We start from the raw sequence: 55802 nt of genomic DNA, 5'->3' as shown, positions 1-55802 counted from the left end.
AGCAGCAGCAAGTGGTCGAGCATGTCGTTTCCGGCGGCGATGCGGTCGTGCTGTTTCCGACCGGTGCCGGCAAATCGCTGTGTTTCCAGATTCCCGCGCTCTGCCGCAATGGTATCGGCATCGTCGTCTCGCCGCTGATTGCGCTGATGCGGGATCAGGTGGAGGCGATGAAGCAGCTCGGCATTCGGGCGGTCGCCTTGAATTCGTCACTGTCGCGCGAGGAGGCCAGTGATGTTTATCGCGCTATTTCCGCCGGCAAGCTCGATCTGCTCTATGTGACGCCGGAACGCATCGCGACGGAAGGCTTCTGCCAGATGCTCGGCAGAGCGAAGATCGCGCTTTTCGCCATCGACGAGGCGCATTGCGTCTCGCAATGGGGGCATGATTTCAGGCCGGAATATCGCGATCTCGGCAGGCTTGCCGAGCTCTTTCCCGGCGTCCCGCGCATCGCCCTGACGGCAACGGCCGATCCGCACACGCGCGACGACATTATCGAGCGGCTGGCTCTCGACAATGCCAAGGTTTTCACCACCAGCTTCGATCGTCCGAATATCACTTACGAGATTGTCGAGCGCGATCAGCCGCGTCAGCAATTGCTGCGTTTTCTCGAAAGGCACCGTGGCGATAGCGGCATTGTTTATTGCCTCTCGCGTGCCAAGGTCGAGGATACGGCAGAATGGCTGAACGGGCAGGGCATCCGCGCACTTCCCTATCATGCCGGCATGGATCGAGCGCTTCGCGATGCCAATCAGGATGCTTTCTTGAAAGAGGAAGACCTGTGCCTCGTGGCGACGGTTGCCTTCGGCATGGGCATCGACAAGCCGAATGTGCGCTATGTCGCCCATCTCGATCTGCCGGGTTCAGTGGAAGCCTATTATCAGGAGACGGGACGAGCCGGGCGTGATGGCCTCTCCTCGAATGTCTGGATGGCCTATGGCATGGCCGATGTCATCCAGCGCGGCCGGATGATCGATGAAGGCGGCGCGTCCGAGGAAATCAAGCGCGTCGAGCGGGCGAAGCTCAATGCGCTGCTTGCGATCTGCGAGACGGCCGGCTGCCGGCGGCAGTCCATCCTTTCGCATTTCGGCGAGGCACATGGCGGTGGTTGCGGCAATTGCGATACCTGCTTGAAGCCCGTGGAAACCTGGGATGGAACGGAAGCGGCGATCAAGGCGCTCGCTGCCGTCTATCGCACCGGCGAGCGTTTCGGCACCGGCCATGTCATCGATGTACTGATGGGAACGGTCAACGAGAAGACCGAGCGTTTCGGCCACATCGATATGCCGGTTTTCGGCGCAGGCAAGGATATTCCCTCTCGCACATGGCAATCGATCTTCCGGCAATTATTGGCGAACGGCTTTATCAGCATCGACCACACGGCCTTCGGTGCCATGAAGCTCCAGGAACAGGCGAGGGCCGTTTTCAAGCGCGAGCGGCAGGTGTTTTTCCGCAAGGATCGGCCCGAAACGGGCCGTCGCGGCAAGAAGGCGGGACGACCGGAGAAGCAGGCACACGGGCTTTCCGGCGAGGCACAGGCGCTGTTCGATGCGCTGCGGGCCGAGCGCACCCGGATCGCCAAGGAGTTGGGCGTGCCGCCTTACGTCGTTTTTCCGGATACGACGCTGATTGCCTTTGCGACAGAGCGGCCGAAAAACCATAAGGCGCTTCTCGATATTTCCGGTGTCGGTCAGTCAAAACTCGAACGCTACGGCGATGCGTTCCTTGCTGTCATCTCGGATTTCATCAGTCGTTGATCTCTGGCAGCGGAGCGTGCCGGCCAGACGATTTGACAACTACATGCGCACGGTCATGCCGCCATCGACGGTCAGGACGTGGCCATTGACGAAAGAAGCAGCGTCGCTGGCGAGGAACAGCGCGGCGCCAGCAATCTCGTCCGGACGTCCCCAGCGCTGAACGGGGATGCGTTGGCGCACGATGGGGATCAGATCTTCGTTCGCGACCATGGCCGCATTGGTTTCCGTTGCGAACCAGCCTGGCGCGATGGCATTGCTGGTGATGCCGTGAGGGCCAAATTCCACAGCCATGCTGCGCATGAGGCCCGTCAGTCCCTGCTTGGCGGCGGGATAGACACAGTCACCCGGCATGACGACCTGTCCGCTGATCGAAGTGACCGAGATCAGCCGCCCATGATTATTTCGTTTCATCAGGCGCGCGGCGTCGCGGGAGAGCATGATCGAGGCGGCGAGATCCGTGTTGAGCAGGGCGAGGATCGCCTCGTCGTCGAAGTCGGCCAGTGGGCGCCTGTCGCGGGCACCGACGTTGTTAATCAGTATGTCGAGCCGGCCGTGACTTTTCTCGATGGTGTAGATCGCCGTGCGCCGTGCTTCGCGGTCGGCAATATCGAAGGCTGCGGCTTCCGCCGAGCCGTCTCTTGCTCGGATCGCTTCCACGGCTACGTTGAGTGTGGCTGCGGTTCGTCCGTTGATGATGACGTGAGCGCCAGCATCGGCGAGAGCCTGGGCCATCTCGAATCCCAAGCCACGTCCGCCTCCGGTGACGAAGGCAACCCGTCCTGCGAGGGAGAATCTATGGAATATGCTCATGGCTCTCCCTTATTTTCAGAGTAATGCCAATCTGCTGTAAAATATTGGACTGAGTCAAGTAATTTTTGTTATAGGCACCCATGAGGTCTGCCTGGAAAGTTGCGTGATTTCCCTCTGTTTCGACAGATCCTGTCGAAACTGTCGCCTATCGTGCGGACGTCACGGCGTTGCGTATTTTTGCCGCTGTCGGATGCAGCAACAGGCCGGATCCTATGTTATTCCTTGATGAATTAGGCCCTTTGACCAGCATCGGAATGCGACCATGACTTCAGCGTTCATATCCCATTTGCGTAACGAGCTTCTCGGCCTGAAAGAAGCCGGCCTCTATAAGGCCGAGCGCGTTATCACCTCCAAACAGGCTGGCGAAATCGCCGTGCTTGGTGGTGCGCGCGTTCTCAATTTCTGCGCCAACAACTATCTCGGCCTTGCTGACAACGAGGAGCTTGCCGAGGCCGCGAAGGCAGCGCTCGATCGCTATGGCTACGGCATGGCCTCGGTTCGCTTCATCTGCGGCACGCAGGAAGAGCACAAGCAGCTCGAGGCGCGGATTTCGGCTTTCCTCGGCATGGAGGCGACGATCCTCTATTCCTCTTGCTTCGATGCCAATGGTGGATTGTTCGAGACGCTGCTGTCGGAAGAGGATGCCATCATCTCGGATGCCCTGAATCATGCCTCGATCATCGACGGCGTCCGGCTCTCCAAGGCGAAGCGTTTCCGCTATGCCAACAACGATATGGCTGCCTTGGAAGAGGAGTTGAAGAAGGCCGAGGGCAGCCGCTTCAAGCTGATCGCGACCGACGGCGTCTTCTCGATGGACGGTATCATCGCCAATCTCAGCGGCGTTTGCGATCTGGCGGAAAAATACGGTGCCATGGTTATGGTCGATGACAGCCATGCGGTTGGCTTCGTCGGCGAGCATGGCCGGGGATCGGCCGAATATTGCGGCGTCGAAGGCCGGGTGGATATCATCACAGGCACGCTCGGCAAGGCGCTCGGCGGTGCCTCCGGCGGTTATACTTCCGCCAGGGGCGAGATCGTTGAGTGGCTTCGGCAGCGTTCGCGTCCCTATCTCTTCTCGAACACCTTGGCGCCTGTCATCGCCGCAGCCTCCTTGAAAGTCTTCGATTTGATCGAGAACGGCGCCGAACTGCGCGCGCGCCTTCAAGGCAACGCCGAACTCTTCCGCCGAGAGATGACTAAGCTCGGCTTCACGCTTGCCGGCGCCGATCATCCGATCATTCCCGTCATGCTCGGCGACGCAAAGCTCGCGCAGGACATGGCGGCACTCATGCTGCAGAAGGGCGTCTACGTCATCGGCTTTTCCTTCCCCGTGGTGCCGAAGGGCCAGGCGCGCATCCGCACGCAGATGTCGGCCGCCCATTCGAAGGCCGATGTCGAAAAGGCGATCGCAGCCTTTGCCGAAGCCGGAAAAGAACTTGGAATCATTTGAATTGGTTGGAGAGAACCGATCATGTCGAACATGATGAAAGCGTTGGTCAAATCCAAGCCGGAGGTCGGGCTGTGGATGGAACATGTGCCGGTTCCGGAGGTCGGGCCGAACGATGTCCTGATACGGGTCAGAAAGTCGGCGATCTGCGGCACGGATGTCCATATTTGGAACTGGGATCAATGGGCACAGAAAACCATTCCCGTGCCGATGGTCGTTGGCCATGAATTTTGTGGTGAGATCGCTGAGATCGGTTCCGCCGTGACGAAATATCATGTCGGTGAGCGCGTCTCGGGCGAAGGTCATATCGTTTGCGGCAAATGCCGCAACTGCCGAGCGGGCAGGGGCCATCTCTGCCGTAACACGCTCGGCGTCGGCGTCAACCGCCCCGGTTCCTTCGGCGAATTCGTCTGCATTCCCGAATCCAACGTCGTGCCGATTCCCGATGACATTCCGGATGAGATCGCGGCAATTTTCGACCCGTTCGGCAATGCGGTCCACACCGCGCTCTCCTTCGATCTGGTCGGCGAGGATGTGCTGGTGACCGGCGCGGGGCCGATCGGCATCATGGGGGCGATGGTCGCCAAGCGTTGCGGCGCGCGCAAGGTCGTCATCACCGATATCAATCCCACCAGGCTGGAGCTTGCCCGCAAGGTCGGCATTGACCATGTCGTCGACGCATCCAAGGAAAACCTTGCCGATGTGATGAAGTCCATTGGCATGACGGAGGGTTTCGACGTCGGGCTGGAAATGTCGGGCGCGGCTCCCGCCTTTCGCGACATGATCGACAAGATGAACAATGGCGGCAAGATCGCCATTCTCGGCATCGCCCCGGCAGGCTTCGAGATCGACTGGAATAAGGTCATCTTCAAGATGCTGAACCTGAAGGGCATATACGGCCGCGAGATGTTCGAGACCTGGTACAAGATGATCGCCTTCGTGCAAGGTGGTCTCGATGTATCGCCGGTCATCACTCACCGTATCGGCATCGATGATTTCCGCGATGGTTTCGAAGCAATGCGCTCGGGCAATTCCGGCAAGGTCGTCATGGACTGGAATTGATGCCATTCGGACACACTTCCGGCCTCGGTAATACCTGCCGATGCTGGAAATGTGAGGCTTTGCTCAGAATGCTCTTGTCATCGCGTGGGGACTTCCTAAATACGGGAAACATTAAATCGCTGCGTGCGGAGCCTGTGGATAAGGCTTTTTCGCGCATTTAACGGGCTTTTTTGCTGGAAAAGCTTGACGAGAACTAAAATTCTGGGAATCACCGTTTGACTTCGGAAAGAACGGTAAAACTGGATCAAGCGGATCACCTGATATCATGGCCGGAAATCCAAACGCAATCCAGCTTTGCAACTCCGGTGGCGGTGATCGTGGTTAATTGGGCATTAAAGGTCATTCCGTTAGGTGTTCGTCGGTGAGTCGCGGCTGGTGCAGGGCGCGCCAGTCAGTGTGATTGTTTCACCGCGTGTAAGTTTGCAGCGTCAGGGAAAGCGACGATATAAAGATGGCAACAAAGGTCAAAGAGAACGAAGAAGCTGAAGTCGAGCGCGACGGCACCTCCGACGGCCCACTTCTCGATCTTTCCGACGACGCGGTCAAGAAGATGATCAAGGCCGCGAAGAAGCGCGGCTATGTGACGATGGACGAGCTCAACGCCGTTCTTCCGTCCGAGGAAGTGACGTCCGAACAGATCGAAGATACGATGGCCATGCTTTCGGACATGGGCATCAACGTCATTGAGGACGAAGACGTCGAAGAGGCTGGCGCTGCGGCCAGCGACGACGACGATGCCGGCGGCGATGACGATAGCGAGGGCGGCGAACTCGCTCCCTCCACGGGTTCTGCGCTCGCCACCACCAAGAAGAAAGAGCCGACCGACCGCACGGACGACCCGGTGCGCATGTATCTGCGCGAAATGGGCTCCGTCGAGCTTCTGTCGCGCGAAGGCGAAATCGCGATTGCCAAGCGCATCGAAGCCGGTCGCGAAACCATGATCGGTGGCCTCTGTGAGAGCCCGTTGACGTTCCAGGCGCTGATTATTTGGCGCGACGAACTCAACGAAGGCACGACGCTGCTGCGCGAGATCATCGATCTCGAAACCACCTATTCCGGTCCGGAGGCCAAGGCTGCGCCGCAGTTCCAGAGCCCCGAGAAGATCGAGGCTGACCGCAAGGCTGCCGAAGAAAAGGAAAAGGCACGCCGCGGCCGCGCGCCCTCCGGCGACGACGACATCACCAATGTCGGCGGCGAAGGCCTTCCGATCGAGGAGGAGGAAGAGGACGAGGACGAATCCAACCTCTCCCTCGCCGCGATGGAAGCCGAGCTTCGCCCGCAGGTCATGACGACGCTCGACATCATCGCTGAAACCTACAAGAAGCTGCGCAAGCTGCAGGACCAGCAGGTTGAGCAGCGCCTGTCGGCTTCCGGCACGCTGTCCTCCGCCCAGGAACGCCGCTACAAGGAACTCAAGGATGAGCTGGTCAAGTCGGTCAAGTCTCTGTCGCTGAACCAGAACCGCATCGACGCCCTCGTCGAGCAGCTCTACGACATCAACAAGCGTCTCGTTCAGAACGAAGGTCGCTTGCTGCGTCTGGCCGAATCCTATGGCGTCAAGCGCGACTCGTTCCTGGAGCAGTATCAGGGTGCCGAGCTCGATCCGAACTGGATGAAGTCGATCGGCAATCTGGCCGCGCGCGGCTGGAAGGAATTCGCCAAGAGCGAAAACACGACGATCCGCGACATTCGTCAGGAAATCCAGAACCTTGCGACCGAAACCGGTATCTCGATCTCGGAATTCCGCCGTATCGTTCACATGGTGCAGAAGGGCGAGCGCGAAGCGCGCATCGCCAAGAAGGAAATGGTCGAAGCCAACCTGCGCCTCGTCATCTCCATCGCCAAGAAGTACACGAACCGCGGTCTGCAGTTCCTCGACCTCATTCAGGAAGGCAATATCGGCCTGATGAAGGCGGTCGACAAGTTCGAATATCGCCGCGGCTACAAGTTCTCGACCTACGCCACCTGGTGGATTCGCCAGGCGATCACCCGCTCGATCGCCGACCAGGCGCGCACGATCCGCATTCCGGTGCACATGATCGAAACGATCAACAAGATCGTCCGCACGTCGCGCCAGATGCTGCACGAAATCGGCCGCGAGCCGACGCCGGAAGAATTGGCCGAAAAGCTTGCCATGCCGCTCGAAAAGGTGCGCAAGGTTCTGAAGATCGCCAAGGAGCCGATCTCGCTCGAAACCCCGGTGGGTGACGAAGAAGATTCGCATCTCGGCGATTTCATCGAGGACAAGAACGCGCTTCTGCCGATCGACGCCGCCATTCAGGCGAACCTGCGCGAAACGACGACCCGCGTTCTGGCATCGCTGACGCCGCGCGAAGAGCGCGTACTGCGCATGCGCTTTGGCATCGGCATGAACACCGACCACACGCTCGAAGAAGTCGGCCAGCAGTTCTCGGTCACGCGCGAACGTATCCGCCAGATCGAAGCCAAGGCTTTGCGCAAGCTCAAGCATCCGAGCCGCAGCCGCAAGCTCAGAAGCTTCCTCGACAGTTGAGGTCTGGCGCAAGCCGACATCGGCAGTTTACAAAGCCAGGCCCGGTTCGCGAGAGCGAGCCGGGCTTTTCATTGGTGATATCGGGCTCAAAGAGGGTGATCATGGCGAGCAAGCCGCAATTCATGGAAACAGCCATCCCAGTGCGGCTACGCGATGCGTTGGCTGGATATGAATGGCGGCAGGATGCGCTCGGGCGTTCTTCGGCCCATGTCTTCCGGCTTGAGGCCGATGGACGCGCGCCTGTTTATCTCAAGACTGAGGTGACCGACCCCTTGGGTGAATTGGCCGGCGAGGTTGCCAGGCTGCGATGGCTGGCCTCGCGGGGCTTTGCGTGCCCTGATATCATTGCCCATGAGAAGGACGGCGAACGCGAATGGCTTTTGATGAGTGCTCTTCCCGGCAGCGATTTCGTCAGCGCCGAGTGGTTACAGCCGCTTGAGCGGGTGCGGCTTTTTGCGGGTGCCTTGCGGCGATTGCACTCAGTCGATATCGCGGCCTGCCCGTTCGATCATCGGCTGGAGAACAGGATCGGCACGGCATGGGCACACTTGCTTGCCGGCCGCGTCGATGAGGACGACTTTGATGAGGCCCGGCTCGGAAGGTCGGCGGCGGATCTTTTCCGCGAACTTCAGGCCAAGAGACCGTCGACGGAGGATCTTGTCGTCACCCATGGCGATGCCTGCCTTCCGAATTTCGTAGTCGATGGCGATAGATTCAGCGGTTATATCGATTGCGGCCGCCTCGGCGCGGCTGATCGCCATCAGGATATCGCGCTGGCCTGCGGTAGCGTCGAGCACAATTTCGGACAGGAATTGGTTGGCGAGTTTTTGAAAGCCTATGGCGATTTTGAACCGCAGGCCGAAAAGATGGCCTATTATCGGCTACTGGATGAGTTCTTCTAGCGGGAGATGCGACTATCCCGCGCTGCGCGATCACGCAGGTTTGTTTTTGCGCCATTGCGGATCGCGCAGATGCCTGACAAGTTCGATTTCGGCCGATACCTCTTTCCCGGCGTGTGGTCGGGTACCATATGTCAGCGACCGAAAAGTCTTCTGATCTGTTTGCCAGCAAGGATCGAATGAATCGATGCGCAATTTCCTCTTGATTGCTTTCTCTGCGCGAGTCCTCGGCTGAACGATGGAAAAGGGCGCGGAAAAACGGGATAGGGAGATAAGGCCGGGCTTTGTCCTGTCGATCCTTCTGCACGTCCTGTTTGTCGCGCTCTTTTTGCTGCCGCTGTTTCCCGCGCCGCCAGAGGCGAAGCCCGAGCAGAGCGTCAATGTCGAGCTGGTGCCGCAGCAGGAGGAAAAACAGGAACTGGCGACGAAGGCGAATGAGAAGCCCGACCAGCCTCCCAAACCGACGCCAAGACCTGACGAGAAGCCGGCAGAACAGACGGCGGACGCTCAACAGGAGCCGCAGCAGCCGGAGGGAAAGAAGGCGGACGAACAGCCGCCAAAGCAATCCAACCCTGAGGGCAAGAAGCAGGCAGAGAAGCCTGCATCCAAGCCTGACGAGGCCAAGGCTGATAAGCCGGTAGAGCAGGCGAAGTCTGAGCCCAAACCTGATGATCCCGGCGCTGAGAAGCCTGTTGAGAAAGCGGAACAGCAGCCTTCTGCGACCGAAACGCCGCTTCCGGACATGAAGGGCGATCAGAAGGATCCGACGACCACGCAGCAGGCGGATGCTTCAGAACAGTCGAAAGACGATACACCCCCGACGCGGCCAAACAACAATGCAGCTGAGCAACAGGCTGCTGCAGCTGCGCAAGCCGAAGCTCAAGCCAAGGCTGAAGCCCAGGCCGCCCAACAGGCCCAGCCGCAAGTTGACGCCAAGGATCAGCAAGCAAACGCGGCGCAGCCGCCGGCGAGCGATTCGAACGCCCCGGCTTCGTCTACCGCACCCAATATCCTGGCGACCAACGAGCCTTCGGATTCGCAGGTGCAACAACCGCAGGTGCCAGCGGTAGATCAGAATAATCCGCAGGCACAAGCGCCGTCATCCGATCCGCAGCAGCAGGCTCCGGCCGGGCAGGCCAAGGATGAGGCGAAAGACTCGCTGCAGATTGTCGTTCCGGCGGTCAGGCCATCGCCGGCACAGCAGAGTGCTCAAGGCCAGTCTGTTTCCAGTCAAGGCGATCCGACGAGTGGCACCGCGTTGGTCACCGAGCCACCGCGGCCTAAATCACTTGTGCCGAAGCGAGCCGTTCAGGCGAAGAAGCTTTATTCGGGTGCGGAGATGGCCCGTCTGTCGAAGAGTGAATATGACGCTTGGAAGAAACTGCCACGGCGTGATCGGGTACGATATCTCTGCAATTCTGAGGAGCTGTTGCAGTTTCGTCATGATCTCGGTGCGGTAGGGTATAATAACTCCGCGCTGTCCTCGGCGATGCTCTCTGATGTTAGCTTGTTTGGCGATGGGGTCGCGGTTCAGACGCCCAATGGCTGGCGGAGAGTTGCATTCACCTGTGAAGTGGATGACGATGCGCTAAAGGTTATCGCTTTTTCCTACACGGACAGGGGACGCATTTCCCCGAGCCAAATGGATCAAGCACGCTTTCTAAGCAATTGAACCCAGAGAAGCGTACTCGCTCCCCACGTCCGGCTGAAACAATAGTTTATCCCCACCCCAATCGAAATCCACTCCATTTCATCATACAATTGCCTGCATCCCACTGATTCAGTGTTCTTCCATCGCCCTTTTCTCAAGATTCCAATGTCCTCGATTACAGCCGATTCCAGTTCTGCGGCAGCGGGCCGCTCCGCCCTGCGTGGTGTCCTCGTGGCATTCGCGTCCTATGCAGTCTTCGCCTTCAGCGATGCGTCGATCAAGATCCTTCACGGGACGATCCCTTCCTATCAGGTCGCGTTCATCGGTGCGCTGTTCGGCTTTGCCGCCATACCTTTCCTGAAGAAGCGGGAAGACGAGTGGCTCGATATGGTGCGGACGTCAAACCGTCCCTTGTGGCTGCTGCGCTTCGTCTGCGGCGCGGCGGGCGCCATCTGCTCCGTCGTTGCCTTCACCAAACTGCCAATGGCGGAAGCCTTTGCGCTGCTGTTTCTGCTGCCGTCCTTTGTCACCATTCTCTCTGTGATTTTTCTCAAGGAGGATGTGCGCTGGCAGCGCTGGACGGCGGTCATTCTCGGTTTCGTCGGCGTGTTGATCGTCCTGCGTCCGGGTTTTCGCGAGCTCTCGGTCGGGCACCTTTGCGCGGCAATCGGTGGCCTTGCGGCGGCCATCTCCATCGTCATCAACCGCGCGCTCGGTTCAAAGGAGAAGCGCATCTCGCTCTATGGGGCAGGCCTTTTCGGAACGCTTATCGTCAGCGGCCTCCTCATGCTCTCCGAAGTCACCATGCCCACGCCGACGCAATGGATATTCCTCGCGAGCTACGGCCTGCTTGGCGCGTGCGGCAGTGTCCTGCTCTTGACGGCTGCGCAGATGGCGCCTGCCAATCTGGTTGCGCCGCCGCAATATAGTCAGATGCTCTGGGCGATCGCCTTTGGCTACCTGTTGTTCAACGACAGCATCGATATGCCGATGGCCGTCGGCATCGTCCTCATCATCTTTTCCGGCCTGCTGACATTGGCGCGGGAGCGCAAGCGCGGCACGCCGCTGCCGACGGCGGTTGCCGGCAATACGCAGGCCGCATTGGTGACGGCGGAGGAAGACAAGGCTGCAGGCGGCGTTTAAGTCTTGTGTCCCGATTGCGGGTACGCGACATTGTCGCTCATATGGGACGCCTTAGCTGATAGAGCGAATAGGCGGGATGAGAGGCACCAGCGATGAAGTCCGGTCAATTCAGGATATACCGCTCTCGCCTTGCCGGCATCGAGGCAGTCCGAGCCGAAACCGGCCATAGCTTCCCAAAGCACACGCATGACCAATTCGGCATCGGTGTCATCGAGGCCGGTGCGCAGAGGTCGCTTAGCGGGCGAGGGGTGGTGCAGGCAGAGGCCGGCGACGTCATCAGCGTCAACCCGAACGAGGTGCATGACGGCATGCCCATCGGCCAAAGCCGCGCGTGGTCCATGCTCTATTTCGATCCCCGGCTGATCGGCGATCTGTTGCGCGATGTCGGCGAGGGTAGGTTCGGTGTGGTGGAATTCCCGTCGCCTGTCATCCGCGACGGGGAGATGGCTGGGCATTTCAGAAGCCTGTTTTCGCTTCTGGTCAAGGATGCGGCTGAAAATGTTCTCCTGCGGGATGGCCTGCTGCTGTCGCTCATCGCCGCTGTGATGCGTGAGGGATCCGGTGCCTTGCGTGAAGATGCCATTTCCACTGATATCAAAAAGGCGCGCGAGCTGATCGATGACGATCCAGCCGCTCCCCTGACCCTTGCCGAGCTTGCGGAGTTGTGCGGTCTAAGCCAATTTCGTTTCCTGCGGGCCTTCACCAAGGCGACGGGGCTGACGCCGCATGCTTACCTCATGCAGCGCCGGATTCATAAAGCGCGCCGACTGATTGCGGTGGGCATGTCCTTAGCCGAAGCGACCTTTGCCAGCGGTTTTTCCGATCAGAGCCATATGACGCGCCTCTTCGTCCGCAATTTCGGCGTCTCGCCCGGCGCCTATGCGGCGGCGATCGGCTGAAGCTTCTGCAATTTTATTCAAGACCGGAGGACAGCGGCGAGGTTTCCTGCTGCGCCAAGCAGATGCCTATCAGGAGGTGCCATGTTTTTCCGCCATTCGAACGAGATTTGGAGTGAGTTTCCCGAGCTGGTTCCCGGCGTGTTGTTTGCCGAAGGGATCACCTCGACCGTTGATGTCGAAGATCGGATGGCCAAATATCATGCGATTGCCGCAGACCGGCTAAAACAAGGTCCCGAAGGCGAGATGGCTGAAATCCAGGTGTGGCGTCGTGCTTTCTCCAAAATGGGCTTGAAGCCGACACAATATCGGTGCGCATCCGAAGCGCTGCTGCGCCGATTTCGCCAGGAAGGGTCGTTGCCGCGGCTGCACCCGCTCGTCGATCTTTGCAATGCCATCTCGATCGCTTTCGCAATTCCCGTTGCTGTGTTTGATCTTGCGAAAATCTCTGGCGATCTCGAAGTGCGGCATGCGAGCGGCAGCGAAACCTATTTGACCTTTTCCGGCGAAATAGAGCATCCGGCAGTCAGAGAAGTGATCTTTGCCGATGGAGCAGGACGGGCGCATGCCCGGCGCTGGACCAATCGCCAGAGTGGTTTGTCCGCCGTGCGCAATGATACACATGCGGTGTTGATTGTCGCGGAGGCGCTGCACGAATCGGCAGGCAGCGATGTTCCGAAGCTGATCGATGCGATTGCGTCGGAGTTGACCGCCATCTGGTCGATCGAGGCCACGCAGGGCCTCCTCAGCCTGTCATCACCGCGATTTGATCTATCGGCCGCGATGAATTTGCAACTGCAGCAAAAACGAGATTGACAGAAGGCGCGTTCAGGCAGAGCAGGGACTGTAGAATTTCCGACTGTCGAGAAGCATGTCTGCAAGCGTCCGTGGCGGCAGACTAAGAAGGCTCATGGATACCCTGCAGACTCAAGACCGGCCAAGCGTGCTCGGTCACCCCGGCTATCGTTCATTCGCTGCGTCGCGTGTCTTTTCCTCGATAGGCTTTCAGTCTGTCACGGTCGCCATGGGCTGGATGATCTACGATCAGACCCATAGCGCTTTTTTCCTCGGCCTCGTCGGCTTCTGCCAGTTTCTGCCGATGGTCATCCTGACCTTCGTCGTCGGGCATGTCGCCGATCGGTTCGACCGCCGCCGCATCGGCCTTGCCTGCCAGATCATCGAGGCGCTGACCGCAATGGTTCTTGCCATAGCTGTCTGGTTTCATTGGATAGGACCTGCCGGTATTCTAGCCGCCGTTGCCATCATGGGTGCGGCGACGGCCTTCGAACGCCCGACCATGGCGGCGCTTTTGCCCAATATTGTGCCGTCGTCGCTGCTGCAGGTTGCCATCGCGACCTCCACCTCGATGATGCAGACCGCCTTTATCATCGGGCCGTCGCTCGGCGGTCTGCTTTATGGCGTCAGCCCCGTTGCGCCGTTTGCCGTTTCGGCTGCGCTGTATGTCATCGCCAGCATCAACGTTATCTCGATCCGGGTCGAACGCGAGCAGCCGTCGTCGCGCGAGCCGGTGACGCTGAGCTCCGTCTTTGCCGGCGTCTCCTTCATCAAGAGCCGGCCGGTCATGCTGGGGACGATCTCGCTCGATCTCTTCGCGGTGCTGCTTGGGGGCGCGACGGCGCTGCTGCCGATGTTTGCGCGGGATATTCTGCATGCCGGGCCATGGGGACTTGGCCTGCTGCGCGCCGCGCCGGCCATCGGTGCGCTCATTATGTCGATCTGGCTGGCACGCCGGCCGCTGCAGAGCGATGTCGGCAAGAAGATGCTGTTTGCCGTGCTCGTCTTTGGGGTCGCCACCATCGTCTTTTCGCTGTCGAGCAATATCATCCTTTCGGTCGCAGCGCTCTTCGTCGTCGGCGCTTCGGATACGGTCAGCGTCGTCGTGCGCAGCTCGCTCGTGCAGCTCCTGACGCCGGATGCCATGCGCGGCCGCGTCAATGCCGTGAATTCGCTTTTTATCGGCACCTCCAATCAGCTCGGTGAATTCGAGTCCGGCATGCTTGCCACTGCGCTTGGGCCTGTCCTCACCGGCATCGTCGGTGGCGTCGGGACCATTGTGGTGGTTGTGCTCTGGATGCGCCTCTTTCCGGACCTGACCAGAGTGAAGACGCTCAAAGGCTAGCGACGTCCATCATTGGATTGCTTTTCCGCAAGGTCGCTTAGCCCGATATCCCGCAATAGATGTTGGTTTGCCTGAGGTAGCATATCTCGCTTCCGGGCATTTTCCTTATACGATCGCCATTCCATGCCCCCTCGTCGGGTCAGGAGTTGGACGGCGCATACTCTCCAGCTTATAATATGAAGAATGTTCATATATCTACGACCTCGAAGTGCCTAGCCAATAGATAGATGCGCTTAGAATATAGTGATGTATAATGAATCCTCAGGCTGTAAAGCATGAGGAATTTTCATGGGAAAGAGGCCGCTGCCACCGCTGTCGGTACTCCAGACATTCTGTGCCATTGCCGAGACCGGCGGCTTCGGCCGAGCCGCGGAGCGTATAGGGCAGACACAGACCGCCGTCAGCCATCAGCTTGCACAGCTGGAAGGATGGATCGGCGGGCGCCTGTTCGACCGAGGCCGAAATGGGGCGCGGCTGACGCCGTTGGGTGCGCGCCTGCACGCCGCAATTTCAAGCGTGATCGTCGAGCTGGAAACCGCCTTGTACCAGGCGCGCGCAAGTATTTCGGTTCGCAGCGTCGCGATATCCGTCTCGCCGGAGTTTTCCAGCCAGTGGCTGGCGGCGCGGCTGCCGGATTTCTGCCAGCGCTATCCGGACATCGAGGTGAAGCTGGCCGTCGGCTACCAGCGCCCGGATTTTCAGCCTGATGGCACCGATCTTGCCGTCTGGCTCGGCCGTGCCGATGCCGGTCTTACGCATGAAGAACTGTTGACTGACGAGGAGTTCGTCGTCAGTTCGCCGGAACTGTCCAAACGACTGCCGCCGCGCTGGGCTATAAGGGCCGCTCCGCTTTTGCGTTACTCCGGCATGCGGCACACAATTCTGGATTGGCAGCGTTGGCACGAGCAAATTACCAGCGGGTTGGATGATGAGGCAAAACCGCATTTCGACATCGCTCGGGCGGTCGAGGAGGCTCTCCTGTTCGATTCTTTCGCCGAAATGCTGGAGGCCTGCCGGCGGGGCCGCGGCTTCGCCCTGGTGCGAAGCTCGCTGGTGGCACGCGACCTCGCCGAAAAAAAGCTAGTCAGATGCTTCGTCGAGGTGCAGCCGGCTGCTGTCAGCTATAGTCTGGTCTATCCGCCGAATGCCCTGGTGAATCCGGCTGCGGCCCTGTTTCGCAACTGGCTGCTCTCGCAAGCTCATTCGCCGGGCTAGCGGGTGATGGTCTGTTAATCGCGCAGCCGAATGAGGCCGGCCTCAGTGGGAACAAAACCGAGCCCTCGATAAAAGCCGGTGAGATGCGGTTCGAAATCGACATGCAGCCATTCCGCGCCACGTTCGCCGGCCAGGGTTTTCGCCCGCTCGACCAGAGCGCTTGCGATACCTCTTCGCCGAAATTCCGGATCGACGCAGGTGTCGAGAATGAAGGCATGAATGCCGCCATCCCACGCGACATTGACGAAGCCCACCAGTCTTGCAGCCGCGAATGCGCCTACATGCGCGAGGTTTCTGGCGAGAATGGGCTGGAAATCCCGAGGGGAGGAGCTGCCCCATGCGGTTGCCCATAGGGCATTGAGCACCTCATTTTTGAGCTTGGGATCATTCTGGTATTCTATCGTCATAGGCGTCCCTCCGCGGGATCGTTCAGCGAATTCGCGGCCGTTTCCGACCAACCGGCAGGCGTGCGAAAAATATCTGCCGCCAATGTCGGATCTGATTGCCGTCAACCGTCTTTCAAAGGTGAACATAGAACAGAGGAGGCAGAAATGTCCTATGTCGATGGCTTCATCCTTGCCGTGCCGAAAGACAAGATTGAAGCATACAAGGCGCAGGCGGGCAGGGCCGGCGATGTCTGGCGGGAGCATGGCGCGCTCAGCTATGTCGAGGCCATAGGCGACGACGTACCGTATGGCGAACTTACTTCTTTCCCGCGTGCCGTGCAGGCGAAGGAAGACGAGGTCGTTGTGTTCTCATGGATCACCTACGAATCGCGAGAGAGCCGCGACACAGTATTGGCGAAGGTCATGGCCGACCCGCGTTTGAAGGATGACATGCAAAACATGCCCTTTGACGGCAAACGCCTGATCTATGGTGGTTTCAACATCATCATCTCGCTATAGGCTCAACGCGGTGGCCGGGCTTGACATTCCGGCCACTCGCCCGACCTGATGCGGATCGCTATCGCCATGCCCGGAGGATGCCATGCCGCAAACAGTGATCACGCTTTCGACTCATGGCCAGGGGCTCTATGAATTTACCGATCAGGTGGCGGAATTCGTCCGCACCGCTGCAGGCGGCGGTGAGGGGCTTCTGACCGTCTTCGTCCGCCACACCTCCTGTTCCCTCCTGATCCAGGAAAATGCCGATCCCGATGTGAAGACCGATCTCAAGGCCTTCTTCAGCCGGCTCGTGCCGCCATCCTCGGATCCTTCGATGCGCTGGATCGTGCACACGATGGAGGGGCCGGACGATATGCCGGCGCATATCAAAGCCGCACTGATGCAGGTCTCGATCGGCATTCCGGTGACGCACGGTCGGCTGGCGCTCGGCACCTGGCAGGGCATCTACCTTTTCGAGCATCGCGACCGGCCGCATCGGCGCGAAATCGTGCTGCATTTTTCCGCCTGAGCCGCGCTCCTTATTGCGTCAATAGATTGTTAACCGTCGTGAATACAATCTGAACGGCCAATTCGTGTTCGGTTCAGCTTGGCTGACCTAACGTGGCCCCAATCCCGAGGCATTGCCGATGGCGAGGCCAATAATGGGATTGCAACGATCCGCAGCAAGGATTTGAAGGAGAAACACCATGACCAATCTTTTCGCCAAGGCAGGTATTGCAGCTCTCATCGCGCTCGGCGCCATGTCCGCAACGGTCGTCACGGCCTCCGCCAACGACTTCCATCCCGGTATTCAGCAGGCTCGCTATGACCACCCGCGCGGTCGCATGTGCTCGCCGCGCCTCGCCGTCGAGAAAGCACGGGACATGGGTCTGCGCCGCGCCCGCATCGACAATGTCACGCCGCGCCGCGTCGTTGTTGAAGGTTTCGGCCGCCGTGGTCCGGATCGGGTTGTCTTCGCCAACGCACCGGGTTGCCCGCTGATCCGTCGCTAATCGCAGCGCTCTCAAGTTTTCCACATCTATTCGATGGATTCGAAGTCGCCTCCGAAGGGGAGGCGGCTTTATTTTTTATGTTGTGCTATTATCGGCCATCTGGTTTCCCTTTAGCGTTCAATGTAGCTGAATAATGGATGAATGGCTGATTCTGAGCTCATTCAGCATAGCGCCGTTACCTCTTGGGCACTCGCTCAGCAAATATTGCAGGCGTGAGAAAGAAGCCCTCTGCTTCATGGAGAATATAATGAAACAAATGCTGGCAAAATTGGGAGTCGCCGCCTGCGTCGCAGTGACCGCCCTGTCGGGCACGGCGGATTTTGCCTCCGCACAGGGTGTGGATATCTATGTCAATCCGGGCCGTCATCGCCCGCCACCGCCGGATTATGACCGTCCGCCGCCGCCGCGTTTTGACCGCCGTGGCTGCGATCCTCGCCAGGCCGTGGACGTTGCCCGCAGCTATGGCCTGCGTCGCGCCCGTGTCGTGGATGTGACGCCGCGTCGCGTCGTCGTCGACGGTTTCGGCCGCCGCGGTCCGGATACGATGATGTTTGCCAATGTTCGCGGCTGCCCGCTCCTGGGCCGCTGACAAGCAAAACGGGCGCACGAGGCGCCCGTTTTCACTCTCTAACCTTTTCGCCTTTTTGGCGGGGGCCGCGGAACCGCCCTTTGCTCGCTCCGATCGGATCTGAGCGAAGGGCGGTTTTGTTTTGATTACTGCTGGATCGCGTAGGTGATGCTCACCGATGCGTTGTATTCGTTTTCTCCGGTGGCGACGGGAACTGCCTTGTCCATCGGAGCCGCCGCGGCCATGCTGCGCATATAGGGCTGCGGCGGGGCTGCAATGTCGCCTTCGTGGATCGCGATAACGCGGCCGAGCTTGACACCGGCGGCATCCGTCAAGGTCTTTGCTTTGGCGGCAGCGTCGGCGACTGCCTTCTTGCGGGCCTCTTCGATCGTGGCGTCGGGCTTGTCGTTGGTGAACTGGATATCGCCGCCCTGATTGATGCCGAGCTTGACCGCCTGGTCGAGCAGCCCGCCGAGCTTGGAGAGATCGCGCACGCGAACGGTCAAGCCGTTCGTCACCTGATAGCCGTTCAGAACCGGCGGCTGGTTGTGGCCGTCCTTGTCGTTCGGATAGGTATATTGCGGCTGAATGGAAAAGCCGGAGGTCTGCAGATCACGCTCTGCAATGCCGCTTTCCTTCAGCGTTGCCAGCACGGCGCCCATGGCCTTGTTGTTCTGATCGAGTGCATCCTGGGCCGCCTTGGCCTGCTGAACGACTGCGAGCGTTACGACAGCCATATCCGGCGCGACGGAAGCATGTCCCTCACCGGTGACGGTGATGACAGCCTCGCGCGGCTTGGCATCTTCGGCAAAGGCTGCAGCCGCAGGCACGAAGAAAGTGGCGCTGACAAGAGCGGCAAGAGCAAAATCTCTGGTTTTCGTCAGAAGCATGATTCGTTCCTTGGTTGATGATCCCTCGAGATCCGCTTTTGCGGATTGATTGTGAAGGTATTACGGCAGTCCCTTGTCGGAAAACAGAAATTGGGTTAGAGCCAAGTCGTCTTCGGGGAACCATTGCTCCGGAGTCGCGAGCGCGGAGTCTCAATCTTGCGCTGGGCCTGTAGCTCAATGGTTAGAGCCGGCGGCTCATAACCGCTTGGTTGGGGGTTCGAGTCCCTCCGGGCCCACCATTTGTTCCAGCTTGCAAAACTACGATGATCTCTCCGATGCGACTGTCCAAGCGATGCAAGATCGCTTCAACAACCTGTCAACACTATTCCGGCTAGTCCCTGGTCGCGTTAGGTCTTCCCCGCTTCCGTGCCTGCGGCGGTTGCCAATAGACTGCCGAATCCGGAGCCGCATCTCTTCTGAAGGCTCGGTTCTCCTACGCTACGTCGAAGCCCGCGTGGAACACAACCGTCCCTTTTGGGGTTGGTCCCTTGAACATGATCCGCTGAAAATACTCGACCGGTACGTCAGCGTAATGAAGGGTTCCGTCGCTCGTGAAGCCGAAACGGCTGTAGTAGCGGGGATTACCCAGAACCACGCAGCCATTGGCGCCGCGCTCTCTCAGCCGCGCCAGTCCGTTTTCAATCAGAGCCTTTCCGATGCCTTTGCCCTGTCGGTCGGGGCGGACGGATACCGGGCCAAGGCCGAACCACTCTTCGGCTCCGGATTCGATTGTCACGGGCGAGAAGGCCACGTGACCGACGATCTCATCGTTCTCCACGGCGACGATGGAAAGGGTCAGCGCACCGGCCGTTCGCAGCGCATCGATGATTGCCGCCTCGGTGCCGGAACTATAGTTCTTTCCTTCAAAGGCAGCAGAGGTGATTGCATGAATAGTGTCGATATCTTTGGCTTCTTCTGCGCGAATGTGGGTCAACGATATTGCCATTCAAACCCCCGACTTTTTCAGACCTTCGCGATATGGATCCCTGTGTCGTTGCTCTTTGCTCGGGATGAGTGACGGCCATCTATCTACATCGAAATTGGGATTGGCCTCGCGCACGCATTGTGCGAGCGTGCGCGCCTCGTCCTGATGTCTCAGCATCGCCAAGCTTGCCGCGGCGAGCCTGTCTGCGAGGCTGGGATCGATCATCCGGCTGATATAGTCGAGCGCACCGACGAGATATTGATGGTCGGCGTCGGGGTTGTCCTCAAAATAGGCACGCGCCGTCTCGTGCCGCTCGACTTCCGCGGCGGCGGCGAGCACGATCTGCCTTGAGATTTCGCGCTTATTGCGCGCAAGATCAAGCGTGCCGAAATTGAAGCGCTCTGCCCACAGGATCTCGCTACCCGGCAGGGAGACGAGTTGTGTGAGGAGCGAAAGGTCGTCATCCGGCCCGCTCAATCGGGTTTCCAGGACATAGTTGATGTCATATCGCTCGAAAAGCGCGCCTTTATCCTCGGCTTGGCGGCCGATCTGGATAGCGGAGTAGGGGGCAACCACTCGCAGGCTGTGCAAGGCGCAAAAGCCGAGAGTGATGTCTTCTATGAGCGAGGAGGCGATCATGGTCGCGATACCATCGGAGCCGTCGTTGTCTGGCGGCAGCAAGGCGAGGCGAGGGATGGGCAAGACAGGCTGCGTGGCAGTATCCTGCTCGGATATGGCCGGCGAATGCGCCGGAGCAACTGGTGTCGGAGAGCGGGGCGATGCCGCCAGGGTTGCCAGCCAAGGCGAGACAAGATCCTTGCGACGCGCGAATATGCGCTTTAGCTGGTCGACGCCGCCTTCGGCGTCAAACGCCTTCAGCAATATACGGCGTGTGGTCTCGTCTTGCGGTTCGGCTTCAAAAAGAAGGAGGGCGGCCTCCTTGATAAGCGCGATATCGCCGGACGACGCGATTGAAGTCGTCACCGCAGCATCCAGCGCTTCCTTTAACATGGCGAGGTGTCGCCTTCTTTCGCTCTCTCGCCAATCGATGAACGCTCGGGTTTGGCAGTTGGCTCTCTCCAGGAATTTTAACTGCGAGCGCTCCATCAAGGTGCGGAGATGCTCGGCTGGATTCCCAGTCGTGCTTACCCGCGTCAAGACAATATCGCTCGTGAACGAGCCATTTGCGATGTGAATGTCGGTATCATCAAAGGTCAGAAGTTCGACGTTCAAGTCCCATTGCCGGCTCTTGATACGGGAAACGAGCTTGCGAAGGTTTGTCAGCGAATTCGCCAAGTCACCTTCACCCCAAAGAAATCGCGCCATGTTTGTTCTGCTGACGGACTTGCTGTCACTCGCGAGCAAATAGGCAATAATCAGAAGCGCCTTCTTCGGAAACGCTATTTGGTGTTCGTCGCTATCCAGAAGAGCGATTTCACCAAAAGTTCTGAGTAAAAATTTCATCGCGCCTTCTATATTGTCTCAGATATATAATGGCCGTCGTCCTTCGGCGACCCGACCGGATAAACGCCGAAACGACAGTGGAGTCGCTTATATATTTCTGATGCAAGGCATGAATATTTGCAAATTAACTATTCTCTTGCCTCTATTTTGAAAGTTATTGTTGCACAAAAGCTTGGTTTTCGGCTCCATTTCCGTGGAGCGCCGTAAGGCCGTTTCACATCGGGCCTGCGGAGAGACGCTTCAGCTCGGTTGAGCGATATCTTCCTCGGTGAGGGCTGGGCGATCGGAGAATGGATCGCTGCTGCAAGGCTCGGAGATTTGCGGATTTTCACGTGCTCGCTCGCGGCAGGACCGTTGAATACAGGCTTGCATTGTTGCCGCCGTGCTGTCCGTCATCGAGATCGTGCGCCATATACTTTGGTATAATGGCGGTGCACCATCGCCTGATTGACCGCTCTCGGTGGCTGTGACAATACGGCCATGTCTTCGCAACGCAATGCGAAGGCTAACGAAACCAACAGATCAAGAAACCAATGGACAGCTACCCTAGTCGCTGTCCGGTTGCGGCGTCATGCTGCACCCGGACGGTCATCGCAACAACCTGGACCGCTGCCGGCATTCGCCGGGCGAGCGTCGGTCGGGCCTAGCCTGTCCGGCTCGCCCTTCGGATCTGCCGTCAGGTGGGCCGAAGAGGTAAGCCATGAACAACATCGTTCTTTTCCGCGAACGCAGGTTCGCAGCCAAGTTTTCCGCCCCGAACACTTTCGCGATTTCGGCCGGCAGCCGTCCGGCTGAGCGCTCCGTGCCGCCGCAGCGTCCGCGCCTGATTGCCATCTGGCACATCAATTCCCTTACGGGAAAGCTCGAGTGCTTCTGGACGACAGAAGGCGAGCCGGTCCTCGACGAGGATGGCAGCCGTCACGCGGCCTAAGTGTCCTTTCTTAAACAAGCGCACCGGTGGCGTCGCGAATGCGGCGCCATACCGACCGCGCCCTGGCCGATGACATCCTGTTTCAAAGGGTTATGACATGGTTTTTCTTGCAAACGACCGACGCGAGCGTAGCGCCGTTGCTGCGTTGGCCGGTTCGCGTATTCTGCCGAATGGCTATGATCTCGCCGCATTCGCCTTCATTGCCGCTGCCGCCTATCTCACACTTCACGGTGTAGCCGAGATGCGCGCACCGCTGGCGAGCCTGTCCACGGCACCGCTGTCGCTCGACCCGGCCTATCTGCCTGAATATGCGTTGCGGACGACCTTGCGGATGATGGCGGCAATCGTTGCCTCCCTCATCTTCACCTTCGTCGTCGCAACGCTAGCCGCAAAGAGCCGCCGCGCCGAGAAGATCATCATTCCGGCTCTCGACATTCTGCAATCCGTCCCAGTGCTCGGCTTTCTGACCTTCACCGTCACCTTCTTCATGGGACTTTTCCCCGGAAGCCAGCTTGGTGCGGAATGTGCTTCGATCTTTGCGATCTTTACCAGCCAGGCGTGGAACATGGCCTTCTCCTTTTATCAGTCGCTGCGGACGGTTCCGCGCGATCTCGATGAGGTCAGCCGCGGTTTCGGCCTGTCGAGCTGGCAGCGCTTCTGGCGGCTGGAGGCTCCCTTTGCTGCGCCCGGCCTCGTCTGGAACACGATGATGTCGATGTCCGGCGGCTGGTTCTTCGTGGTTGCTTCCGAAGCGATCACGGTCGGCGATACTACCGTGCAGCTTCCCGGGCTCGGCTCATGGCTGGCGGTTGCCATCGACAAGCAGGATTTCGCCGCCGTAAGCTGGGCTGTATTTGCCATGGCGGTCGTCATCCTTCTTTACGATCAGCTGCTTTTCCGCCCGATCGTCGCCTGGGCAGACAAGTTTCGCTTCGAGCAGACAGCCGGGCAGCAGAAGCCGCGCTCCTGGGTCTATTCGCTGATCCGCCGCACGCGTCTCCTGAAGTACGTGATCACACCTTTGGCCGCTGCATGGGGTAGGCTGATGCTCGTGCGGCTGCTGCCGACGTCGCGTACGGTTGCAAAAGAGCGAGGCGGGCAGCAAGCCGTCGGCTGGGCCATCGATATCGCCTGGTATGCGCTGATCGCCGTCGTCGGTGCCTGGAGTATCTGGGATGCGGTTTCCTATCTCAGCCAGACGCTCTCCTGGGGCGATGTCTGGATTGCTTTTGCCGGCGGGTTTGTAACGCTCGTTCGCGTTGTCGTTCTTATTGCGGTCGCCAGTGTCATCTGGGTTCCGATCGGAGTCTGGATCGGCCTGCGGCCTGCGGTTGCTGAGCGTGTTCAGCCTCTGGCACAGTTCCTGGCGGCGTTTCCGGCAAATGTGCTCTTTCCTGTGGCGGTGGTTGCGATCGTTGCGACGGGTGCTAGCCCGAACGTCTGGCTGTCGCCGCTGATGGTCCTCGGCACACAATGGTACATCCTATTCAACGTGATTGCCGGCGCGAGTGCATTTCCCACCGATCTGCGGGAGGCATCCTCGGTCTATCGGCTGCGCTCATGGACATGGTGGCGGCGCGTGATGCTGCCGGGAATATTCCCTTACTACGTAACGGGAGCGCTGACGGCGTCCGGCGGTTCATGGAACGCCAGCATCGTCGCTGAACTAGCAAGCTGGGGCAACACGAAACTCGAAGCCTTCGGACTTGGATCATACATCGCGAAGGCGACAGAAGCAGGCGATTTTCCGCGGGTCATCCTCGGCATCGTTGTCATGTCGATCTTTGTGACACTCTTCAACAGAACGCTCTGGCGGCCGCTCTACGTTTTCGCCGAACGCCGCATGCGCCTCGATTAATTCAAGATCGGAGAACCGAATATGGAAAACGCTGTCATCTCCAGGAAGACCGATATTGCAAGGAATGCGCCGTTGGTTTTCGCCAAGCAGGTGTGCCAGGCCTACGACAAGGGAGCGTCCGGCTCGCTCGTCGTACTCGAAAATGTCGATCTTCAGCTTTATCCCAATGAAATCGTTGGATTGCTCGGCCGTTCCGGCTCCGGCAAGTCCACGCTGCTGCGTGCGATTGCCGGCCTGATCCGCCCGAGCAGAGGGGACATTACCTTCGAAGGCCGGCCGGTCGTCGGCCCCAACTCCGATGTTGCCGTGGTCTTCCAGAGCTTCGCGCTCTTTCCCTGGCTGACCGTGCTGCAAAACGTTGAGCTAGGTCTGGAAGCGCAAGGTGTTGCGTCGTCCGAGCGGCGCAAGCGAGCGCTCGCTGCCATCGATCTCATCGGCCTCGACGGTTTCGAAAGCGCCTATCCGAAGGAGCTGTCGGGCGGCATGCGCCAGCGTGTCGGTCTTGCGCGGGCACTCGTCGTCCGGCCAAAGGTTCTGCTGATGGACGAACCCTTTTCGGCGCTCGACGTGCTGACGGCGGAAACGCTTCGCACGGATCTGCTCGATCTGTGGTGCGAGGGTCGGATGCCGATCGAGTCGGTTCTGATGGTGACCCACAATATCGAAGAAGCGGTGCTGATGTGCGACCGCATCCTGATCTTCGGATCGAATCCCGGCCGTGTGATTGCGGAGATCCATGTCGATCTGCCGCAGCCGCGCAACCGTCTCGATCCTGCCTTCCGCATGCTGGTCGAAGACATTTATGCGCGGATGACGGTGAAGACCGGTGCACCGACGCGCGAGGGCCTTTTTCCCGGCACCGGCATTGCCATGGCTCTGCCGCGCGTGTCGACCAACCTTATGTCCGGTCTGATCGAAACGGTCGCCGCTGAGCCCTATCGAGGGCAGGCCGATCTGCCGCCGCTGGCCACCCATCTGCATCTCGGCATCGATGACCTCTTTCCGGTCGCGGAAACGCTTCAACTGCTGCGTTTTGCCGATCTGGAAGGGGGCGACATCAAGCTGACGGCGCCGGGCTTACGCTTCTCCGATAGCGATGTCGACGAACGCAAGAAGCTTTTCGAGCAGCATCTGGCGACCTATGTGCCGCTGGCTGCTCACATTCGCCGCGTGCTCGACGAGCGGCCGACCCACCGCGCGCCTGCCCGGCGCTTCCGCGATGAGCTGGAGGATTACATGTCCGAGGATTATGCCGACACCACCCTCAAGGCTGTTACGAACTGGGCCCGCTATGCGGAATATTTCGCCTATGACGAAAATGCCGATCTGTTCACGCTGGAAAACCCAAGTTGAAACCTTCAGCCGAAGCGAATGTGAAAGGGTTGCCGCCGGCTGAGGCGGTGGCCGGTCCCCTTATATTTCTGGATTTGATAGGCCGCCACGGCAGAGCTTAGCGCATGAGATCCGGCAGATCGCCGCTTTGGCGGTCTGAGGTCGCGCGGCCTGTCTGGCTGCGGGACGGATTGACGTGCGCAGAGACAACGAAGAACTCGGCCGTTTCCTGGAAGCGCTCAACAGGAACAAGCCAAATAGGCCGGGCAAGGAAAAGCGCCGCCTATCCCACATTGTCAAGCGCTTCGGCGGGCGGGTAGCACGGCTGAAGGATTTTATCGGTCTCCTATATATGATGGCGCTTCTCTGGGGTGCGCATTGGCTTATGCGGATGGCTACACGCTTGTTCTTCAATGGATTTTTGTCTGCCAGCAGGACGCGCACGCTTCTCCGCTGGGCCGCAGGTCTCAACAGGGCGAGCCTTGTCGTTCTCCGGCGCAGCCAGCGCCGGCGTCTCGTCGGCCGCTATGCCGGAAACAATAACAATGACCGTCGTGCTTGATCAGGCCGCCGTCTCCTCGAGTGTGGCACCGGTATCTGACGCTGTTTGCAATGGGCGGGCATATGCGAGCCTGAGCGCTCGTCAGCTGCGGGGAATGTCATGCGAGACGAAAGTCAAAGAGTGCGGCTGTTGTCTTGACGCTTCGGGTCAGGCAGTTTGCAGCTTCCGCACGCAATGCTGCGGAAATGGTGATGCAGGGATGCAAGGGATGAGGCGCGAATTTCTGAAGTATCTTTTCGAGATGCCCTTTCTTTGGCTCGGCATTATGATCCTCGCCGGTCTCATTTTCATCGGCGATACCATCACCGATCTGGAGATCGCCTTCGCCGTTTTGTATGTCTCAGTCATCCTGCTGGCGGTCTATTCCGGTCGAACCGGAGCTATCGCGATGGTCGGGATTGCATGTGCCGCCCTGACCGTCATCAGCTATTTTTTGACGAGCCATGGCGCCTCTCAGGCCGGCCTGATCAACAGTACGCTTAGTCTGGTCGCGATCGGTGCGACCACTTACCTGGCAATCAGGATCGAAATGCTCGATGCCAGGGCGAGGCAGGCACAATCGGAGCTCGCGCGCATGTCGCGTCTCATGATCGTCGGTGAGTTGGGTACGTCGATAGCCCATGAGGTCAGCCAGCCGATCACTGCAATTGCCGCCAACGGCAATGCCGCGCTTCGATGGCTTTCTGCAACACCGGCCGATCACGACGAAGCCCTCCGCGCCATCGAGCGAATTGTCGCGGATGCTGGGCGAGCAGGCGATGTCATTGGCCGTGTCCGTGGACTGGTGGCGCGCTCGTCGCCGTCTAGCGACACGATCGATCTGGCCGAAGCCATCAATGATGTGCTGGAACTCGTCCGCAGCGAAATCCGTCGGAATCAGATCCTGTTCCGTTCGGAATTGGCGGGCGATCTGCCGTTGATGGTTGGCGATCGTGTCCAGCTTCAGCAGGTGCTTCTCAATCTCGTCATGAATGCGATCGAAGCTCTGGCTGAGGTCGATGCGGGAACGCGCGAGTTGCTCGTCAGCGCCGCCGCGGATGAACGGAAGGTGACCGTCAGCGTACGCGATACCGGTGGCGGCATGCCGGCCGAAATGCTCGACAGGATATTCGAAGCCTTCTACACGACGAAGCCGAAAGGCATGGGGATGGGGCTTGCTATCAGCCGGTCCATCATCGAGGCGCATGGCGGGGCTATCTATGCCGCGCCGAATTTTCCACGCGGAGCTGTCTTCGGTTTCACTTTGCCGGTCCGCGAAAAGGCGAAGGGGTAGGGAATGCAGGGACGGCAGCCTACCGTTTACGTCATCGACGATGATCCATCCGTACGCGAGGGGCTGGACAGTCTGTTGCGCTCTGTCGGTTACGATACGCATGGCTTTGCGTCGCCGCGGGACTTCTTGGCGTCTTCGCGGTCCGAGGGGCCTGCCTGCATCGTCCTGGATGTCAGGATGCCGGATGCGAGTGGGCTTGACTTTCAGGATGAACTTGCCCGGAGGGGTTATGCTATCCCGATCATTTTCCTCACCGGGCACGGCGATGTGCCGATGTCTGTCAGGGCGATGAAAGCGGGCGCGGTTGAGTTTCTTCTAAAGCCGTTCCGGGAACAGGATCTGCTCGACGCCATCAGGCAAGCGCTCGAAATCGATCGCGCCCGCCTGCGCAAGCGGGCGGCGGAGGTTGATCTTCACGAGCGGTTTTCAACGCTCACGTCGCGCGAACGAGAGGTGATGGCGCTTGTTGCGCGAGGCCTCCTGAACAAGCAGATCGCCGCCGAGATCGGCCTCAGCGAAATCACCGTAAAGGTCCATCGCGGTCAGGTCATGCGCAAGATGCGGGCCGACTCCGTTGCCGATCTCATTCGGATGGCAGACAACCTCGGCCTCACAGACGGTAAAGCCAACGATACAGCGCCTGGGCTCCGCTAAACTCAGCGCATTTACCCCAGTCGCAAGGATTTCATGGCTTGCAAATGCGGTGGCACCGGGTTGTGGATTCAATCCTGCGAAACCGTGGGCGTTCCCTGGTGAAAGATCATCTGCCATCGCCCATCGATGCGCTGCCAGATCGAGCTCCGTAAAGTATGCCGCTCCTGGCCATTCTCTCGAGCCTCTCGGATGCTTCGATAAGTGACGAGGACGGCATCCGGTGAGATCGATCGAAAGACATAGTCGCGGGAAATAATGGGCGGAGCGGCTTCTTCCGATTTTTCTGCGGCCAGACAGGCGATTAGTTCATCTCTATCGTCATAGACCGTTCCGGAGCTGCCGAATTCAACGAAGCCTTCCGCCAATAGTTCCGCCACGATCGCCGGCGATTGCCGGATTTGAGGGAGATGCAGCTTCTGCTCCAGTAGGCGGATCTCTTCAAGCTCGTGTTGGGAGATGTCCATGGTCTCGGCAACCTCCATTGGGTGTTGATGCTCGGCTGCAATGGGCCTCAATGTGTTGGTGCAAGCATCTGCAGGTTTCTTTCCCGTCTGATCTTATGGTTTTGATCATAGTCGGTTTGCCGGGATTGCTCCAATTCGATGGCAAAAAGTTCGGCGGCGTGACGGCCTGCCTGTGTTCTGTCGTCTTCGATGACGGCAGCTATCCGCCGAAACAATTCGGACTCGAAGCCGCCTGCATTGTTCAAGGCATTCGGCCGCGCAAGCCTTGCACCGCCATCCAATCTGATTGCCGAAACGTAGAACTCATCCTCGTAATCGGCACCTGCCGACGTCAATTCAGCGCACCCATATAATAGCAATCCGGTTTCCCAGCGATCGCATAGGCGGATGTTGAGCTCATCAAACGAATATTCGCAGGAAAATTCCCGAGCGTACACCGTCATTCTCCCGTCTTGGCGATCGGCGATATCCCGGCAATACCGGTTCCCCTCAACGCATCGGTCGGTGCGATGATGAAAGCATTCGGCCTTTTCGGCATGAATGGCACTCTCCTTCGATGGCCTTGTAGCCTTTTCAATCGTAGCGCTTGGTACGTCCGGTTTCGCTGACTTCGGGCTAGATCCTACGCTTGCCCGGGCTCATTCCATTCAGGACCAATGGCTCTTATCGGTGAAGTTGCCATTCAACATGATGTATGTCAACATATTTTATGTTTATTGTGTAGCTCAAACAAAAAATGGCTGTAGCTAAATTGATTTTATTTGCGTGCGATATGACCGCAGATGCGGCCGATGATCGTCAAGCGGTCCAATTCGACGGTGAAAGTTTCCAGTGCCGGATTGTCGGAAATGATCTTGACTTCGCTTGGCCGGCTAAAGGGAACTCGCTGGAGGCGCTTGATCTGGGGTTCCGTATAGCCGTCGCTGATCGCGTAGACCGTATCGGTGGTCATTTGGTTCTGCGAGAGATCGACGATCACGCGATCGCCAGGCATATAGGTCGGCTGCATGGAATCGCCGACAACTTCCATGATAATTGTGTGGTTCGGTGAGGCCTTTGCCTCGTTTCGCAGATATCCGGTGGGGATAAGCCATTCCGCGACGATCTTATGCCCGGCAACATTGCCCGAACCGACGGGAAGGTTGATGACTTCGCCGACGATGCCGCTGCCGGCGCCGAGCTTGACGTCCACCTCAGGGGTTGCGCCTTCGATCTGTGGCTTCCAGTGTTCCCGGCTGTAGCTGAGCTCGTCGCTGCTTTCGGCAAATCCATCGTGATCCTGCTCGTCGGGATCGAAGGACATGACGATGTTCGGTGCCAGGCGTGCGGCTTTGCGCGAGCCTTCGCCAGTCAGCAGGTAGGCCGCGGTCGTGCCGAATTTCTTGGCATAGCGATTGGCGACTTCGGCGCTGAATTCGTTCTGGCCGTTTTCATGTGCGCGATAGGTGGACAGGCTGACGCCCAGCGCTTCTGCCGCCTTCGTCGCTGAAGGATAATTCGCGGCTTCGCGCGCCGCTCTCAGTCGTTCGCCCATGGATTTCTGCATCTTTCGACCCTTGCAAAATTTCCGACATAAATCATGTTGACATCTCCATTATTATCAACATAATTTGTGTTTATCAAGATGCCCGTGGTGCAAAACGCTAATTGGCACGTGAGTAGCCTGACGCGGCACGCGGCAGATAATATTTTAGAGGTGAAGTGATGATCATGGGCAGTGGGAGCAGGAGGGCAGCGCCGCGGGCTGGATATTTCGATCGTTTCTGGGGGTGCCCCGGATGCCTTCGAATTTTGTCGATCGCGGAGATCATCGAGCTGCATTGTGAGAGTTGTGATGAAGCTGTCCAGCCTGCGGAGATGACGGAGGCCAAGTCTTTTTCCGAGGCAGTGGGCCAGGAGGTGCTGCCATGATCGAAATGCTTCAGGGCCTTCTCGCTTGCATCGGCGCGGCGTTGTTTTTCGCCGCTATGGTGATTGCGATGAAGTCGGCCATTTGGAATTCGCCAATGCCATCCCTCAAGGATGAAGACTCCGGTGCCCCGGAAGGAGACCAAATTCACTTCCGCATTGTCGAAGACTCCACGCTTGAGCCCAGAAAGCCGGCGCAGGCAGCAAAGCTGCGCAGGCGGTAGACGGGCACCAGAACGTTAAAACTCAATCGGAAACCCTAGAGATAGACCTGGCCAAGCGAGCCGGGGGAGGTTGCTATGAACGAATTTCAAATCGGAACAGAGGCCGTTGCCGGTGGCCACCTCGGCTGGATTCGCAAGGTTCACCGAGCCACAAATGAGATTCTTCGAGATAGTCGGGGCGAACCGATCGTCTTCGAAACGCAGGATGCCGCCAAGGCTGCAGCCGGCGAGGCGATGGTCGCTTATCTCAACACGCCTATGCTGCGTGATGGGGCGAGGGTGGAGGCAATTTCCAAGGCGGAGGCCTTCTTCAAACCCAAATCGCACAGCCCTATCGCCGTCGCTGGAAGCGCTTCATGAGCGGTCCATGGATAAAAAAAGGATCAAATTCACCGACGAAAGGAGTTGAACTGTCATGACCAAAGGCAGGCTGGATCTTCTTCTCGATGGACTCGGCATCAAGCTGGTTCCTGTCCATCGGCGCCGTGCGCCTGCGGAGAGCCATGCGCGCGGTACGATGCAGGAAATCCGAGGCCGCTACGGCGATGGCCATCTGGTCTTCGTTCTACGATGCATCCGGCAAACCGGGAGCAATCGCGATGAACTCTGGTCGGACACGATCGGCGCCGTATCCGATGTTCTAGCGCAACGGCAGGATTGGGCGCTGCAGCGACCCGGCGATCTTCTGGGCGCCTTTGATGATATCGCGCTTGCCACATTGCGCACGGATGCGGTGGCGCGGCGGCCGTGGCCAGTTCGGGCGACATTGCGAACGCTGATTTATCAGGAATTGGAGAAACGACTTGATGCACCGGTCCGCCTTGCAGTTTGATGACCTGTCCCTTCGCGCGGCCGAGATCGCCGATCTGAGCCTGATCATCCGTGCACGTTTCGTCGAAGCTGCCGATACGATGGTTCATCTCGACGTACGCGGCATCCGGCCCGACAGGATGCGGACGCTCTGGCCGGAGGTTTTGCCCGAACCGATGGATCAGGCCGATATCCGCGTTCGCTATCGTCCGAGCGCGGCGGCAATCAGCCGGGCAGAAGAGGTCTTGCAGGAATGGCTGCGCGTTCATGTCGGGGACGAGGAGCGGCGCATCCTGCTTTCGCGATGGTCCATTTGCCTTGCCGCCCCCTATATCGCCGGTTCATTTCGGGATTTTTGTGCGCGGACAGGGCGCGTACGGCGCACGGCCGAACGACGTATTCAAAGCGAATTTCAGAGTCTTGCAGGTGCGCTCCTTGTCATCTCTCCGATCTTGCAAGAGCCTGATTGGTCGCGCATTGCACCGATGATGCCCAACTCGCCGGGCGGTATCGAACGAGTGAAACCAGCGGCACCCAGGCATGAGACGCACTGGTTGCCGGATGATGCGCGGCCTGTCTTCGATGCGGCAAGTCCCGAACTTGCCGAACTGGCCAAGCGATTGGAGCGGGAAAACCGCAGGCGTGCCAAGATGAAAGCCTGAGCCGTCGCAATGATGCGGTCCGAACCCGCAATCATTGTGATGCGCTAATGTCTCCGATCGGTGACTCTGCTTAGCTGAAGACAAAGACGCCGGCTGGACGGGTCTTTGTGGTCACCTCGCCGAAATCTGGGACCGTGTATTCTGCCAGGAGCCGAAGACGCGATGTCGGCAAATGAGCTCGCCATGGATCACCGATCAGAACCATAATTTCCCGAGCCAGGCAGCGATCCAGAAATGCGATGACGTTTCCCGCAAGCGCTGCTTCATAGAAAAGATCTCCGACGCATATGATGTCGACGTCAGGCGGCTCGCTTTGCGTCAAGTCGGCGAGTACCGTATCGATCATCACGTCATTGAGTGCGGCATTGAGCTCGATAGCTGCAATTGCATAGGGATCGACATCGGCGGCATAGACTTTTGCTGCGCCTGCCTTTGCAGCGGCAATCCCGACAATTCCCGAGCCGGCACCGAGATCTAATACGCGGTGACCAGCCACGCTTTCGGGCCTGTCGAGAAGATGACGAGCCAGAACCAGACCTCCTCCCCAATAATGCGCCCAGTAAGGTGAGCCGAATTGCGGATCGCGCTCGGCGAGGCGCCGCAGTCCGCTTTGTGGGCCTGCTTTATGCAGGCGAATTTCGGGCATGCCGGGAACAGGCAGCACCGGGAGATTAGTAGCAATGAACTGCCGAACCGAATCCAGGTTCACGGAACCATCCGGATCGTCATCTGGTGGAGATCTGCTCAAGAGCTTCCCTTGACTGAATTTGATTGCACATGTCTCGGATATTTCGATGCCAACGGGTAAGCGTTGACGGGTATATCGTTCAATTTGTCGGACCGCAAAGTCTAATATTCCCCTGAAATTTCAATAGGTTATTTTCTGCCTCCGTCAAAGTCCTCATTCCTTGCGCGGCGATCGGCCTTCAAGGGTGTCGCCAACTGCGCCGAAATGCGGTATCTATTTTGGCATGATGAGAACAGTTGCAGCGACGCACTGTCGACCGCAAGCGTTGTTTTGAACCGCTTGTTTTCTTTCAAAATCCCATCGGAAATCTGAAGCATGACCAATGCCGACAAGCCGGTCGCGCCGCGCAAACCGCGTGCGCGCCGTCGCAAGGCCGTTTCCGCCGACGACACGCCGCTTGATTACATGCTGAAAGTAATGCGCGACGACGAGGCGGATCAGAAGCGGCGCGATGAAATGGCAAAGATAGCAGCCTCCTATGTTCATCAGAAACCTAGCGAGCGCTCTGGCGCCGGGACCAAAGGAGGCCGCGGCGTCACCATCGACCTAACCAATGCCACGGATGAGCAGCTTGCGATACTCGAATCCCTCTTCAGTCCGCTTGCCGGATCCGGCGACGATGATGGCGGCGATCCAGGAGGAGAGGGCAAAACGGAGAACTGAGCGCGAACAGGCCGAGGTCGCCACCCGGCTTGCCTTGGATGCTGAACGAATTCGAGCCAACTGCCAATCGCTGACGGGGTTCGTTCGGGAGGCCTGGCACGTCGTCGAGCCCTCCTTTGACTATGTTCATGGCTGGCATATCGATGCCATCTGCCAACATCTCGAAGCAGTAACTTCGGGCGAGATTACCCGGCTGCTGATCAACGTGCCGCCAGGTACGATGAAGTCGCTTCTTTGCGGCGTCTTCTGGCCGGCATGGGAATGGGGGCCGAAAGGCAAGCCGCAGCTGCGCTATCTCGGCGCCTCCTATTCGGAACATTACGCCAAGCGCGACAATAGGCGCATGCGCGACCTCGTTGCCTCCGAATGGTATCAGGCGCTTTGGGGTGATGTCGTCAAGCTGACGAGAACAGGCGAGATGGCTTTCGCCAACACCCGTACTGGTTCGCGTCAGGGGGTGCCGTTTTCGAGGTTGACCGGTGGTCGCGGCGATCGTGTCATCATCGACGATCCACATTCGGTCGATGGTGCGGAATCCGAAGCAGAACGTTTGTCCACGGTTCGCACATTTCGCGAATCCGTGCCGACGCGGCTCAACGATCCTCAACGCTCGGCGATCGTCGTTGTGATGCAGCGGCTGCATGAGGCGGATGTCTCCGGCACTATCCTAGCGCTCGGGCTCGGTTACGAACATCTCATGCTGCCGATGGAATTCGAGCCGGAGCGCCGATGCCGGACCTCGATCGGATTTGTCGATCCCAGGACTGAGGAGGGCGAACTGCTTTTTCCGCAGCGCTTTCCTCGTTCGGTGGTCGAGCGGGACAAGGTCCCGCTTGGCTCCTATGCGGTGGCAGGCCAGTTTCAGCAGCGGCCTGCGCCTCGCTCGGGCGGTTTATTTCAGCGCAACGATTTCGAGATCGTCGAAGCGCTGCCTGCAGGCGCAAAGCGTTGCCGCGCCTGGGATTTCGCGGCTTCGAAAGCGCGTCCTGGTCGCAAGCCGGACTGGACAGTCGGTCTGCGCATGGCTTTGATCGGCGGTGTTTTCTATGTCGAAACCATCGCGCGCGGACGCTGGTCACCCGCCGAGGTGGAGCGCAATCTCAAGAATACTGCATCGCAGGACGGGCCGACGGTGACGATCCGCATGCCGCAAGATCCCGGTGCGGCCGGCAAGGCCGATGCGGAAACCAAGATCAAGCTGCTCGCCGGCTTTCCTGTAAAAACCATATCGCCAACCGGTGACAAGGCGACGCGCGCCAAGCCGGCCTCGGCGCAGGCTGAAGCAGGAAATGTCAAGCTTTTGCGCGGGGACTGGAACGAAGCATTTCTGGATGAGGTCTGCGCCTTTCCGAATGGGCAGTTTGACGATCAGGTCGATGCCTTCGCCGACGCTTTGAACGAACTCGCGCTGAGTTCGTCCTTCAGCTTCAGCAACTTCTAGGCTCGCCTCGTGCGTGCCTCTTCATCCATCATATCAAAGGACAATCCATGGGGCAGGTATTCTCGATGGTTCGCGACGGATTGGTGAGCCTTGCATCCCGCATGGGCACCGAACGCGACAAGGCGGCATCTGTTTTCTATACGCAGCCGATCCTGACGGACGAGCAGATCATTGCTGCCTATCGCGGCTCCTGGCTGCCGCGCAAGATCGTCGACATTCCGGCGCTGGATAGCTGCCGGAAATGGCGAAACTGGCAGGCGGCGAGCGATCAGATCGGCTTGCTCGATGCGGAGGAACGACGTCTCAATCTACGCGGCAAAGTGCTGGAAGCAGCGACGAAAGCACGGCTTTTCGGTGGCGCTGCCCTGTTCATTGGCGCGGAAGATGCCGATCCAGCGTTGCCGCTTGAGGCGGAGCGAATCGGGAAGGGCGGCCTTAAACACCTGACGGTGCTGACGCGCCGTCAGGTGGCTGCCGGGGACATCGAGAGCGATCCGACCTCGGAATGGTATGGTACGCCGAAATTCTACACGCTGACCGGTGCTAACGGCATTCAGGTGACCATCCATCCGTCTCGGCTCGTCATCTTCAAGGGGGTGATGGCGACCAATGAGGATTTTGGCGGCATGGGTAATCATGCTTGGGGCGAAAGCGTGCTGGCCGCGATCTTCGACGCGATCAAGAATGCCGACAGTACGGCGGCCAACATCGCCAGCCTCGTCTTCGAGGCGAAGATCGACATTATCAAGGTTCCGCAGTTCTCGGCGAATATCGGCAATCAGGCCTATGAGGATGCGGTGCTGCGTCGCTACGCGCTCGCCAACACCATCAAGGGGGTCAACGGCACCCTGATCCTCGATGCCGAAGAGGAATACGACAGCAAGAGCGCACCGCTCTCTGGTCTTACGGATATTCTGATGGCCTTCCTGCAGATCGTTGCCGGCGCGGCCGATATTCCGGTCACCCGATTGCTCGGCCAATCGCCTGCCGGCATGAATGCTACGGGCATGGCCGACATGAAGAATTATCACGATCGGATTCAAGCGATCCAGGAGCTCGATTATACGCCGGCGATGTCCCGGCTCGACGAATGCCTTATTCGCTCCGCCACAGGAGCGCGCGATCCAGCCATCTATTCGACATGGGCGCCGCTGGAGCAGATGAGCGAGAAGGAGCGGGCCGATATCTTCAAGACGAAAGCCGAAGCGGCACGAGCTTTGTTTGGTTCGTCCCCCGGCCAAGAAATCATCCCTCGGCTAGCGTTGTCGGAGGCACTGGTGAACACCCTTGTCGAGGATGGGGTGTTGTCGGGGTTGGAGGCGGCAGTTCGGGCATGAATGATCTCACTTGCTCCGAAAAACCGATCAGTTCTACAGCCGATAGAGAGACCTAAACTCGCTGTCTCTCCTACCTGGGATGATGGTGAAAGAAGGTAAGTATCGTCGAGCTCATCAATGTATCACGCTGCAACATCTTTATTGCACAGCTTTTGCACGCATATACTTAATCGCAGCGATACAATCGTTTGCAATCGTTACGATTAATTCTTAAATCTGTGCTGGTGATGCTGTTCGGGAGGATGGAGTTGGCAAAGCTTGCGTGAAGCTAACCACTTCGACTGAATCTCAGGGCGGGTATTGATTCACTTGTTGTCAAGAATTAAGTTTTAACTTAATGGTGCGGCTGAGCGCAGTATGGAAGATCTAATCGAAGTGTGCGTCGGCAAGCGCTATAGAGTTATGATGACGCCGCAAGTAGCTAAAAAGTTCGAAAAATCGGATGCGCGCCAGCGCAGCCGGTGTCTGCAGTGGATGAAACGGTTCGCCGAGGACGGCGATGAATATCTCGACGATGAGAAGTTCAAATTCGAAGGCCGCTTCTCCACCGGCCAGAAAGCCGGAACAAAGGTTGCGATTTCTGCATTCAAGGCATGGCAACTCCGCGTGTACGGAGGTGTTGCAGTCGAGGGAGTGTTTATTGCGACCGAGATCGATACTGCAAAAAAGCAAAATGCTGCGGATCGTGCGACGCTTGAAGCTGCGGCGCGCAAATTAGCAACGTACATGTGACAGGAGGACAATATGAGATTTGGTCCCGCTGATGAAAATGAAGCCGTCATCTTCGCCACTGAGGAGCTTCGAGCTGATATTCAGTATGACATTTTGCGTGCAATGAAGGATGCAAACGTCTCGAAGGCAGAATTGGCGCGACGCCTCAAGGTTAGCCCCGCATGGGTTTCTCAGATTTTGGGCGACGAGGCCAACCTGACGATCGAGACTATTGCTAGGATCTATTGCGCGCTTGGCTCACGTTGCGAGTGGCATAGCATGCCTGCAAAAGAGGCAGCTCTTCGCCAAGGTTACTGGAGCACGTCTGCACCAGTAGCGAAGTCTGTTGGCTGGGCCATGGCTGATGAAGTTTCGATGCAATCAAACTTTGTTGAAGTCGAAGCGGTCAGCATGGTGGTGTCGACCACCACGAATATGTTGATGAAGCTTATTGAGAAGCAATCTCGCAAATCGCCACCTATGGTTGTGAATGATAATCTCTCAGAAAAGCTCTTTGAGCAAGCAGTTGTCGCATGAGTGAAGTTAGCGTTACTAAGATTGATTCCGAAGTCACGAAGGCTGAGGCGCTTGAAGCCTACAATCTGATCGTTGAGCATGCCGATCTTCTTGATATCCGTTTGATGGATCTCAAGTTTTCGGTAAAGCCTGAATACTTTGCGGCATTGCGAGAAGATGAAGAAGGCGGAAGGCCGCTTTCGCGTTCATTTGATGGCGAGCTCACGGCAATCAATTACGACTCGGAGTCTAAGACGCTGGGAGGCCATTTTACTTGGCTAACCACCGTAACGATCTCTAAGAAGAAGCTTCTTAAAGTTGAAGCTCAGTATTTTGTCGTCTATAGCGGCGTTCCTGAGGTCGCGAAGGCGCACCTCGAAGCTTATTTGCAGAGAGTGGGGCGTTTCGCGTCTTATCCATATTTTCGCGGATTGGTTGCGCATCTCTCTTGGGAATCCAATGCTGAATTGCCAGTGATGCCGGTAATTAAGAGCTCACGGTCGCGTGGGTAATCGCAGTCTTCTCGATCCGTCTACCTCACCAACTTTCTTGAAAAAATATACTGGATCCCGACCGTCTTCATAAGCGCTTGTCGGGATTGCCCGCGGTCCAATGCCGACCGCTATCAGCCAATTTCGGGCTGGACGCTTTCCAAAGCCAAATGCTTCCAAGAAGCACCGAAGATCTGAGAACATTGAATGAGGCAATCTGGCCTCTAGCCTGAGAAGACGCCCTCGGCTGCTTCCCTCATAGGTTGCCAAGGCCACTTTCAGCCAGAGTCGATTCCGACCAAGGGAAATCCCAACATGAATTTCACAGACACTGTCACCGTCGCGGGGACGCGGCGGACGGGAGACGGCTATCTTGTCGCTGACGCCCGCATCGCTCGCACCGGCATTCAAACCTATGCCGGCGCCGAGATCGGCAAGCCCGAGATGCCCACCGTACGCATCTACCGGCCAGGAGGCGAGGTCTTTTCCGAGGACACGCTGAAGAGCGCCGCTCACCGTCCGGTGACAAATGAGCATCCGCCGGAAATGGTCACCTCGGAAAACTGGAAGAAATACGCTGTCGGTGAACCTCTCCGCGCAACGGCTGGCCGAAGCGATCGTCGAGGCAACGCCTGTAGCCTCCGGCGAACTTGTCAATTCCTTCCGGGTCTCCGCCCCGCCACGGCAAATTGCTGACACGGAGGGATCTGACGAAGGCCAGCCGATTAATCTGGCCGGCCTCGGCGTGCCGCTGGGCGGCATGATCCATATGGGTTTCACCGCGCCGCATGCCGCCGCCGTCGAATATGGCAAGGATGGGCAGGCGGGGCAGGGCATGGTGCGGCTTGCGGCGCGCCAATGGCCTGACATCGTCGAGCGCGCCGCGCGCGACCCGGCGGACTGATCCCTCGAAATTTCAACATCATAGACAAGGTGACGCATGGCGACGGCAACGGACGCTCTCATTCTGGCTGCGCTGCTGGACCATCTGGCCGCACTCCAATTCCAGCCGCCGTTGCCGGTGGCGCAGCCGGGTATTGTCTTTCCTCCGGCGGGAGAAGATAAGCCGGATAATTATCTGGCCGTCAGCTTCCTGCCCAACCGCCCCCGGCAGGTGACGCTCGGCGACGATCCGCAGCAGAAGCTCGGGCTGCTGCAGGTTTCCGTCTATTGGAAGGCCGGCGGCGGGCTGATCAAGCCACTCGATGCCGCCGGCCAGGTCATCGACCATTTCAACAACAAGACGCTCTTCGCCTCTGGCGTGAAGATCACGATCAGTGGCGAGCCGTGGGCCGCAGGCCCGATCCAAGAGGATGACCGGGTGCAGATACCGGTCACCATTCCCTACACCGCCTTTGAACCGGAGACATGATCCATGGCGAACAAAAGCACGAAGAAGGGCTCGAAAGTCTACGTATGCGAGACGCCCCAGAATACCGACCTGACGGCCACCGCCTACGCTGCGCTGACCTGGGTGCAGGTGGGCAAGGTCGGCAAGGTCGGCGATTTCGGCTCGGACTCCACCATCAACCACTACGATACGCTGGATGAGCCGGTGCAGCAGAAGCAGAAGGGCGTTTCCAACGCCGGCGACCCGGAGCTCGAAGTCGCCTCCATCGCCGACGATCCCGGCCAGGACATCCTGCGCACCTTCGGCGATCCGCTTAACGTCAACAATATGGCGATCAAGGTCGAGCGCAATGACGCGCCGCAGGGCAAGACCAACACGGTGTTCTATTCGCGCGGCGTCGTTTCCGGCCCGCTCTATCCCGGCGGCGGCTCCGACGATTTCGATCTGGAGAAGTTCAAGATCGGCCTTAACCAGCTGCCGATCCGCGTCGATCCCGTCACCACGCCGTAAGCGCGATCTTTCGGAACCTTACGCGCGTCGCTCTCCTGCGGCGCGCGGCCACTTTCACATGTCCCAACCGATAAGGTGTTTCCTTGGATATCTCCAGTCTTGTCAATTCCGAAGATCTCTTCGAGCTGCAGCTCCTGCATCCGGCCACCGAGGAGCCGCTCGGCATCTCCTTCATGATCCGCTCGGCCGAGAGCAACGAGGTGAAGAAGATCGTTCGCCAGCATAGCGACCGCTTCCTCGCCAGCCGCAAGAAGAAGCTGACCACCAGCAAGGTCGAGGCCGAATATCTCGACAAGGCAGCCGCCGCCATCGCTTCCTGGAGCTGGGGCGAGCAGCAGTGGAAGGGCGAGCAGCCGGTGCTCTCCTTCGAGAAGGCCCGCGAAGTCGTCGAGGAAGCCGGCTGGATCTACGATCAGGTGGCCGGCGCCTCGGAGGACCGCGCAAATTTTATGAAGAGCTTGCCGAAGGGCTTTCAGAAGCCGTAAGGATCGTCGCGCGCTATGATTGCGTGCGCGATACAAACGGCGAGACTCGGCGCGAACGCAACGAGACCTTCGAGCTTTTAAGCCCGGAGGCCGAGGTGCCGGAGGCCGGTCATGCGCTCTGGGACTGGTTCTGGGACTTGCGCTCGGCGCAAACCCCCGGCTTTTCCGGCCCGGCGCCGCTCTCCCACCAGGAAATGCTTGCCTGGCTGCAGCTGACCGGCAACCTCCTGCGCCGTGAGGACATCGCCGTGCTAAAGGCGATGGATGGGCGCTATTGCCAGGCGGTGGAGGAGGAGACGGAGGCGATCAGGGCGCGGGAGGCGGGGTAGGGGAGCTTGCCATAGAATTTCAGTAGGTAAGTCTCACATTGTCTACGGCAGCGCCGGCGTCAGTACCTTGTATGCCGACGTAGCTGCAGGCCGCTTCAATCCGCTGATATCGGCTTTGGACGATGGCGTTTGTGCTCAAGTAGACATAAAATTCTACCGGCTTCAGAATGCCTTGATCGAACTGTTTCAGCTTCTCTTCTCGCATCGAAGGGCTGTCGTCGGTCTTTTCAAGGTAGCTTGCGAACGCACTGCGACCCATTGGAAATTGGGATTTTGAATGGTCAACTTGCGTATAGGTAGCTGATGAACCAAGGCGGCATTTCAGTGCGGCTTCGCACGTTGCCACCATTGTTAGCGCCGCCGCAGGTTTTGATGGTGTGGTCGCTTTCCACTCACTCGTGTTTTGAGGAAGAGGTTTCTTTTCTGGCTCAGCATAGCCCAACTCTTGGTTGCGCGCGTCAACCTCTTTGACCGCTGCAGAGGTCATTTTGTCGAAGAAGTCGGTAGTTTCTCCTGCATTGAATCGCTTTACGTCTTTCCAGAGACGAAAGCAAAACGAGGCCCGAATGTCAGGAAATTCCGCTCGGCAATCATCCGCTTCGGCAACCATGAGAGCTAACGAACCATACGTCTTTTCGCCTGCTTTCGCACGGACTTCTTCTCTCAATGCATCGGTGCATTTGAATTTTCGTTCGGCAAGCTTGGCAGCCTTCTCCTCCTGCCATGCCTGGTAGTATTGCCAACAACGCCGCCGACAATCGCGGCGCTCGCGATTACCACTATGCATGCAGTTGCGATCAAAGCCTTTAGCCAAACGTCCATAAGTGTCTCTCAGAAATTCTAAGGAATGCCAATGCGGATGCCGTTACTTCAGCTGAACGGCCGTCTGAATGTGTCGCGAACTCATCCCGTATAGGGGGCACACGGAGAATGCAGTCAGAAGTAGCTGAAACCTCATAGTCGCCCGCTTTTGTTAGCGCTGCGTCTCTAACCACTCCGCGTTCGTTTTGCCGTCGATCATTACGTAGAGACGGTCCGCTCTGGAGGTGTCTTCATTGTCAGTTGGATATTGACATCTGGAGGTGCCGCGAATTGGTGTGCCATAAGCGTTAGGAGCATCGTAAGTTATAAGAACCTCAAACATCAGAGGTTTTACCCGACTTTGGTCAAAATCCTTCATCCTGGCTCCCTGGATGAGCGGCCCATATTCGTCTCCCGCCAAATAGCGTTTGTAGTCGGCGCGGTTGAGAGGCTCGTTGGATTCTTTGATTTCGACCCGCTTGTATCCTGCCGGTGCTAAAAGTCTCAATTTCAAAACTTCTTCGCACACGGTTACCAATTTCGATTCAGAAGAGCTACAGCCGCCAATGGCTGGCAGCAAAAGAGCCACGCTGACCAATCTCCACAATCTAATCACGAAATCCCCCATTCAAAGCGCATGGTTTTGAAACGGATTCCAGTGGCAGATATTGCAACTCTGGGCATCAGTATCCTGGCCGGCGATATCAGAGCCCTAATGGATCGCTTCAAGGCCTACCGGAAATGACCGGTCCGGCGCAGTCTTGCACGTAAATGGCCGGCATAGGTGCGATGAACGCGAGGTGCTGCGCGGCGAATACTGCCGTACGGGGATAAGGTGAACATAATTGGCCAGACTACTGTAGGCCTTCCGCCGCCTTTCGAAGGTTCTCTTCGGCGATACCCTTAAGCGATTTTGACGTTAATCGCGAAAATTCGGAAATATCCAAGGGTTTTAACCCTGTTACGAACGGAACAACGCTGGACTGTTTGCCGTCAAAAGAGAAATACTCACAGGTGAGCTTTGTGGTCACAGTTTCGGCGTTTTCGTTGTCAGCGGTAAATTGTAAATTTAGCATATAGCGCACCGGTCGCTCAGTTCCGTCGTCAAAACGCTCAAGAGCCTCTTTGCGCAATGTCTTTAATGGCGTGCCTTCAAAATAATTATCCAATTCGGATCGTGTGACTGGTATTGAAGTGATGTTGAAATCACCGCGCCGATAGCTTGAGGGTTTTACTAGCACGCCTTTTAGATTTTCTTCGCATGCGGTAACGAGTGGTGGATCAAAAAAGTTGCAGCCGCTCAAGGCCGACGTAGCAAGTAAAGCGCTCGCGATGATTGAAGCCCGCTTCAAATAGCTGAGGTGTGGGCACACAAGAGCTGCGTCACCAGCCGTAGATAAAAGATACAGCACGAAATTTTCCCAATGAGACAACCTAGAGACGATACTCTGCTATTCAGGGGAGGGCAAGCGTATGTTAGACGTTGCAAGACTTGGTATTGTCATTGATGCATCCCAAGTACGCTCCGCAGCAAACGATCTTAGCGTATGGAATGCGGAGGCCACGCGGGCAGAAAAGAAAACAAGCGCAGCAGCGCGAGCCATCGACGATATGAATGGCAAGGTTCGGGTCGCCGGCGGAGCGATCAGCAAAGCAAACACGGAAGTTATAAAACTTGCCGCAGCGAACGGCAAAGTGGCAGCAAATGCCACGACTACTTTTGCAGTTGCGCAACTCATTAATAGCGCGCCGGCAATCACACAAACACCAGCCAGCAGTGCTAATAGAAGCATGTTAGATTTTAATCATCCTACGGGATATTCTAATTTCGATTTTATTCGTGAACGCGCCTCGGGGGCAGGTGAACCCCTTCGCAAGAGCGAAATCCAGGAAGTTGGTGAAGCAATACATTGGTTTCTGCAGCTTGCTGGGCCGTTTGTTAGTGATGCGAAAGCAAAACTTGCTGCCACTCAAGGCGATAACCTATTGACTCGGCTGTTGCGTGAGACCGATCTCAATAAACAAGCCACGGCATTTGAGGAAATAAAAAAAGACCGGGATGAAAAGAAAGATAGAAGCACGCTAAGCGGCGATTCTATGCCGCAATTTAGGAAAGACGCCGAAGACGCTGAGAAAATGCTTAGTGTAGCAAATACTATATATAAAAGTAGAATATCTATAAACGAAAAATACCAAGAATCGGAAAAAATTCTAGATAACTTTATGAAGGAAAACTATAATATTGTTGCTGATGCAAGAATTCAGCGGAATACTCCTGGTGCGAGTTATTATGAGTTTGCGGCGCCGCTGGAAAAGTTGATCAACGGATTGCAGCACATGGACGCCGTTCCGGAGGATGTGAAAAAAGTTATCGAGGGTATTGCAGCAGCCCGAGCAAAGCCGGAAAATCTGGACGTGGCGCCCGACTTAGAGGCGTTACAAAACTCTTGGGAAAATAATTACGCCAGCTTGATTTCGCAGAGATTGGAAAAGATTCAAGAGACGAGTACGGAAGCTAAAGCTGCGGTTGCAAGTTACATGACTAACGGAGGCGCACCGGGAACTTCGGTTGGTGCGACAAACATTAACAACGTTGGGGCACCGAATGCTACGACGCAAATAGTCGCTTCAAAGTTAGTTGAATGGGCAAATAGTTCCTCAGGACTTGTTAATGGAATGGCCGCTATCTCGCGATTGCTTATTCCAGGATTGGCAAGTTTGTCCAGTTCGGCTGCGACAACGAATTCTGTCGCAAAAATTGGCGATCAATCTACCGTTAGCGTAGAGGCGAATCGAGTTGCAGGACGGATCGATAATGACGTTGCTATTGGGAGATCAGCAAAAGCCATTGATAACGCGACAAAATCCTCGGCAGCTTACGCTGGACAAACAAAGCTCACTACACAGGCTTCCGCTCAATCCGCTGCGGCGACGGATAATGTGAGGTCGAAGGTTGTCACGCTGAAGCAAAGTCAGGACGATCTTCAGAAAAGCGGTGCAGCGCAGCTGGTGCAAATGCCGCAATTGACAAAGGCGGCCAACGATCAGGCGGATGCCTATCGGCGTGTTGCCGACGCGCAGGCGCTGCAGAAGCTTTCGGGCGATATCCAGTTCCAGCAGGATCAAATGGGCCGCTCGACCATCGATCAGACTGTTGCCTCGACACAGAAGCAATATGGCCTGCCGGTCGACATGAATTCGGCCTCGGCCAATATCATTCGCTACAATGAACAACTGAAATATGCCCGCGAGCTTGCCGGCGATTTCGCCTCGACGCTGGTCAGCGGCTTGCGCAATGGTGAGGGCCTCTGGAAATCCCTGGGGAAGGCGGCGATTTCCGTGCTTACCAAGATTTCCGACAGGTTGCTGAACGATGTGCTCAACAGCCTGTTCAAGGTTAACAGTGCAGCCGCGGGCGGTGGACTGTTCGGTGGCGGCGGCATCTTTGGCGGGCTTTTCGGCGGAGGCGGCGGGCTGGATCTCGGCATTCTGGCGCGATCGCCGCAGGCGGCGGCAGCCGTCGCGAGCGGTATTCCCGGCCTTTGGGCCGATGGCGGCTATACCGGCCCCGGCGGCAAGAATGATCCAGCCGGCATCGTTCATGCCGGCGAGGTCGTCTGGAGCCAGAGGGATATTGCCCGAGCTGGCGGCGTCGGCATCGTCGAGGCGATGCGGCTTGGCCGGCGTGGCTATGCCGATGGCGGCGTGGTCGGCGAGGGCGGGCCGCAATTGGTGCGGGCGCAGCCGGATGCCGCCGTTCCCGTCCGTCGCATCAGGGCCGATAACCAGAACGATGCCTCCGGCTCCGCTTCCGGCGTCCATGTCACGGTCGGCGTTTCTGTCGATGAGGACGGCAATCTCAAGGCCTATGTGAAGAATGTCGCACAATCGGAAGCGCAGAGTTCGACGCGGCAGGGGCTGAATGATTTCAATCAGCAGCTTCCCGATCGCGTCGCGCAAATCAACCGCAATCCCCGGAGGCGCTGATGGCCGTTTCCTATCCCTACAGTCTGCCGGCCTTTGCCGATCTTCTGAAGATTTCCAGCATCGTCTGGGACATTCAGCGCAATGACGAGCTTTCCGGCTCCGGCGATGGCCGGGTATGGCAGGCGGAGCTCGCGCCGCCGCTCTGGACCGGCACGGTGACGCTCTCCGACATGTACAATGCGGAGGCGAAACAGATCGCCGCCCGCATCCGCAAGTTACACGGCGCCCAGGAGGCGCTTTTTCTTTATGATCCGCTGTCGAAATATCCGCAGGCCGATCCCGACGGGACGAAGCTCGGGAGTGCTGCAGTCAGTGTCGCAGCGCTCGGGGCCGACAATGCTTCGCTCAGCCTCAAGGGCCTGCCGGTGGGATATAGGCTGACCGTCGGCGACAAGATGCAGGTCGGCTATGGCGGCCGCAATGCTTTTCTCGAAATCTCGGAGACGGTGAGCGCTGATGGGCAGGGGATTACGCCCGTCTTCGGCGTCTTCCCGCATCTGCCGGCTGGCTTTGCCGCCGGTCTCGGCGTGACCCTTCTGCTGCCGGCCTGCAAATGCCTGGTCATGCCGGGCAGCCACAATCCCGGCACCGCGAGCGGCCCGATCACCTCGGGCGCCACCTTCAAGATCATCCAAAAGAAATAGACGATGAAGAATATCACCTCCGCCTTCTTCGCGGCGCTGACCGGCGCGCGAGACAAGGGGCTCGTGCCCCGTCGTTTCGTCTGGATTACCGGCAAGGATCTCGCCAGCGGCGCGCCCGCCGCGATCGGCCTCTGGACCGGCGATGACGACATCAACATCACCGTTACCTCCGGCGTCACCGGTCTGCCGGAGGCGCGGACCTATTATGGTGGTCTCAATCTGCAGGTGAGCCCGATCCCGCGCACGGCGGATCTAACGATCCAGACCGTGACCATCACCATCGGCCAGATCGCGCCCGCCGTGCAACAGCTCGTGCGCGGCTACGATCTGCGGCTGGCGCCGATCGAAATCCACGACATGTCGTTCGATACCGGCACGCGCCTGCCGAGTGCGGCGGCGGAAATCGCCTTTCTCGGTATTGCCGATGGCGCGCCGGTGAAGACGCCGGCCGTGGGGCAGGATGGCGATATCGAAATCTCCGCCATCTCCGCCGCCATTGCCATGCTGGAGCGCACCAATCCGGCCAAATCCTCCTATGAAGGCCAGAAGCGCCGCAGCGGCGATGAATTCGGCCTTTATTCCAGCACCGTCGCCAATTGGCAGATCCCCTGGGGGCAGAAATGAACAGCGATCTCGTCAGGGTCAAGAACTGGCGCGCCTGCTTCGTCGCCGAAATCGACCGGCTGAAGCGCACGCCATTTGCCTGGGGCAGCCATGATTGCGGGCCGGGGCTTGCCGGCAATCTGGTGCTGGCGATAACCGGCGTCGATTGCGCCGCCCAGTTTCGTGGCGAATATTCGACCGCCGCCGGTGCGCTGAAGACGATGAAGGCGGCGGGCTTCGACAATCTCGCCGATCTCGTCGCCAGCATGCTGCCCGAGATCCACCCGAGCGAAGCCGGCATCGGCGATATCGCCGCGGTCCCGCATGAAGGCCCCTTCGGCTACGCGCTCGGCGTCGTCAATGGCGAGCGCATCTTCGTGCTGCGCGAGAGCGGGCTCGGCACCGTCGATCTGCTCGACGCCAAGCGGGCCTTCAAGGTCGGCTAACCAGGCTCTCGACACGAAATTTATCCCTGACCGGTGACAAGTCGGCGCAGCTTTGGTTGCGACGGCCTTTTCCCATGCGCCAACCGAGGTCGTCCGATCCATGAAATATCTCATTCTGCTTCTGAATGTCCTCAGCTTCTGGCTGATGGCGGATGTTGCGCATGCCGATCCGATCTCAGCGGCGATCGCCGCGATCGGTAACTTTCTCGGCTCGATCAGTATCGGCAAACTGGTGCTGACTGTCGCCATCAATATCGGCCTGTCTCTGGTCGAGAAGGCACTGGCGAAGAAGGAACAGCCGCAGCCGGCCGGGACGAAGCTCGAGATCAGCATGGGGGACGATCATGCGATGTCCTTCATCATCGGCAGCTACGCGACCGCCGGCAAACGCAAGTATGCCGGCACCTGGGGCGAGGACGGCAAGACGCCGAATGCCTATTTCACCGATGTCATCGAAATCGGCAGCCTTCCCAACCGCGCGGGCGAGCGCGGCCTGACCAGCGTCTGGATCGACGACCAGAAGGTCGGCGTTCTCTGGGATGAGCCGCATCCTGATGGCCGCGGCTTCCCCGTGCAGCAATATCGCGTCAAGAACAAGGACTATCTCTGGATCAAGTTCCTCGACGGCACGCAGACGAGCCCCGATCCCTTCCTGACGGCCAAATTCGGCAGCCATGCCGAGCGCCCATGGAGGCCGACCATGATCGGCCGCGGCTGCCAGGTCGTCATCCTCACCTCGCGCTACAACACCGAACTCTTCAGGGGTGTTCCTGCCGGCCTTTTTGAGCCGCATCCGCTGCCGCTCTACGACGTCCGCAAAGATTCCTCGGTCGGCGGCAATGGCGGGCATCGCTGGACAGACCCATCGACCTGGGAGCCCAGCAGCAACCCGGCTGTGATGACCTACAACCTTGCCCGTGGTGTGTATTACGGCTCGGAATGGGTCTATGGCGGCCAGAATATCGGTGCCTTCTGCCTGCCGGCGGCGAACTGGATGGCAGCGGCGAATGCCTGCGACGCGTCCGTCCAGCTCGACGGCGGTGGCAGCGAACCGGCTTTCCGTGCCGGTTACGATATCCAATGTGATCAGGAGCCACTCGATGCCATTTCCGAGCTGCTGAAGGGCTGCAATGGCCGCATCGCCGAAGTCGGTGGCATCTTCAAGATGCTGGTGGGAACGCCGGGCGCGGCGGTCTACTCCTTCACGGATGACGATATCATCGTCACGGAGGAACAGGATTTTCAGCCGTTCCCATCGCTGTCTGCGACCTACAATGCCATCGAGGCCACCTATCCGGAGCCCGCGGAAAAATGGGCGACGAAGGATGCACCGGGTCGTTACAACGCCGATCTTGAGGCGCAGGATGGGAATCGCCGCCTGCCGGCGCAGGTTCAGCTGCTCGCCGTTCCCTTTGCCAACCAGGTACAGCGCATTGGCCTGGCGATGATCCAGGATTACCGGCGCTTCCGCGTGCACCAGATCTCGCTGCCGCCGGATGCATATCCTTTGGAGCCGAACGACGTCGTTTCCTGGTCTTCGGCTCGCAATGGCTATGACGAGAAGAAGTTTCTCGTCGTCAAAATCGAGCCGCAGCCCAATTTCCTGATCGTCGTCACGCTGAAGGAAGTCGATCCAGCTGACTACGACTGGCATCCAGGTCTGCAATTGCCAACGGCGGTCGGCTGGCTCGGGCCTATCACGCCGCCGTCGCAGCCGATGATCGGCTGGACCGTTGAACCCTCTACGATCAAGGATGCCGGCGGCATCGATCGCCGCCCGGCGATCAAGATCAGCTGTGCGCCGGATCTCGACGATGTCGCGGGCGTATGGGTGCAGGTGCGTCTGAAGGAAACCGGCGATGTCGTGTTCGACAGCGACAGTAACCCTTATGCCGCTCCATATTCTTGGTTGATTTCCGGCCAATGGACGCTCGCCAACACTGACTACGAGGCGCGCGGCCGATATCTTCCGCAGTCGAGCCGGGCAACGGACTGGTCGGCCTGGCTGACCGTCAAGACGCCGAACGTCCTCATTCAGACCGCTGACGTTCTCGATGGCGCAATCGTCCAATCCAAGATTGCTGATGCCGCCGTATCGGCTGCGAAGATCATGGACGAGGCGGTCTCCAATCTGAAGCTCGCCGACCAGGCGGTTTCGACGGCAAAGCTTGAGGTAGCCGCTGTTACCGCTGACGTGCTGGCCAGCGGCGCTGTGATCTCCGCTAAGCTTGCGGATGGAGCGGTCACGGCTCGCGCGCTCGCTCGGGGCGCGGTGGATACCACCAGCCTTGCAAGTGGTATCAAGGCCGTTGAAGTCGTTTCCGCGCTGCCGACGACCGGCAACGACGAAGGCCGGCAGGTCTATCTCACAACTGATGGGAAGCTCTATCGCTATCACAATAGCGCATGGACGGCGGCGATTGCTGCCGTCGATGTCAACGGGACCTTAAATAGCTCCCAAATTGCCGATAACGCCATCACGAACGGCAAGCTGGCGCCACTCGCCGTTGATGCAAGCAAACTTGCCGATGGTTCTGTCAGTGCCGCAAAGCTTGCGGCCAATGCGGTCGATGCAACCAAGTTCGCCTCCGGCATCCGGCCGGTCGAAATTGTCTCCAGCCTTCCGACCACGGGCAATGTCGAGGGTCGCACGGTCTATCTGACGACCGATGACAAGCTGTACCGATACACCGGTAACGCCTGGACGGCTGCGACGGCGGCGGGCGATATCGCCGGCAGATGACGGACGCCCAGATCTCGGCAGTAGCCGCCGCCAAGGTCACCGGGACACTGGTTTCCTCACAGATCGCGGATGCGGCGATCACCAACCAGAAGCTTGCCGCGTTAGCGGTTGATGCCACGAAGCTTGTGGACAATGCCATCACGACCACCAAGATCGCAGACAATGCGATCTCGACGCCGAAGCTGCAGGCCAACACGATCACCGCCGACAAGGTCGCGGCGAACGCGATCACCGCCAAGCAGCTCGTTCTCACCGACTTTTCAAATATGGCCGATAACGGCTGGCAAAGGGGGAGCTTGGATGGTTGGCGAGTATGGCAACAGCAAGCCTTCTACGCAGGCACGACGAATGAAGGTGAGGCATCGGGCGGCTATATCCTGCAATCGCTTGGACGGGTCTGCGCGGCATCCAATCAGATAGCAGTCACGGTCGGTGAAACATATTTCTTCGATGTATGGGTCTATAACACCGATCCAAATCGGGCACTCCTGCAGGTGCAGATCACGAGCAATACGGGAGTCACTTCTTGGCCGACTGTAGCTTTCACAGACACTAAGAATGGGTGGGTGCGGCTTCAGGGGCAATATACAATCCCCGCCGGCTGGACCAAGGCTCTTATGGCGCTTGTCGTCGAAAAGGCCGATGGAGCCGGCTCGTCCTGCTATTGGTCGAAACCTGTCATGCGCCGCGCCTCCAGCGCCGAACTCATCGTTGATGGCTCGGTGACCGCGTCGAAGGTAGCAGCAAACGCCATCACGGTCGGTAAGCTCGCGGCGAATGCCGTCATCGCCGGCACCATTGCCGCCAATGCGGTGACGGCCGGTACGATCGCGGCGGGTGCTGTTTCGGCAGCACAGATCGCGGCTGACGCCATTACGGCCGACAAGCTCGCCTCCAACTCGGTGACCACGGATGCTCTGGCGGTTGGTTCAGGCAAGAACCTGCTTCAAAACACCAGCTTCACGATGGGCTTGGACTGCTGGAGCGTCACCTATACCAGCGGCACCATTCCGGGGCTAGCCATGCGTATCCGCCAAGCGGGTGAGGCATGGTCTGGCCGCAACAATCCTGTACTGGAATTGAGGCAGGGCAGCGGACCTACCGGCTTCTTTGCCGATGTCCGATGGAGGCGGCCTGACGGGGCTGGTCTGGCCAACTCGCTGCCAATGTCGGTGCCTTGTGCGCCGGGCGAATGGTTGGAGGCAACGGCCTATATCTCGGCACATCGCTGCACCGTGGAACTGCGTATCGAATGGGTAGCGGCTGATGGTAGCGCGCTCAGCTATACCGCCGCCTCGGCCAATGCCAACATCCCTTCGGATCAGAACAATCCCGATCTTTGGCCGGGTCTGCGCACAGCTGGTGCGGCACCCGCCAACGCGGTTGCTGCTTCCTTCCATCTGCGCAAGCTGGACACCAACAGCGGTCAGACTGACAGCTATATGTTCGTGAACAAGCCCATGCTGTGCCGTATCCCGGCCAGCGCGACCGAACCGACGCCGTGGAGCGATGGCGGCGTGGTCATGATCACGAACGGCGGCATCGTCGCCAGCGCCGTTACGACCGACAAGATCGCCGCCAACGCCGTCACTGCCGGGAAGATTGCCGCCAATGCTGTTACGGCCGGCACGATCGCGGCCGGTGCGGTCACTGCCACAACGATCGCGGGCGGCACCATTACCGGTGACAAGCTTGCCGCCAACACGATCGGCGCGGGGCAGATCGCGGCAAATGCCATTACCGCAAAACAGCTTGTCCTGACCGATTTCAGCAATATGGCCGATAATGGCTGGCAAACAGGGACTTTGGATGGTTGGACCGTTCAGAACCAGCAAGCCTTCTATCTCGATACAACCTCTGGCGATGCGGCTGGCTGGGTGCTGCAGTCGCTTGGCCGCGATTGCGCACGGTCTAATTTCATCACGGTGACGGCGGGCGAGGTCTATGCCTTCGATGTCTGGGTGTACAACACCGACGCTAACGGCGCGAACATCTTTGCCGCAGTCCAGACACCTACCGGCACGTGGGGTTTTAACGCCTTGACGGGCACCACCGTTAAGAACGGATGGGTGCGCCTGCAGGGCCGCTACACAGTGCCAAGCGGCTATACCAAGCTCGCGATGCTGCTTCAGGTGGAGCGGACGGCGGGCACCGGCAGCTCCTGCTACTGGTCGAAACCGGTCATGCGCCGCGCCGTCTCGGCCGAGCTGATCGTGGATGGTGCGATCACCGCGAATAAGATCGCCGTCAATAGCCTCGATGCCATCACCGCCAACCTCGGTGCAGTGAACATCAGCTCGGCCGTCATCGGTACGCTGCAAGTTGGAACCAGCAATATTCAGGGCGGCGCGGTCACAGCCGTGTCAGCCGGCCGCAACGGTGCCGGCCAGACAATCGGCGCAGGCCAGACGGTCAATCTAGCCGCCTGCGGCATTACGATCGCAGGCGACGGCCGCGTGGTGATCAGCGCCATGACTCTCGGGCAGTTCAATCAGAACGGCGGCAGCCAGAACTCCCAGCCAATCGGGTGCAACATTTTCCGCGACGGCACCGCGATCTTTAGCCAGACCTATTATCTCGGCGTCGTTCAAACCGTCGTCAGCGGTACAGGCGGCCAAAACGGAAGCTCCTCTCAGACGACCTACACTGCCGGTCTGGTTGCCGTTCCGGCCCTCTATGACGCTCCCGGCGCGGGCTATCACACCTACACGCTGCAGATCTACTGCCCAGGTAACACCATCGTCTGGAACGAAAGCAATATCATCGCGACAGCGTTCAAGAGGTAACGCCATGACGTCTTCAGTCGTCCATTACATTCTGTTCGCCACCGATGGCCGCATCCGCCAAAGCGGTCATTGTGACCGGGAAACGCTTCCCAAACTCGCCACTTTGTTTGGTGAGTGCTATGCGGTCATGGAGGTGCCCGCAGCCGATTATCGGCTTGATATCGACGCCACGTCCTATGTGCGGGACGGCGCGATCGTTCCGAAGCGGTCGGCCCTTGAGGTCAACGAATACACGGTTCGGGCCGATGGCATTGAGAAGGTTCGCTTCGACGTGCCGGCTGGAACTTCGGTCGTTCATGCCAACGCGATCGTCGCGATCGAGGACGGTATTTTCGAGTTCACGACGGACGTTCGCGGCGACCACCGCTTTCCCTTCATCGCCGCAGCCGGCTTTCACGATTTCGAGGTGACCATCCATGCTGTTTAACGTGCCCGCAGATCTCGCCCTGGAACGCGTCCAGACGCAAACGGACATTGACCGGCAGGTGAGGCTGGCGCGGATGCTCTTCATCACCGTCATTCCCGGTCAGGAAGCCGTCTATTCGCTGAAGCTTGCCGAGGCGCAGCGGATCGCGGCCAACTGGCAGAATGTGCCCCAAGGCGAGACACCGCATATCACGGCCGAGGCTGCCGAGGATGGCGTTAGCCGCTTCGAAAAGGCCGTCGAAATTCTAACGCGAGACCAGCACTGGAAGGTTGGCTCGCAGATGATCGAGGCCTTGCGCCGGTCGGCGAACGTCGCTCTTGCCGCCGCCAAAACCGCTCCCGAGATCCGCGCCGCTGCCGAAATCGATTGGCGGGCCGTGCGCGCCTTTGCCCAAGCCTAAACAGAAGGAAGGACTGCCATGTATCGCATAGACAGCATGTATGAACCGATGGTCGAGGCGCTGCTTTCGGCCCGTTCCGAAAACAAGGCCGATCGCTGGATGGCCTGCGCCGCCTTCTGGCTCGGTCGGCAGCAGATCTATAATGTGCCGGATTTCTGGCTGGCGCTTGCCGCCAAAATCACCTCCGGACTGGGTACGGCCGACAAGGACGCGATCCTTGATCAGTTGAGCAACAAGGAAGCAACCCTCGTCAGCTCGGCCATAGAATGGCCGGAGACGCCGGAAAGCCTTCTTTCCATCGTTGCCGGCTGGTCGCCAGAACCGGAGCCGGTCGATCTTTACGTCTATGCTGCCTCCAAACGCTACGCTGTCGAAACGGGCAGCATCGCTGTCGATGGTATGCGCATCATGACCGATCGAGCGAGCCAATCGTTGATCACCGGAGCCTACAACTATGTGCAGGCAAATCCAGAGGTGACGGTTAGGTTCAAGACGGTAAGTGGTTTTGTTGAACTGACGGCGACACAGATGACGGCGATCGCAAACGCAGTCGGTGCTCATGTCCAGGCGGCTTTCGCGGCCGAAGGCGAGGTGAACGCCCAAATCATCGCTGGCTCGATCTCGACGAAAGTGGAGATCGATGCCTTTGCTTGGCCGTCTAATGCGATCACATCGCCCGATATCTGATAGCGGGAGGCGAATAGGGGCTCGTCGCAAGAGCCAGCTTTTGCTTGGCGGCATCATCGCCAAGCGTCTCATTCATATTTGCTATTCGAATTTATATTTTCGAGTTTGGAATGAAGCTTATGGATCACGAAAAATTCTTCTCGGCAGTGCGCATGCCATTATTTGGCGGTCGGCTGTCGACAAATCAGGTCAATGGTACGGAGGCGATCCTGGATGCGTGGGTGGCCGAGCCTTTCGATCCCCGCTGGCTGGCTTACATGCTGGCGACGGTCTATCACGAGACAGGTAAAACCATGTGTGCAATTTCGGAAAATCTGAGCTATTCCGCCGCCGGGTTGCGGGCGACATTTCCGAAGTATTTCAATATAGAGCAGGCAGCGGCCTATTCTCGTCAGCCGCGCCGGATTGCCAACCATGCTTATGCTAATCGTATGGGAAACGGCGATGAAGCGAGTGATGACGGTTGGCGCTATCGTGGCCGCGGTCTCGTGCAAATCACCGGGCGGGACAACTATGCCAAGTATGGCATCATCGATGATCCGGATAGAGCTCTAGATCCAGGTAAAGCGATCGAAATCCTGTTCGACGGCATGATCAACGGCCGTTTCACGGGCAGGAAGCTTGATGATTACTTCAGTGCCACTGGTTCAGATTGGATCGGTGCACGCCGGATTATCAACGGCACGGATCGGGCAATCGATATCGCCGGCTTTGCCAAGAAGTTCGCGGCAGCGATTGAGCGCGCTCGGTAGATTTATCCGAAGTCGATTACGAACGGTTAGACGCTGGCGATACAGGGGTATCGACTTTTCGCACATGCCTTTCATGGCAGCTTCAACGAATTCAAAATTTGGGCGGCATCCTATCGATGAGCCGCTCCAATCCATTTAAGAGGAAAACACATGCTCAATACGAATGCGTTCCATAATGTTCTGAACGTTTTGATAGCATTATCTGCATCCATGATTGCGGTCCTTCTGGCAACAGGCTGCACGCAATTTCCAGACGGCACCTTGGAATGTTCGCAATCCTTTATCGGCCCAGGTGTTGCCGCTGTCGCGGTCACGGCTTTGAGTACGTTGAAAATCATTATCAATATCATGCGTGATGGTGTTGCGGGTTTGATGAAGCCGCAGCCGCCTGTCGATAAATGAAATGATTTGCCTGCCGTATCCCCGATGAATAGGTGGTGGCAAGCAATCGGCCGTTCCAAAATCTGATTGAGAAAAGCGATGACGTTACACGAATTTCTGGATGCTTTGGGCATCAAAGCCGGTGTTGTCATCGCTGGCCTTTCCGGTGGCATTTTACGTGGCCTCTCCCGGCGCCGATATACGACACGAGAGATCGTTGCGTCGCCGATCTGTGGCGCACTTGCCGCCGCCTATCTGACGGAGCCGGCGCTCTTCTATCTGCGCGCTATCAACTGGCCTTTGCCGCAGAAGGATGTCGCAGCCATGAATGCCACGGCTTTCGTCGTCGGCATATGCGCCATGTGGATCGCCGATCTGGTTTTTGACGCCATTTCCAGATGGGTTAAAGGAGGCCGTGAAACGCCTTAACAGTATCATGCTTTCATGTGACAAACATGGCATATAGGAGTGGGCGGCTATTGCATATTCTCGATTGATATCCGCCCAATCCAACCTATTTCTTGGTTACTTTATAGAGCAATAAGAGATGGGGCGTCTCGTGGTTGATTTGTCAGATCGTTTTGCGGTTTCAAGTTGGTCCCTGCATCGGGC

Annotated in this window: 61 protein-coding genes, 1 tRNA gene and 1 pseudogene (1 of these 63 running past the window's edge); 51 read left to right on the top strand and 12 right to left on the bottom strand. The window is 58.3% G+C overall.

Going from position 1 to position 55802, the window contains the following annotated elements; translation table 11 throughout:
* Positions 1-1754 carry the 3' portion of a DNA helicase RecQ gene (gene recQ / locus AC13QY_RS09905; protein ID WP_488493416.1) on the top strand. Its footprint begins 127 nt before the window's first position, so the window shows 1754 of its 1881 coding nt (coding positions 128-1881); its start codon lies beyond the left edge, outside the window; its stop codon occupies positions 1752-1754.
* Between the two features lie 39 nt (positions 1755-1793).
* Here recQ and AC13QY_RS09900 read toward each other — a convergent pair whose 3' ends face one another.
* The gene (locus AC13QY_RS09900; RefSeq protein ID WP_488493415.1) at positions 1794-2564 is read right to left on the bottom strand and encodes an SDR family oxidoreductase; all 771 of its coding nucleotides are present in this window, start codon (positions 2562-2564) and stop codon (positions 1794-1796) included.
* Between the two features lie 262 nt (positions 2565-2826).
* On the opposite strand from AC13QY_RS09900, the gene AC13QY_RS09895 reads away from it, so the two are divergent.
* From AC13QY_RS09895 to AC13QY_RS09850, 10 genes are all read left to right on the top strand, one after another.
* Complete coding sequence (locus tag AC13QY_RS09895; protein ID WP_488493414.1) at positions 2827-4014, top strand: glycine C-acetyltransferase; 1188 nt, start codon at positions 2827-2829, stop codon at positions 4012-4014.
* Positions 4015-4035: 21 nt separating this feature from the next.
* A complete protein-coding gene (tdh, locus tag AC13QY_RS09890) occupies positions 4036-5073 on the top strand; it encodes an L-threonine 3-dehydrogenase (protein ID WP_459455812.1) in 1038 nt (345 codons plus the stop codon).
* Positions 5074-5524: 451 nt separating this feature from the next.
* Positions 5525-7585, top strand: coding sequence for an RNA polymerase sigma factor RpoD (rpoD, locus tag AC13QY_RS09885; protein ID WP_145316597.1), 2061 nt, complete (start codon positions 5525-5527; stop codon positions 7583-7585).
* 101 nt (positions 7586-7686) lie between these two features.
* The gene (locus AC13QY_RS09880) at positions 7687-8487 is read left to right on the top strand and encodes an APH(3')-II family aminoglycoside O-phosphotransferase (protein WP_488493413.1); all 801 of its coding nucleotides are present in this window, start codon (positions 7687-7689) and stop codon (positions 8485-8487) included.
* Between the two features lie 235 nt (positions 8488-8722).
* Positions 8723-10156 (top strand): DUF930 domain-containing protein, encoded by a 1434-nt coding sequence (locus AC13QY_RS09875; RefSeq protein WP_269244958.1) that lies wholly within the window; start codon positions 8723-8725, stop codon positions 10154-10156.
* A gap of 144 nt (positions 10157-10300) precedes the next feature.
* Entirely contained in the window at positions 10301-11278 is a 978-nt protein-coding gene (locus AC13QY_RS09870; RefSeq protein ID WP_145632498.1) for a DMT family transporter, read from the top strand.
* 92 nt (positions 11279-11370) lie between these two features.
* Positions 11371-12177, top strand: a complete 807-nt coding sequence (locus tag AC13QY_RS09865) for an AraC family transcriptional regulator (RefSeq protein WP_145632501.1) — start codon at positions 11371-11373, stop codon at positions 12175-12177.
* 81 nt (positions 12178-12258) lie between these two features.
* Positions 12259-12990, top strand: a complete 732-nt coding sequence (locus tag AC13QY_RS09860) for a B3/B4 domain-containing protein (RefSeq protein WP_269244957.1) — start codon at positions 12259-12261, stop codon at positions 12988-12990.
* A gap of 94 nt (positions 12991-13084) precedes the next feature.
* Positions 13085-14314 carry an MFS transporter gene (locus tag AC13QY_RS09855; protein ID WP_113351887.1) on the top strand — a complete coding sequence of 410 codons (1230 nt, stop codon included), beginning with the start codon at positions 13085-13087 and terminating at the stop codon, positions 14312-14314.
* Positions 14315-14602: 288 nt separating this feature from the next.
* Positions 14603-15529 carry a LysR substrate-binding domain-containing protein gene (locus AC13QY_RS09850; RefSeq protein ID WP_113351888.1) on the top strand — a complete coding sequence of 309 codons (927 nt, stop codon included), beginning with the start codon at positions 14603-14605 and terminating at the stop codon, positions 15527-15529.
* 14 nt (positions 15530-15543) lie between these two features.
* Here the strand turns inward: AC13QY_RS09850 and AC13QY_RS09845 are convergent, their stop codons facing one another.
* Complete coding sequence (locus tag AC13QY_RS09845; RefSeq protein WP_113352045.1) at positions 15544-15936, bottom strand: GNAT family N-acetyltransferase; 393 nt, start codon at positions 15934-15936, stop codon at positions 15544-15546.
* Between the two features lie 144 nt (positions 15937-16080).
* Between AC13QY_RS09845 and AC13QY_RS09840 the strand changes: the two genes are divergently transcribed.
* From AC13QY_RS09840 to AC13QY_RS09825, 4 genes are all read left to right on the top strand, one after another.
* Complete coding sequence (locus AC13QY_RS09840) at positions 16081-16434, top strand: DUF1428 domain-containing protein (RefSeq protein ID WP_113351889.1); 354 nt, start codon at positions 16081-16083, stop codon at positions 16432-16434.
* An 82-nt stretch (positions 16435-16516) separates the two neighbouring features.
* Positions 16517-16942, top strand: a complete 426-nt coding sequence (locus AC13QY_RS09835) for a secondary thiamine-phosphate synthase enzyme YjbQ (RefSeq protein WP_113351890.1) — start codon at positions 16517-16519, stop codon at positions 16940-16942.
* Between the two features lie 178 nt (positions 16943-17120).
* Positions 17121-17426 (top strand): hypothetical protein, encoded by a 306-nt coding sequence (locus AC13QY_RS09830; RefSeq protein ID WP_069612602.1) that lies wholly within the window; start codon positions 17121-17123, stop codon positions 17424-17426.
* Between the two features lie 247 nt (positions 17427-17673).
* Positions 17674-18015, top strand: a complete 342-nt coding sequence (locus AC13QY_RS09825) for a hypothetical protein (protein WP_095435347.1) — start codon at positions 17674-17676, stop codon at positions 18013-18015.
* 125 nt (positions 18016-18140) lie between these two features.
* On the opposite strand, the gene AC13QY_RS09820 is transcribed toward AC13QY_RS09825, so the two are convergent.
* Positions 18141-18884, bottom strand: coding sequence for an SIMPL domain-containing protein (locus AC13QY_RS09820; protein WP_113351891.1), 744 nt, complete (start codon positions 18882-18884; stop codon positions 18141-18143).
* 163 nt (positions 18885-19047) lie between these two features.
* Between AC13QY_RS09820 and AC13QY_RS09815 the strand changes: the two genes are divergently transcribed.
* Positions 19048-19123, top strand: a tRNA-Ile gene (locus tag AC13QY_RS09815).
* Between the two features lie 194 nt (positions 19124-19317).
* Here the strand turns inward: AC13QY_RS09815 and AC13QY_RS09810 are convergent.
* Together AC13QY_RS09810 and AC13QY_RS09805 are read right to left on the bottom strand one after the other, a co-directional pair.
* Entirely contained in the window at positions 19318-19830 is a 513-nt protein-coding gene (locus AC13QY_RS09810; protein ID WP_113351910.1) for a GNAT family N-acetyltransferase, read from the bottom strand.
* A complete protein-coding gene (locus AC13QY_RS09805) occupies positions 19831-20793 on the bottom strand; it encodes a hypothetical protein (protein WP_152092639.1) in 963 nt (320 codons plus the stop codon).
* A gap of 135 nt (positions 20794-20928) precedes the next feature.
* Between AC13QY_RS09805 and AC13QY_RS09800 the strand changes: the two genes are divergently transcribed.
* The 7 genes from AC13QY_RS09800 (at position 20929) to AC13QY_RS09770 (ending at position 27883) form a co-directional block, all read left to right on the top strand.
* Positions 20929-21264 carry a hypothetical protein gene (locus AC13QY_RS09800; RefSeq protein ID WP_145316615.1) on the top strand — a complete coding sequence of 112 codons (336 nt, stop codon included), beginning with the start codon at positions 20929-20931 and terminating at the stop codon, positions 21262-21264.
* Positions 21265-21973: 709 nt separating this feature from the next.
* Positions 21974-22204 (top strand): hypothetical protein, encoded by a 231-nt coding sequence (locus AC13QY_RS09795; protein ID WP_113332296.1) that lies wholly within the window; start codon positions 21974-21976, stop codon positions 22202-22204.
* A 97-nt stretch (positions 22205-22301) separates the two neighbouring features.
* Complete coding sequence (locus tag AC13QY_RS09790) at positions 22302-24062, top strand: ABC transporter permease (RefSeq protein WP_152092640.1); 1761 nt, start codon at positions 22302-22304, stop codon at positions 24060-24062.
* Between the two features lie 21 nt (positions 24063-24083).
* On the top strand, positions 24084-25415 hold the full coding sequence (locus AC13QY_RS09785; RefSeq protein ID WP_113351913.1) for an ABC transporter ATP-binding protein: 1332 nt from the start codon (positions 24084-24086) through the stop codon (positions 25413-25415).
* A gap of 175 nt (positions 25416-25590) precedes the next feature.
* Complete coding sequence (locus AC13QY_RS09780; protein WP_488493412.1) at positions 25591-25956, top strand: hypothetical protein; 366 nt, start codon at positions 25591-25593, stop codon at positions 25954-25956.
* Between the two features lie 208 nt (positions 25957-26164).
* Positions 26165-27229: a sensor histidine kinase gene (locus tag AC13QY_RS09775; RefSeq protein ID WP_488493411.1), complete on the top strand. Its 1065-nt coding sequence runs from the start codon at positions 26165-26167 to the stop codon at positions 27227-27229.
* A 3-nt stretch (positions 27230-27232) separates the two neighbouring features.
* Positions 27233-27883 carry a response regulator transcription factor gene (locus tag AC13QY_RS09770; RefSeq protein WP_488493410.1) on the top strand — a complete coding sequence of 217 codons (651 nt, stop codon included), beginning with the start codon at positions 27233-27235 and terminating at the stop codon, positions 27881-27883.
* A gap of 68 nt (positions 27884-27951) precedes the next feature.
* Here the strand turns inward: AC13QY_RS09770 and AC13QY_RS09765 are convergent, their stop codons facing one another.
* The 3 genes from AC13QY_RS09765 to AC13QY_RS09755 all read right to left on the bottom strand — a co-directional run bounded on the left by AC13QY_RS09765 (position 27952) and on the right by AC13QY_RS09755 (position 29893).
* Positions 27952-28347, bottom strand: a complete 396-nt coding sequence (locus AC13QY_RS09765; protein ID WP_488493409.1) for a nuclear transport factor 2 family protein — start codon at positions 28345-28347, stop codon at positions 27952-27954.
* Between the two features lie 47 nt (positions 28348-28394).
* Positions 28395-28682, bottom strand: coding sequence for a hypothetical protein (locus AC13QY_RS09760; protein ID WP_246661087.1), 288 nt, complete (start codon positions 28680-28682; stop codon positions 28395-28397).
* Between the two features lie 422 nt (positions 28683-29104).
* Positions 29105-29893 (bottom strand): XRE family transcriptional regulator, encoded by a 789-nt coding sequence (locus AC13QY_RS09755; protein WP_145632560.1) that lies wholly within the window; start codon positions 29891-29893, stop codon positions 29105-29107.
* Positions 29894-30254: 361 nt separating this feature from the next.
* Here AC13QY_RS09755 and AC13QY_RS09750 point away from each other — a divergent pair, with 361 nt between their 5' ends.
* The 4 genes from AC13QY_RS09750 (at position 30255) to AC13QY_RS09735 (ending at position 31951) form a co-directional block, all read left to right on the top strand.
* Positions 30255-30479, top strand: a complete 225-nt coding sequence (locus AC13QY_RS09750) for a hypothetical protein (RefSeq protein WP_145632564.1) — start codon at positions 30255-30257, stop codon at positions 30477-30479.
* 75 nt (positions 30480-30554) lie between these two features.
* Positions 30555-30839, top strand: coding sequence for a hypothetical protein (locus AC13QY_RS09745; RefSeq protein ID WP_113351921.1), 285 nt, complete (start codon positions 30555-30557; stop codon positions 30837-30839).
* 55 nt (positions 30840-30894) lie between these two features.
* A complete protein-coding gene (locus AC13QY_RS09740) occupies positions 30895-31311 on the top strand; it encodes a hypothetical protein (protein ID WP_069612591.1) in 417 nt (138 codons plus the stop codon).
* A complete protein-coding gene (locus AC13QY_RS09735; RefSeq protein WP_145632567.1) occupies positions 31286-31951 on the top strand; it encodes a DUF6362 family protein in 666 nt (221 codons plus the stop codon). Before AC13QY_RS09740 ends, AC13QY_RS09735 begins: the two co-directional genes overlap by 26 nt.
* Before the next feature lie 70 nt (positions 31952-32021).
* Here the strand turns inward: AC13QY_RS09735 and AC13QY_RS09730 are convergent, their stop codons facing one another.
* Positions 32022-32660 carry a class I SAM-dependent methyltransferase gene (locus AC13QY_RS09730; RefSeq protein ID WP_145632570.1) on the bottom strand — a complete coding sequence of 213 codons (639 nt, stop codon included), beginning with the start codon at positions 32658-32660 and terminating at the stop codon, positions 32022-32024.
* Positions 32661-33014: 354 nt separating this feature from the next.
* Here AC13QY_RS09730 and AC13QY_RS09725 point away from each other — a divergent pair, with 354 nt between their 5' ends.
* From AC13QY_RS09725 to AC13QY_RS09670, 12 genes and pseudogenes are all read left to right on the top strand, one after another.
* The gene (locus AC13QY_RS09725; protein WP_145632572.1) at positions 33015-33362 is read left to right on the top strand and encodes a hypothetical protein; all 348 of its coding nucleotides are present in this window, start codon (positions 33015-33017) and stop codon (positions 33360-33362) included.
* Positions 33319-34803 carry a phage terminase large subunit gene (gene terL / locus AC13QY_RS09720; RefSeq protein WP_488493408.1) on the top strand — a complete coding sequence of 495 codons (1485 nt, stop codon included), beginning with the start codon at positions 33319-33321 and terminating at the stop codon, positions 34801-34803. Before AC13QY_RS09725 ends, terL begins: the two co-directional genes overlap by 44 nt.
* Before the next feature lie 47 nt (positions 34804-34850).
* Entirely contained in the window at positions 34851-36140 is a 1290-nt protein-coding gene (locus tag AC13QY_RS09715) for a DUF1073 domain-containing protein (protein WP_488493407.1), read from the top strand.
* 357 nt (positions 36141-36497) lie between these two features.
* Complete coding sequence (locus tag AC13QY_RS09710; RefSeq protein ID WP_152096228.1) at positions 36498-36872, top strand: hypothetical protein; 375 nt, start codon at positions 36498-36500, stop codon at positions 36870-36872.
* 12 nt (positions 36873-36884) lie between these two features.
* Positions 36885-37388, top strand: coding sequence for a helix-turn-helix domain-containing protein (locus AC13QY_RS09705; RefSeq protein ID WP_152096229.1), 504 nt, complete (start codon positions 36885-36887; stop codon positions 37386-37388).
* Entirely contained in the window at positions 37385-37879 is a 495-nt protein-coding gene (locus AC13QY_RS09700; protein WP_152096230.1) for a hypothetical protein, read from the top strand. Before AC13QY_RS09705 ends, AC13QY_RS09700 begins: the two co-directional genes overlap by 4 nt.
* A gap of 294 nt (positions 37880-38173) precedes the next feature.
* A pseudogene (locus AC13QY_RS09695) lies at positions 38174-38446 on the top strand (DUF2213 domain-containing protein); the annotation flags it as partial.
* Complete coding sequence (locus AC13QY_RS09690; protein ID WP_488493406.1) at positions 38442-38762, top strand: HK97 gp10 family phage protein; 321 nt, start codon at positions 38442-38444, stop codon at positions 38760-38762. The pseudogene AC13QY_RS09695 and the gene AC13QY_RS09690, both read left to right, overlap by 5 nt.
* Before the next feature lie 36 nt (positions 38763-38798).
* A complete protein-coding gene (locus tag AC13QY_RS09685) occupies positions 38799-39230 on the top strand; it encodes a phage tail terminator-like protein (protein ID WP_488493405.1) in 432 nt (143 codons plus the stop codon).
* Positions 39231-39233: 3 nt separating this feature from the next.
* Complete coding sequence (locus AC13QY_RS09680) at positions 39234-39719, top strand: hypothetical protein (protein ID WP_113332842.1); 486 nt, start codon at positions 39234-39236, stop codon at positions 39717-39719.
* A gap of 83 nt (positions 39720-39802) precedes the next feature.
* Complete coding sequence (locus AC13QY_RS09675; protein ID WP_004116243.1) at positions 39803-40204, top strand: hypothetical protein; 402 nt, start codon at positions 39803-39805, stop codon at positions 40202-40204.
* A gap of 23 nt (positions 40205-40227) precedes the next feature.
* A complete protein-coding gene (locus tag AC13QY_RS09670) occupies positions 40228-40533 on the top strand; it encodes a phage tail assembly chaperone (protein ID WP_113332843.1) in 306 nt (101 codons plus the stop codon).
* A gap of 19 nt (positions 40534-40552) precedes the next feature.
* Here the strand turns inward: AC13QY_RS09670 and AC13QY_RS09665 are convergent, their stop codons facing one another.
* The 3 genes from AC13QY_RS09665 to AC13QY_RS09655 all read right to left on the bottom strand — a co-directional run bounded on the left by AC13QY_RS09665 (position 40553) and on the right by AC13QY_RS09655 (position 42746).
* Complete coding sequence (locus AC13QY_RS09665) at positions 40553-41347, bottom strand: hypothetical protein (protein ID WP_210252942.1); 795 nt, start codon at positions 41345-41347, stop codon at positions 40553-40555.
* Positions 41348-41506: 159 nt separating this feature from the next.
* Entirely contained in the window at positions 41507-41923 is a 417-nt protein-coding gene (locus tag AC13QY_RS09660) for a hypothetical protein (RefSeq protein ID WP_152096233.1), read from the bottom strand.
* A gap of 265 nt (positions 41924-42188) precedes the next feature.
* A complete protein-coding gene (locus AC13QY_RS09655) occupies positions 42189-42746 on the bottom strand; it encodes a hypothetical protein (RefSeq protein ID WP_152096234.1) in 558 nt (185 codons plus the stop codon).
* Between the two features lie 61 nt (positions 42747-42807).
* Here AC13QY_RS09655 and AC13QY_RS09650 point away from each other — a divergent pair, with 61 nt between their 5' ends.
* The 12 genes from AC13QY_RS09650 (at position 42808) to AC13QY_RS09595 (ending at position 55619) form a co-directional block, all read left to right on the top strand.
* Positions 42808-45321, top strand: a complete 2514-nt coding sequence (locus AC13QY_RS09650) for a hypothetical protein (protein WP_162746396.1) — start codon at positions 42808-42810, stop codon at positions 45319-45321.
* Positions 45321-45965, top strand: a complete 645-nt coding sequence (locus AC13QY_RS09645) for a hypothetical protein (protein WP_488493404.1) — start codon at positions 45321-45323, stop codon at positions 45963-45965. Before AC13QY_RS09650 ends, AC13QY_RS09645 begins: the two co-directional genes overlap by 1 nt.
* A 3-nt stretch (positions 45966-45968) precedes the next feature.
* The gene (locus AC13QY_RS09640; RefSeq protein ID WP_113332849.1) at positions 45969-46589 is read left to right on the top strand and encodes a hypothetical protein; all 621 of its coding nucleotides are present in this window, start codon (positions 45969-45971) and stop codon (positions 46587-46589) included.
* A complete protein-coding gene (locus AC13QY_RS09635; RefSeq protein WP_004116223.1) occupies positions 46586-47014 on the top strand; it encodes a DUF6950 family protein in 429 nt (142 codons plus the stop codon). Before AC13QY_RS09640 ends, AC13QY_RS09635 begins: the two co-directional genes overlap by 4 nt.
* Positions 47015-47114: 100 nt before the next feature.
* Positions 47115-49757: a phage tail protein gene (locus AC13QY_RS09630; RefSeq protein ID WP_488493403.1), complete on the top strand. Its 2643-nt coding sequence runs from the start codon at positions 47115-47117 to the stop codon at positions 49755-49757.
* Entirely contained in the window at positions 49754-52543 is a 2790-nt protein-coding gene (locus AC13QY_RS09625; RefSeq protein ID WP_488493402.1) for a carbohydrate binding domain-containing protein, read from the top strand. Before AC13QY_RS09630 ends, AC13QY_RS09625 begins: the two co-directional genes overlap by 4 nt.
* Positions 52544-52547: 4 nt before the next feature.
* Positions 52548-52970: a hypothetical protein gene (locus AC13QY_RS09620; protein ID WP_152096239.1), complete on the top strand. Its 423-nt coding sequence runs from the start codon at positions 52548-52550 to the stop codon at positions 52968-52970.
* Complete coding sequence (locus tag AC13QY_RS09615; RefSeq protein ID WP_152096240.1) at positions 52960-53370, top strand: hypothetical protein; 411 nt, start codon at positions 52960-52962, stop codon at positions 53368-53370. Before AC13QY_RS09620 ends, AC13QY_RS09615 begins: the two co-directional genes overlap by 11 nt.
* An 18-nt stretch (positions 53371-53388) precedes the next feature.
* Positions 53389-54057 (top strand): DUF4376 domain-containing protein, encoded by a 669-nt coding sequence (locus AC13QY_RS09610; RefSeq protein ID WP_152096241.1) that lies wholly within the window; start codon positions 53389-53391, stop codon positions 54055-54057.
* Positions 54058-54176: 119 nt separating this feature from the next.
* The gene (locus AC13QY_RS09605) at positions 54177-54809 is read left to right on the top strand and encodes a hypothetical protein (RefSeq protein ID WP_152096242.1); all 633 of its coding nucleotides are present in this window, start codon (positions 54177-54179) and stop codon (positions 54807-54809) included.
* Positions 54810-54959: 150 nt separating this feature from the next.
* Positions 54960-55211, top strand: a complete 252-nt coding sequence (locus tag AC13QY_RS09600; RefSeq protein WP_113332855.1) for a hypothetical protein — start codon at positions 54960-54962, stop codon at positions 55209-55211.
* A 78-nt stretch (positions 55212-55289) separates the two neighbouring features.
* On the top strand, positions 55290-55619 hold the full coding sequence (locus tag AC13QY_RS09595; protein WP_112721004.1) for a hypothetical protein: 330 nt from the start codon (positions 55290-55292) through the stop codon (positions 55617-55619).
* Positions 55620-55802: the final 183 nt, after the last annotated feature.

The sequence above is a fragment of the Martinezella sp. CNPSo 3795 genome, assembly GCF_057784475.1.
Note: the sequence above shows the minus strand (reverse complement) of the source record. Positions and strands in the feature narration are given on the sequence as shown.

Excerpts from the sequence above, each read along its gene's own strand:
- AC13QY_RS09850 (WP_113351888.1), top strand. The coding sequence starts at position 14,603 with ATGGGAAAGAGGCCGCTGCCACCGCTGTCGGTACTCCAGACATTCTGT.
- AC13QY_RS09595 (WP_112721004.1), top strand. The coding sequence starts at position 55,290 with ATGACGTTACACGAATTTCTGGATGCTTTGGGCATCAAAGCCGGTGTT.
- AC13QY_RS09875 (WP_269244958.1), top strand. The coding sequence starts at position 8,723 with ATGGAAAAGGGCGCGGAAAAACGGGATAGGGAGATAAGGCCGGGCTTT.
- AC13QY_RS09775 (WP_488493411.1), top strand. The coding sequence starts at position 26,165 with ATGAGGCGCGAATTTCTGAAGTATCTTTTCGAGATGCCCTTTCTTTGG.
- AC13QY_RS09625 (WP_488493402.1), top strand. The coding sequence starts at position 49,754 with ATGACGGACGCCCAGATCTCGGCAGTAGCCGCCGCCAAGGTCACCGGG.
- terL (WP_488493408.1), top strand. The coding sequence starts at position 33,319 with ATGATGGCGGCGATCCAGGAGGAGAGGGCAAAACGGAGAACTGAGCGC.
- AC13QY_RS09895 (WP_488493414.1), top strand. The coding sequence starts at position 2,827 with ATGACTTCAGCGTTCATATCCCATTTGCGTAACGAGCTTCTCGGCCTG.
- AC13QY_RS09825 (WP_095435347.1), top strand. The coding sequence starts at position 17,674 with ATGAAACAAATGCTGGCAAAATTGGGAGTCGCCGCCTGCGTCGCAGTG.
- AC13QY_RS09860 (WP_269244957.1), top strand. The coding sequence starts at position 12,259 with ATGTTTTTCCGCCATTCGAACGAGATTTGGAGTGAGTTTCCCGAGCTG.
- AC13QY_RS09645 (WP_488493404.1), top strand. The coding sequence starts at position 45,321 with ATGGCCGTTTCCTATCCCTACAGTCTGCCGGCCTTTGCCGATCTTCTG.
- rpoD (WP_145316597.1), top strand. The coding sequence starts at position 5,525 with ATGGCAACAAAGGTCAAAGAGAACGAAGAAGCTGAAGTCGAGCGCGAC.
- tdh (WP_459455812.1), top strand. The coding sequence starts at position 4,036 with ATGTCGAACATGATGAAAGCGTTGGTCAAATCCAAGCCGGAGGTCGGG.
- AC13QY_RS09685 (WP_488493405.1), top strand. The coding sequence starts at position 38,799 with ATGGCGACGGCAACGGACGCTCTCATTCTGGCTGCGCTGCTGGACCAT.
- AC13QY_RS09640 (WP_113332849.1), top strand. The coding sequence starts at position 45,969 with ATGAAGAATATCACCTCCGCCTTCTTCGCGGCGCTGACCGGCGCGCGA.
- AC13QY_RS09750 (WP_145632564.1), top strand. The coding sequence starts at position 30,255 with ATGATCGAAATGCTTCAGGGCCTTCTCGCTTGCATCGGCGCGGCGTTG.
- AC13QY_RS09615 (WP_152096240.1), top strand. The coding sequence starts at position 52,960 with ATGCTGTTTAACGTGCCCGCAGATCTCGCCCTGGAACGCGTCCAGACG.
- AC13QY_RS09795 (WP_113332296.1), top strand. The coding sequence starts at position 21,974 with ATGAACAACATCGTTCTTTTCCGCGAACGCAGGTTCGCAGCCAAGTTT.
- AC13QY_RS09865 (WP_145632501.1), top strand. The coding sequence starts at position 11,371 with ATGAAGTCCGGTCAATTCAGGATATACCGCTCTCGCCTTGCCGGCATC.
- AC13QY_RS09785 (WP_113351913.1), top strand. The coding sequence starts at position 24,084 with ATGGAAAACGCTGTCATCTCCAGGAAGACCGATATTGCAAGGAATGCG.
- AC13QY_RS09630 (WP_488493403.1), top strand. The coding sequence starts at position 47,115 with ATGAAATATCTCATTCTGCTTCTGAATGTCCTCAGCTTCTGGCTGATG.
- AC13QY_RS09635 (WP_004116223.1), top strand. The coding sequence starts at position 46,586 with ATGAACAGCGATCTCGTCAGGGTCAAGAACTGGCGCGCCTGCTTCGTC.
- AC13QY_RS09820 (WP_113351891.1), bottom strand. The coding sequence starts at position 18,884 with ATGCTTCTGACGAAAACCAGAGATTTTGCTCTTGCCGCTCTTGTCAGC.
- AC13QY_RS09680 (WP_113332842.1), top strand. The coding sequence starts at position 39,234 with ATGGCGAACAAAAGCACGAAGAAGGGCTCGAAAGTCTACGTATGCGAG.
- AC13QY_RS09845 (WP_113352045.1), bottom strand. The coding sequence starts at position 15,936 with ATGACGATAGAATACCAGAATGATCCCAAGCTCAAAAATGAGGTGCTC.
- AC13QY_RS09830 (WP_069612602.1), top strand. The coding sequence starts at position 17,121 with ATGACCAATCTTTTCGCCAAGGCAGGTATTGCAGCTCTCATCGCGCTC.
- AC13QY_RS09620 (WP_152096239.1), top strand. The coding sequence starts at position 52,548 with ATGACGTCTTCAGTCGTCCATTACATTCTGTTCGCCACCGATGGCCGC.
- AC13QY_RS09705 (WP_152096229.1), top strand. The coding sequence starts at position 36,885 with ATGAGATTTGGTCCCGCTGATGAAAATGAAGCCGTCATCTTCGCCACT.
- AC13QY_RS09870 (WP_145632498.1), top strand. The coding sequence starts at position 10,301 with ATGTCCTCGATTACAGCCGATTCCAGTTCTGCGGCAGCGGGCCGCTCC.
- AC13QY_RS09765 (WP_488493409.1), bottom strand. The coding sequence starts at position 28,347 with ATGGACATCTCCCAACACGAGCTTGAAGAGATCCGCCTACTGGAGCAG.
- AC13QY_RS09610 (WP_152096241.1), top strand. The coding sequence starts at position 53,389 with ATGTATCGCATAGACAGCATGTATGAACCGATGGTCGAGGCGCTGCTT.
- AC13QY_RS09800 (WP_145316615.1), top strand. The coding sequence starts at position 20,929 with ATGCTCGGCTGGATTCCCAGTCGTGCTTACCCGCGTCAAGACAATATC.
- AC13QY_RS09725 (WP_145632572.1), top strand. The coding sequence starts at position 33,015 with ATGACCAATGCCGACAAGCCGGTCGCGCCGCGCAAACCGCGTGCGCGC.
- AC13QY_RS09710 (WP_152096228.1), top strand. The coding sequence starts at position 36,498 with ATGGAAGATCTAATCGAAGTGTGCGTCGGCAAGCGCTATAGAGTTATG.
- AC13QY_RS09605 (WP_152096242.1), top strand. The coding sequence starts at position 54,177 with ATGGATCACGAAAAATTCTTCTCGGCAGTGCGCATGCCATTATTTGGC.
- AC13QY_RS09900 (WP_488493415.1), bottom strand. The coding sequence starts at position 2,564 with ATGAGCATATTCCATAGATTCTCCCTCGCAGGACGGGTTGCCTTCGTC.
- AC13QY_RS09755 (WP_145632560.1), bottom strand. The coding sequence starts at position 29,893 with ATGCAGAAATCCATGGGCGAACGACTGAGAGCGGCGCGCGAAGCCGCG.
- AC13QY_RS09715 (WP_488493407.1), top strand. The coding sequence starts at position 34,851 with ATGGGGCAGGTATTCTCGATGGTTCGCGACGGATTGGTGAGCCTTGCA.
- AC13QY_RS09650 (WP_162746396.1), top strand. The coding sequence starts at position 42,808 with ATGTTAGACGTTGCAAGACTTGGTATTGTCATTGATGCATCCCAAGTA.
- AC13QY_RS09880 (WP_488493413.1), top strand. The coding sequence starts at position 7,687 with ATGGCGAGCAAGCCGCAATTCATGGAAACAGCCATCCCAGTGCGGCTA.
- AC13QY_RS09740 (WP_069612591.1), top strand. The coding sequence starts at position 30,895 with ATGACCAAAGGCAGGCTGGATCTTCTTCTCGATGGACTCGGCATCAAG.
- AC13QY_RS09855 (WP_113351887.1), top strand. The coding sequence starts at position 13,085 with ATGGATACCCTGCAGACTCAAGACCGGCCAAGCGTGCTCGGTCACCCC.
- AC13QY_RS09600 (WP_113332855.1), top strand. The coding sequence starts at position 54,960 with ATGCTCAATACGAATGCGTTCCATAATGTTCTGAACGTTTTGATAGCA.
- AC13QY_RS09745 (WP_113351921.1), top strand. The coding sequence starts at position 30,555 with ATGAACGAATTTCAAATCGGAACAGAGGCCGTTGCCGGTGGCCACCTC.
- AC13QY_RS09835 (WP_113351890.1), top strand. The coding sequence starts at position 16,517 with ATGCCGCAAACAGTGATCACGCTTTCGACTCATGGCCAGGGGCTCTAT.
- AC13QY_RS09770 (WP_488493410.1), top strand. The coding sequence starts at position 27,233 with ATGCAGGGACGGCAGCCTACCGTTTACGTCATCGACGATGATCCATCC.
- AC13QY_RS09840 (WP_113351889.1), top strand. The coding sequence starts at position 16,081 with ATGTCCTATGTCGATGGCTTCATCCTTGCCGTGCCGAAAGACAAGATT.
- AC13QY_RS09735 (WP_145632567.1), top strand. The coding sequence starts at position 31,286 with ATGCACCGGTCCGCCTTGCAGTTTGATGACCTGTCCCTTCGCGCGGCC.
- AC13QY_RS09810 (WP_113351910.1), bottom strand. The coding sequence starts at position 19,830 with ATGGCAATATCGTTGACCCACATTCGCGCAGAAGAAGCCAAAGATATC.
- AC13QY_RS09790 (WP_152092640.1), top strand. The coding sequence starts at position 22,302 with ATGGTTTTTCTTGCAAACGACCGACGCGAGCGTAGCGCCGTTGCTGCG.
- AC13QY_RS09700 (WP_152096230.1), top strand. The coding sequence starts at position 37,385 with ATGAGTGAAGTTAGCGTTACTAAGATTGATTCCGAAGTCACGAAGGCT.